Source organism: Candidatus Pedobacter colombiensis (assembly GCA_029202485.1).
In the GTDB taxonomy this organism is placed as follows: Bacteria; Bacteroidota; Bacteroidia; order Sphingobacteriales; family Sphingobacteriaceae; genus Pedobacter; species Pedobacter colombiensis.
Genome location: CP119313.1, coordinates 1,153,429 through 1,211,099, shown reverse-complemented (window position 1 = coordinate 1,211,099; position 57,671 = coordinate 1,153,429). Strand labels below are relative to the sequence as shown.

At 40.1% G+C, this 57,671-nt stretch carries 61 protein-coding genes and 1 pseudogene (2 of these 62 only partly in view); 13 read left to right on the top strand and 49 right to left on the bottom strand.

Annotation, left to right across the window (positions count from 1 at the left end):
• Together P0Y49_04915 and P0Y49_04910 are read right to left on the bottom strand one after the other, a co-directional pair.
• A protein-coding gene (locus tag P0Y49_04915) for a DUF5686 family protein (GenBank protein WEK20478.1) crosses the window boundary here: on the bottom strand, positions 1-1,427 show its 5' portion. 1,321 nt of this gene lie to the left of the window's left edge; only the first 1,427 of its 2,748 coding nucleotides appear in the window; its start codon is at positions 1,425-1,427; its stop codon lies beyond the left edge, outside the window.
• A 23-nt stretch (positions 1,428-1,450) separates the two neighbouring features.
• Positions 1,451-2,794 (bottom strand): glycosyl hydrolase family 28 protein, encoded by a 1,344-nt coding sequence (locus P0Y49_04910; protein WEK20477.1) that lies wholly within the window; start codon positions 2,792-2,794, stop codon positions 1,451-1,453.
• Positions 2,795-3,001: 207 nt separating this feature from the next.
• Here P0Y49_04910 and P0Y49_04905 point away from each other — a divergent pair, with 207 nt between their 5' ends.
• Both P0Y49_04905 and P0Y49_04900 read left to right on the top strand, forming a co-directional pair.
• Positions 3,002-3,343: a DUF6122 family protein gene (locus tag P0Y49_04905; GenBank protein ID WEK20476.1), complete on the top strand. Its 342-nt coding sequence runs from the start codon at positions 3,002-3,004 to the stop codon at positions 3,341-3,343.
• 86 nt (positions 3,344-3,429) lie between these two features.
• On the top strand, positions 3,430-4,785 hold the full coding sequence (locus tag P0Y49_04900; GenBank protein WEK20475.1) for a glycosyl hydrolase family 28 protein: 1,356 nt from the start codon (positions 3,430-3,432) through the stop codon (positions 4,783-4,785).
• On the opposite strand, the gene P0Y49_04895 is transcribed toward P0Y49_04900, so the two are convergent.
• A complete protein-coding gene (locus P0Y49_04895) occupies positions 4,774-5,736 on the bottom strand; it encodes a helix-turn-helix domain-containing protein (GenBank protein WEK20474.1) in 963 nt (320 codons plus the stop codon). The genes P0Y49_04900 and P0Y49_04895 overlap by 12 nt on opposite strands.
• Before the next feature lie 227 nt (positions 5,737-5,963).
• On the opposite strand from P0Y49_04895, the gene P0Y49_04890 reads away from it, so the two are divergent.
• Positions 5,964-10,418: a YDG domain-containing protein gene (locus tag P0Y49_04890; GenBank protein ID WEK20473.1), complete on the top strand. Its 4,455-nt coding sequence runs from the start codon at positions 5,964-5,966 to the stop codon at positions 10,416-10,418.
• Between the two features lie 18 nt (positions 10,419-10,436).
• Positions 10,437-11,327: a PorP/SprF family type IX secretion system membrane protein gene (locus P0Y49_04885; protein ID WEK20472.1), complete on the top strand. Its 891-nt coding sequence runs from the start codon at positions 10,437-10,439 to the stop codon at positions 11,325-11,327.
• Between the two features lie 497 nt (positions 11,328-11,824).
• On the opposite strand, the gene P0Y49_04880 is transcribed toward P0Y49_04885, so the two are convergent.
• From P0Y49_04880 to P0Y49_04865, 4 genes are all read right to left on the bottom strand, one after another.
• Positions 11,825-12,262 carry a DUF2251 domain-containing protein gene (locus P0Y49_04880; GenBank protein WEK20471.1) on the bottom strand — a complete coding sequence of 146 codons (438 nt, stop codon included), beginning with the start codon at positions 12,260-12,262 and terminating at the stop codon, positions 11,825-11,827.
• Positions 12,263-12,267: 5 nt separating this feature from the next.
• Positions 12,268-12,906 (bottom strand): hypothetical protein, encoded by a 639-nt coding sequence (locus P0Y49_04875; protein WEK20470.1) that lies wholly within the window; start codon positions 12,904-12,906, stop codon positions 12,268-12,270.
• Positions 12,907-13,117: 211 nt separating this feature from the next.
• Positions 13,118-13,804 carry a hypothetical protein gene (locus P0Y49_04870; GenBank protein WEK20469.1) on the bottom strand — a complete coding sequence of 229 codons (687 nt, stop codon included), beginning with the start codon at positions 13,802-13,804 and terminating at the stop codon, positions 13,118-13,120.
• On the bottom strand, positions 13,801-14,670 hold the full coding sequence (locus P0Y49_04865; protein WEK20468.1) for a hypothetical protein: 870 nt from the start codon (positions 14,668-14,670) through the stop codon (positions 13,801-13,803). Before P0Y49_04865 ends, P0Y49_04870 begins: the two co-directional genes overlap by 4 nt.
• A 225-nt stretch (positions 14,671-14,895) precedes the next feature.
• Between P0Y49_04865 and P0Y49_04860 the strand changes: the two genes are divergently transcribed.
• The 3 genes from P0Y49_04860 to P0Y49_04850 are packed head-to-tail and all read left to right on the top strand — an operon-like array spanning position 14,896 to position 18,192.
• On the top strand, positions 14,896-16,536 hold the full coding sequence (locus P0Y49_04860) for an AAA family ATPase (GenBank protein ID WEK20467.1): 1,641 nt from the start codon (positions 14,896-14,898) through the stop codon (positions 16,534-16,536).
• Positions 16,523-17,677 carry a UvrD-helicase domain-containing protein gene (locus P0Y49_04855; protein ID WEK20466.1) on the top strand — a complete coding sequence of 385 codons (1,155 nt, stop codon included), beginning with the start codon at positions 16,523-16,525 and terminating at the stop codon, positions 17,675-17,677. Before P0Y49_04860 ends, P0Y49_04855 begins: the two co-directional genes overlap by 14 nt.
• 44 nt (positions 17,678-17,721) lie before the next feature.
• Positions 17,722-18,192: a hypothetical protein gene (locus P0Y49_04850; GenBank protein ID WEK20465.1), complete on the top strand. Its 471-nt coding sequence runs from the start codon at positions 17,722-17,724 to the stop codon at positions 18,190-18,192.
• A gap of 41 nt (positions 18,193-18,233) precedes the next feature.
• Here the strand turns inward: P0Y49_04850 and P0Y49_04845 are convergent, their stop codons facing one another.
• Positions 18,234-18,905, bottom strand: a complete 672-nt coding sequence (locus P0Y49_04845) for a hypothetical protein (protein WEK20464.1) — start codon at positions 18,903-18,905, stop codon at positions 18,234-18,236.
• A gap of 319 nt (positions 18,906-19,224) precedes the next feature.
• On the opposite strand from P0Y49_04845, the gene P0Y49_04840 reads away from it, so the two are divergent.
• From P0Y49_04840 to P0Y49_04830, 3 genes are all read left to right on the top strand, one after another.
• Positions 19,225-20,280: a nucleoid-associated protein gene (locus P0Y49_04840; protein WEK20463.1), complete on the top strand. Its 1,056-nt coding sequence runs from the start codon at positions 19,225-19,227 to the stop codon at positions 20,278-20,280.
• A complete protein-coding gene (locus P0Y49_04835; GenBank protein ID WEK20462.1) occupies positions 20,270-21,463 on the top strand; it encodes a hypothetical protein in 1,194 nt (397 codons plus the stop codon). The genes P0Y49_04840 and P0Y49_04835 overlap by 11 nt, the downstream gene beginning before the upstream one ends.
• A gap of 395 nt (positions 21,464-21,858) precedes the next feature.
• Positions 21,859-22,608: a hypothetical protein gene (locus P0Y49_04830; GenBank protein WEK20461.1), complete on the top strand. Its 750-nt coding sequence runs from the start codon at positions 21,859-21,861 to the stop codon at positions 22,606-22,608.
• Here P0Y49_04830 and P0Y49_04825 read toward each other — a convergent pair.
• Entirely contained in the window at positions 22,603-22,878 is a 276-nt protein-coding gene (locus tag P0Y49_04825; GenBank protein ID WEK20460.1) for a hypothetical protein, read from the bottom strand. The genes P0Y49_04830 and P0Y49_04825 overlap by 6 nt on opposite strands.
• A gap of 157 nt (positions 22,879-23,035) precedes the next feature.
• On the opposite strand from P0Y49_04825, the gene P0Y49_04820 reads away from it, so the two are divergent.
• Both P0Y49_04820 and P0Y49_04815 read left to right on the top strand, forming a co-directional pair.
• Positions 23,036-23,302 carry a helix-turn-helix domain-containing protein gene (locus P0Y49_04820; protein ID WEK20459.1) on the top strand — a complete coding sequence of 89 codons (267 nt, stop codon included), beginning with the start codon at positions 23,036-23,038 and terminating at the stop codon, positions 23,300-23,302.
• Between the two features lie 416 nt (positions 23,303-23,718).
• A complete protein-coding gene (locus P0Y49_04815) occupies positions 23,719-24,144 on the top strand; it encodes a hypothetical protein (protein WEK20458.1) in 426 nt (141 codons plus the stop codon).
• An 11-nt stretch (positions 24,145-24,155) separates the two neighbouring features.
• Here P0Y49_04815 and P0Y49_04810 read toward each other — a convergent pair whose 3' ends face one another.
• The 10 genes and pseudogenes from P0Y49_04810 to P0Y49_04765 all read right to left on the bottom strand — a co-directional run bounded on the left by P0Y49_04810 (position 24,156) and on the right by P0Y49_04765 (position 31,375).
• Positions 24,156-25,586 carry a toll/interleukin-1 receptor domain-containing protein gene (locus tag P0Y49_04810; GenBank protein WEK20457.1) on the bottom strand — a complete coding sequence of 477 codons (1,431 nt, stop codon included), beginning with the start codon at positions 25,584-25,586 and terminating at the stop codon, positions 24,156-24,158.
• 179 nt (positions 25,587-25,765) lie between these two features.
• Positions 25,766-27,010, bottom strand: a complete 1,245-nt coding sequence (locus P0Y49_04805) for a hypothetical protein (GenBank protein ID WEK20456.1) — start codon at positions 27,008-27,010, stop codon at positions 25,766-25,768.
• A gap of 173 nt (positions 27,011-27,183) precedes the next feature.
• Complete coding sequence (locus P0Y49_04800) at positions 27,184-27,522, bottom strand: hypothetical protein (protein WEK20455.1); 339 nt, start codon at positions 27,520-27,522, stop codon at positions 27,184-27,186.
• 22 nt (positions 27,523-27,544) lie between these two features.
• Complete coding sequence (locus P0Y49_04795; protein ID WEK20454.1) at positions 27,545-27,757, bottom strand: hypothetical protein; 213 nt, start codon at positions 27,755-27,757, stop codon at positions 27,545-27,547.
• 11 nt (positions 27,758-27,768) lie between these two features.
• Complete coding sequence (locus P0Y49_04790; protein WEK20453.1) at positions 27,769-28,242, bottom strand: hypothetical protein; 474 nt, start codon at positions 28,240-28,242, stop codon at positions 27,769-27,771.
• A gap of 42 nt (positions 28,243-28,284) precedes the next feature.
• Positions 28,285-29,363: pseudogene (locus P0Y49_04785) on the bottom strand (DUF932 domain-containing protein).
• 11 nt (positions 29,364-29,374) lie between these two features.
• A complete protein-coding gene (locus P0Y49_04780) occupies positions 29,375-29,554 on the bottom strand; it encodes a hypothetical protein (GenBank protein ID WEK20452.1) in 180 nt (59 codons plus the stop codon).
• The gene (locus P0Y49_04775; GenBank protein WEK20451.1) at positions 29,551-29,745 is read right to left on the bottom strand and encodes a hypothetical protein; all 195 of its coding nucleotides are present in this window, start codon (positions 29,743-29,745) and stop codon (positions 29,551-29,553) included. The genes P0Y49_04780 and P0Y49_04775 overlap by 4 nt, the downstream gene beginning before the upstream one ends.
• Positions 29,746-29,802: 57 nt before the next feature.
• Positions 29,803-30,363, bottom strand: coding sequence for a hypothetical protein (locus P0Y49_04770; GenBank protein WEK20450.1), 561 nt, complete (start codon positions 30,361-30,363; stop codon positions 29,803-29,805).
• A gap of 445 nt (positions 30,364-30,808) precedes the next feature.
• Positions 30,809-31,375 carry a hypothetical protein gene (locus tag P0Y49_04765; GenBank protein WEK20449.1) on the bottom strand — a complete coding sequence of 189 codons (567 nt, stop codon included), beginning with the start codon at positions 31,373-31,375 and terminating at the stop codon, positions 30,809-30,811.
• A 166-nt stretch (positions 31,376-31,541) separates the two neighbouring features.
• Between P0Y49_04765 and P0Y49_04760 the strand changes: the two genes are divergently transcribed.
• Positions 31,542-31,955 (top strand): hypothetical protein, encoded by a 414-nt coding sequence (locus tag P0Y49_04760; protein ID WEK20448.1) that lies wholly within the window; start codon positions 31,542-31,544, stop codon positions 31,953-31,955.
• Here P0Y49_04760 and P0Y49_04755 read toward each other — a convergent pair whose 3' ends face one another.
• From P0Y49_04755 to P0Y49_04610, 30 genes are all read right to left on the bottom strand, one after another.
• Positions 31,956-32,288 (bottom strand): YnfA family protein, encoded by a 333-nt coding sequence (locus P0Y49_04755; protein WEK20447.1) that lies wholly within the window; start codon positions 32,286-32,288, stop codon positions 31,956-31,958.
• A gap of 294 nt (positions 32,289-32,582) precedes the next feature.
• A complete protein-coding gene (locus tag P0Y49_04750) occupies positions 32,583-33,134 on the bottom strand; it encodes a hypothetical protein (GenBank protein WEK20446.1) in 552 nt (183 codons plus the stop codon).
• Positions 33,135-33,223: 89 nt separating this feature from the next.
• The gene (locus P0Y49_04745; GenBank protein WEK20445.1) at positions 33,224-33,472 is read right to left on the bottom strand and encodes a hypothetical protein; all 249 of its coding nucleotides are present in this window, start codon (positions 33,470-33,472) and stop codon (positions 33,224-33,226) included.
• A gap of 10 nt (positions 33,473-33,482) precedes the next feature.
• Entirely contained in the window at positions 33,483-33,944 is a 462-nt protein-coding gene (locus tag P0Y49_04740) for an NUDIX domain-containing protein (GenBank protein WEK20444.1), read from the bottom strand.
• 65 nt (positions 33,945-34,009) lie between these two features.
• Positions 34,010-34,489, bottom strand: coding sequence for a hypothetical protein (locus P0Y49_04735; protein ID WEK20443.1), 480 nt, complete (start codon positions 34,487-34,489; stop codon positions 34,010-34,012).
• Between the two features lie 41 nt (positions 34,490-34,530).
• A complete protein-coding gene (locus P0Y49_04730) occupies positions 34,531-35,658 on the bottom strand; it encodes a hypothetical protein (GenBank protein ID WEK20442.1) in 1,128 nt (375 codons plus the stop codon).
• Positions 35,659-35,790: 132 nt separating this feature from the next.
• Positions 35,791-35,967, bottom strand: coding sequence for a histone H1 (locus tag P0Y49_04725; protein WEK20441.1), 177 nt, complete (start codon positions 35,965-35,967; stop codon positions 35,791-35,793).
• Positions 35,968-36,034: 67 nt separating this feature from the next.
• A complete protein-coding gene (locus tag P0Y49_04720; GenBank protein WEK20440.1) occupies positions 36,035-37,033 on the bottom strand; it encodes a hypothetical protein in 999 nt (332 codons plus the stop codon).
• 22 nt (positions 37,034-37,055) lie between these two features.
• Positions 37,056-38,123: a hypothetical protein gene (locus tag P0Y49_04715; GenBank protein WEK20439.1), complete on the bottom strand. Its 1,068-nt coding sequence runs from the start codon at positions 38,121-38,123 to the stop codon at positions 37,056-37,058.
• Between the two features lies 1 nt (position 38,124).
• Positions 38,125-39,177 (bottom strand): conjugative transposon protein TraM, encoded by a 1,053-nt coding sequence (gene traM, locus P0Y49_04710; GenBank protein WEK20438.1) that lies wholly within the window; start codon positions 39,175-39,177, stop codon positions 38,125-38,127.
• Between the two features lie 23 nt (positions 39,178-39,200).
• Positions 39,201-39,425, bottom strand: a complete 225-nt coding sequence (locus P0Y49_04705; protein WEK20437.1) for a hypothetical protein — start codon at positions 39,423-39,425, stop codon at positions 39,201-39,203.
• Between the two features lie 3 nt (positions 39,426-39,428).
• Complete coding sequence (traK, locus tag P0Y49_04700) at positions 39,429-40,046, bottom strand: conjugative transposon protein TraK (GenBank protein ID WEK20436.1); 618 nt, start codon at positions 40,044-40,046, stop codon at positions 39,429-39,431.
• Between the two features lie 18 nt (positions 40,047-40,064).
• Positions 40,065-41,264, bottom strand: coding sequence for a conjugative transposon protein TraJ (gene traJ, locus P0Y49_04695; GenBank protein ID WEK20435.1), 1,200 nt, complete (start codon positions 41,262-41,264; stop codon positions 40,065-40,067).
• A 10-nt stretch (positions 41,265-41,274) separates the two neighbouring features.
• Positions 41,275-41,916, bottom strand: a complete 642-nt coding sequence (locus tag P0Y49_04690) for a TerB family tellurite resistance protein (protein WEK20434.1) — start codon at positions 41,914-41,916, stop codon at positions 41,275-41,277.
• Entirely contained in the window at positions 41,900-42,550 is a 651-nt protein-coding gene (locus P0Y49_04685) for a hypothetical protein (protein ID WEK20433.1), read from the bottom strand. The genes P0Y49_04690 and P0Y49_04685 overlap by 17 nt, the downstream gene beginning before the upstream one ends.
• Positions 42,534-43,286 carry a conjugal transfer protein TraI gene (locus P0Y49_04680; GenBank protein ID WEK20432.1) on the bottom strand — a complete coding sequence of 251 codons (753 nt, stop codon included), beginning with the start codon at positions 43,284-43,286 and terminating at the stop codon, positions 42,534-42,536. The genes P0Y49_04685 and P0Y49_04680 overlap by 17 nt, the downstream gene beginning before the upstream one ends.
• A 21-nt stretch (positions 43,287-43,307) precedes the next feature.
• A complete protein-coding gene (locus P0Y49_04675; protein ID WEK20431.1) occupies positions 43,308-43,583 on the bottom strand; it encodes a hypothetical protein in 276 nt (91 codons plus the stop codon).
• 120 nt (positions 43,584-43,703) lie between these two features.
• The gene (locus P0Y49_04670; protein ID WEK20430.1) at positions 43,704-46,181 is read right to left on the bottom strand and encodes a TraG family conjugative transposon ATPase; all 2,478 of its coding nucleotides are present in this window, start codon (positions 46,179-46,181) and stop codon (positions 43,704-43,706) included.
• Positions 46,178-46,528: a DUF4133 domain-containing protein gene (locus P0Y49_04665; protein WEK20429.1), complete on the bottom strand. Its 351-nt coding sequence runs from the start codon at positions 46,526-46,528 to the stop codon at positions 46,178-46,180. Before P0Y49_04665 ends, P0Y49_04670 begins: the two co-directional genes overlap by 4 nt.
• 1 nt (position 46,529) lies before the next feature.
• Positions 46,530-46,799, bottom strand: a complete 270-nt coding sequence (locus P0Y49_04660) for a DUF4134 domain-containing protein (GenBank protein WEK21773.1) — start codon at positions 46,797-46,799, stop codon at positions 46,530-46,532.
• Positions 46,800-46,918: 119 nt separating this feature from the next.
• Positions 46,919-47,509, bottom strand: coding sequence for a hypothetical protein (locus tag P0Y49_04655; GenBank protein ID WEK20428.1), 591 nt, complete (start codon positions 47,507-47,509; stop codon positions 46,919-46,921).
• A 146-nt stretch (positions 47,510-47,655) separates the two neighbouring features.
• A complete protein-coding gene (locus P0Y49_04650) occupies positions 47,656-48,534 on the bottom strand; it encodes an RteC domain-containing protein (GenBank protein WEK20427.1) in 879 nt (292 codons plus the stop codon).
• Positions 48,535-48,797: 263 nt separating this feature from the next.
• Positions 48,798-50,372, bottom strand: a complete 1,575-nt coding sequence (locus P0Y49_04645; GenBank protein ID WEK20426.1) for a caspase family protein — start codon at positions 50,370-50,372, stop codon at positions 48,798-48,800.
• A gap of 59 nt (positions 50,373-50,431) precedes the next feature.
• The gene (locus P0Y49_04640; protein WEK20425.1) at positions 50,432-51,301 is read right to left on the bottom strand and encodes a hypothetical protein; all 870 of its coding nucleotides are present in this window, start codon (positions 51,299-51,301) and stop codon (positions 50,432-50,434) included.
• A gap of 2 nt (positions 51,302-51,303) precedes the next feature.
• Positions 51,304-53,040: a caspase family protein gene (locus tag P0Y49_04635; protein ID WEK20424.1), complete on the bottom strand. Its 1,737-nt coding sequence runs from the start codon at positions 53,038-53,040 to the stop codon at positions 51,304-51,306.
• Between the two features lie 190 nt (positions 53,041-53,230).
• Positions 53,231-54,178 carry a helix-turn-helix transcriptional regulator gene (locus P0Y49_04630; GenBank protein WEK20423.1) on the bottom strand — a complete coding sequence of 316 codons (948 nt, stop codon included), beginning with the start codon at positions 54,176-54,178 and terminating at the stop codon, positions 53,231-53,233.
• The gene (locus P0Y49_04625) at positions 54,145-54,807 is read right to left on the bottom strand and encodes a GNAT family N-acetyltransferase (GenBank protein WEK20422.1); all 663 of its coding nucleotides are present in this window, start codon (positions 54,805-54,807) and stop codon (positions 54,145-54,147) included. Before P0Y49_04625 ends, P0Y49_04630 begins: the two co-directional genes overlap by 34 nt.
• Before the next feature lie 22 nt (positions 54,808-54,829).
• Positions 54,830-55,468, bottom strand: a complete 639-nt coding sequence (locus P0Y49_04620) for a TetR/AcrR family transcriptional regulator (protein WEK20421.1) — start codon at positions 55,466-55,468, stop codon at positions 54,830-54,832.
• Positions 55,469-55,483: 15 nt separating this feature from the next.
• Complete coding sequence (locus P0Y49_04615) at positions 55,484-56,761, bottom strand: aminotransferase class I/II-fold pyridoxal phosphate-dependent enzyme (protein WEK20420.1); 1,278 nt, start codon at positions 56,759-56,761, stop codon at positions 55,484-55,486.
• A 151-nt stretch (positions 56,762-56,912) separates the two neighbouring features.
• On the bottom strand, positions 56,913-57,671 hold the 3' portion of the coding sequence (locus tag P0Y49_04610; GenBank protein ID WEK20419.1) for a galactose mutarotase. It continues 327 nt past the right edge of the window; the window shows 759 of its 1,086 coding nt (coding positions 328-1,086); the start codon falls outside the window, past its right edge; its stop codon occupies positions 56,913-56,915.

The following is a 57,671-nucleotide window of genomic DNA, read 5'->3' as shown; positions in this document are numbered from 1 at the left end:
TCTTGTTTCTGGTCCGGAGCTTGTTGTTCACTCTTTCCCTCATAAAATTCAGCAGGTTTCGGCAACTCAAGTTTATAATTGCTAAAAAAAACAGTCCTATCTCCAAAGATCTTTAGGCCTTTCGCTTTCATCAGACCAAAATCAGACTTTACATTGCTTTTTACCAGGTAAAAGCGCCCATCAGGATACTGCTTAAAATCCTGGTCAATATCCATTCTGCGGACAAAATTAATATTGATGTGCTTGTTTATTTCAAGATGATCAGATTTTACGGCATATCTGCCATCCATCGTGATGTATAGTTTACCTTCAAATAAAAGATCGCCCAGATTTCTGGGGGTAAAGCTAATCTCAATTAATTTTTCATTGCCATTTTTTATCGTATCTGTAATAAAATATTTATAAAAATCCTGCGCATGGTCTGCTATTGGGCTAAGAAACTGATTTGTTAGTATAAAAATATTATTGGCGTAGATATCCGGGGTTCCATACAACCTGTTCAGGTAAAAATCCAGGGCATCGTTATCAATAAATGCGCTGTAGTTTACTTCTTTATGTGCCTTAAGCATGTTTATTTTTTTAGCCGGTTCCCTGCGGGAATAGACTTCCGAATATTTTTCGGCCATGTAAACCGGTAAAGCGGTCCTTACAGAATCGTCAATGACCATGCTGGTATCTAAAAGAAACTTGTACTTATTGAACACACGCGAATTCAAGAATTTCTTTGATAAATCAAAAAGCGAAAAACCAATCCGCTCGTACTGATCATATTGTAAATAATCCGCATTTAACATTCTATTGCTTTCTTTATGCGCAATTACCTCTTCAATTAATGTTACAGCAGGATTGTCTTTATTGTGGTAACGTTTTTTTTTGCCGGCATTGACCATTACTTCCTGTAACTGCGTTTTGCTTTCTTCCATAAATACATTGCGTATTTGCGACTGCCCTGGCTTAATGGCTATAATTATGGTTTTATAATCTACATGAGAGAACTTTATTTGTGAACAGGCAACTGATGTACTTAAAACAAATTTTCCCTGATCATCCGTTTGGGTTGCATTGGAGTTGCCAATAAATTCGACAGTAATATCAGCAAGAGGCAGCTTTGATGCTGCATCAAGTACCTGCCCGGCAACCTTTGTCTCTAATGTAGTGTTCTTTATATTGTCGCCCGGTTTCAAAGTCGTCGTTTTTGACTGTGCCGAACTCATTAACGGAACAAATAAAAATAGAAATGAAACACAAAACAGGGAAAGAATTTTCATAAATTCTGGTACATAATGGGATTCTATTGTATAAATTAAAAGAACAATCTGGATTAAAACTGTAGTTGTTTTAATTACTTCTAGCAAAACAGATCTACCAAAATAACCAAAGCCCGGAATCGACAGATTCCAGGCTTTAGAAGACAAATAAGATGCCATTAATATCTTATTGCAAAAAAGAATTATTGAGCTGCACCGGTAGTTAAATTAATACCTGTAATATTGGAAGAACCATATGTGCTGGTAAATGCATTTCCACTAGACACAGTTATTTTAGATCCATTGATAAAAGATGCGCCATTGATATAGTTTGCAGTTAAGCCTGTGCTCGCTGTAATTTTAACATTATCAAAAATAAGATCACCCATCGGCTTTTCCGGAACAGCCCATAAAATACCGGCCTTAGTTGCGCCCGTTGCTGTAATATTTTTGAAAGTAATGTGCTTCCATACCGGTGTGGTACTGGTTACTGGTTGAGCAGTATCGCCTGATGCACTTGATGGGATAGTGTTGTCAGGGTAGTACTCACAAAGATTAATTGGATTGGGCACGTTTGTCATCGTTAGATTTGAATAGGTCAAATATTGAACTGTCCCACTTCTGGTACGATTAGATTTGATATGCACTCCATTAGAAGTACCATTAAATGTACAATTATCCACTGTTATATGATCTATATCGGCTGCATAACTGCCAATTGATAAACCGTGTCCTGCACCAAAAGTACAACCGGAGATGGTCACATAGGTACTATTATTATTCATTGCAATGTTATCATCACCACAACTGATATTACAATTGGTGATATTAATATTTGGCGACCAGGTGTCAATCCCATCAGTGTTGGGAGATGTAGAAGGTGAATTGATCGTAACTCCGGAAATAGTAACACTATTATTTTTCTTTCCTACACCAATATGACTATTAGGTGCATTTTGAATTGTAATTCCTGAAATCTCAACAGTGGTAGCGCTGGTAAAACCAATCATAGCAGGCCGTGCAATTGCTGCACCAGCTGCCTTTGAGGTATTATATGCACTCCACCAGGCAGCGCCCTGCCCCTCTAAAGTCCCTGAACCACTAATTTTAACGTTAGTTAATCCTGTAAAATCAATAAATGAGGCTACATCAGCCGTACTACCCGAACCTGGATAATCTGAATAGGCTAATGCTTTTAGCACTGCGCCACTCGATAATTGTAAACCTACATTATTTTTTAACTTAATGGGCCCGCACAAAAATGTTCCGGAAGGTACCACAACTGTACCCCCGCCAGCGCTAGATGCTGCACTGATTGCAGATAGAATTGACGTGGTATTATTCGGCGAGCTTGTACTTGCCCCATAACTTGTTATATCAAAGGTAATTGAAGGAATGATTGGTATTGTTACCGATGCAATCTCGGCTGATTTAGGTATTTCGACAGTTGCCGGCGTAGGCATTTCCACAGTTGAAGATGCTCCATTTTTACTACAACTTGCAACGAAAAGACAGGCTATAGCCAATGTCAAGATTGTTTTTTTCATACTTTGAGTAGTTTTTGTTTATAATTGGTTAGGGTAAAGAACCCGGAAGTGCAACCGCGATTACTTTAACAAAACAAACGTAGGCTCAAACCACCAAAATAAAGTTCAAAAATTAATGTATTAGGTTCAAAAACTAATAGCAATTTGAATAGCAGGGTGTGGCTTACACCCTGCTAATATGTTTTTAATCTTTAGATTTACCAAAATATGAACCCCGATACATTAGCAATACTGAAACCAGTAGTTCACTATAGCCTGCACTTTTTAGCTCCTGGCTTAATTGCATATGTTTTTTTTAGAGATAAATGGAAACAAGCATGGCTTATCATGCTTGCTACAATGCTGGTTGATGTTGACCACTTGTTAGCTACACCAATTTTTGATCCGGAAAGATGCAGTATTGGTTATCATCCTCTTCACTCCTATTATGCAATTGCTGGTTATTTTATATTATTGCTATTTCCTAAAACACGGATAATTGCTGTTGGATTACTCTTTCATATGTTTACAGATTGGCAGGATTGCCAATGGTTATTATTTACTCACTAACAATTGCTGTTTGTTTATCAAAACAGCATTCAATAAAATAATTATATTTACTAGCCGTGAACGATACCATTAAACCACACTAAATTATGACCATACGAAAAAATAAACCAACGATACTACTCATATTTTCCATCCTAGTAACCTTAAATACTTTTGCTCAAGAAGTATTCCCAGACGGCACACAAATACCGGATTGGTTTAGGCAAAACAAACCTACCGATATAACTAAACTGGGTAAGCAATATCGTATTACAGACTATGACCTTACAAATGACAGTACCATCGTTCAGACGAAAAAAATACAGGCGGTGATTGACAAAGCTAATGAAAATGGTGGCGGTGTGGTGGTCATTCCCAAAGGGACTTTTCTTAGCGGATCACTATTTTTCAAAAAGGGTACCCACCTATATCTTGAAGAAGGTGCCAAACTAAAAGGTAGCGATGACATCAGTAATTTCCCTCTTCTGATGACACGTATAGAGGGGCAGACATTAAAATATTTCGCTGCTCTGATAAACGCTGACGGATTGGATGGATTCACAATTTCGGGTAAAGGAATTATAGATGGTAACGGGCTGAAGTACTGGAAAGCCTTTTGGCTAAGGCGGGAGTTCAATCCAAAATGTACCAATATGGATGAAATGAGGCCTAGACTTCTATATATCTCAAACAGCAAAAACATTCAGGTTTCGGGTGTAAAATTAATAAACTCGCCTTTCTGGACAAGTCACTTTTACAAGTGTAAATATGTAAAACTACTCGACCTACACATCTATTCTCCCAAAGATCCTATCAAAGCTCCGAGTTCCGATGCTGTGGATATAGATGCCTGCAAAAATTTCCTTATTAAAAATTGCTATATGTCTGTAAATGATGACGCTGTAGCACTCAAAGGTGGCAAAGGCCCGCTTGCCGATAAAGATGAAAATAACGGTGGCAACGCCAATGTAATCATCGAAGACTGTACTTACGGATTCTGTCATGGAGCATTAACCCTGGGAAGTGAGTCTATCTATAACCACAATATCATCCTGCGCCGTATCAACATACAAAACGCAGAGCGCCTACTTTGGCTTAAAATGCGCGGTGACACACCCCAGACTTACGAGTATGTACTAGTAGAAGATATCAAAGGTAGTAACATAGAGAATTTTATATACATCCGCCCATGGACGCAGTTCTTTGACCTTAAGGGCGAGAAGGACTTAAGAATGTCTTACTGCAGAAACATAACCATGCGTAATATTACATTAGACTGTACTAATTTTTTTAATGTAGGGCTGCCAAATAATGGTGATCAGGTGAATGGCTTTAAGTATACCCTATCAGATTTCACATTTAAAAATCTGAATATAACTGCTAAAGATCCGAAAATAGATACATCTGTGATAAAGAATTTCAAACTGACAAACGTAACTGTCAATGGGAGTTCAGTCTTTTAATTTTAAATACCTATATGGAGCCAAACCAGTATGTTTTTTAAATTGACTGAAAAAAGAACTTCTGGAAGAAAAACCCGCTTCAAAACCCAGGCCATCTAAACTATACTGCACTAAACTCCCATTAACAGCTAACTGCTCAAGCACATATTTCATTCTATGGGTATTGATAAACTCATTGAAATTTTGATTAAAATAGACATTCAGCAGATGAGAAAGCTGATGGGAATTCATATTTAATTTAGCCGCTAACTGTGTCAACATCAGTTTTTTTTGTCTGAATGGTTTTTCTGATTCCATGTAACTTTCAACTTCCTTTTTGGTTAAAGTTAGTGTATCCTCCTTTTTACTGTTCAAATTCACAATCTTCTTTAGTGTATCAATTTTTATGTTCAAAAAAGAAGCTGCCACATCCAGGCGAATCAGCTCAGCATGATGTGGATAGGCGCTTAAAAAAAAGGCATATTTATCTGTCGCCGTTCCAATCCTGAAGAAAATAGAGCGATGATGTGCCATTTGATAATAAAGTTGCATCACTTTTTTCATGATAATGTTCATTTCCGGATATCTGGAAGTAAAACACTCGACATCAACTACATGCAAACCCAATAATATTGCATCCTCTTCAGCTTTGATGTCTTCTGTTGCCGAAGCACTTCCATAGAGTCCTTCAATTGCCGAAACAAACTCTCCTTTAACAGAAATGAAGCTTGTAATTTCACAAGTATTAGTCCCGGCACGACCGGTAAGGATTCCCTCAATAATGAAATAAATGTAATAGCTATGACTCCCCTTCCTTAACAAATACTCGTCTTTTCTGACTTCAACTTCAAAGCAGCGCGCAGTGAACTCAGCTTTGAGATCCGAACTCAGGGGATGAAAATGATCCAGACATTCAAACACAAACTGTAAATGTTTGGGATCAGCTTTTTTATGAAATATTGTAGGTGGCATAGAGGAGTAAAAATATCGGATAAAGAAACCAGTAGTATAAAAAAAGTTGTCTACGATTATATGATTGGACTACTTAACTGCTAACTACAGGTTTATATATAAACCTAAAAATTACTTTTGAACAAATTTCAACAAACAAACCATAACATATAGATAATTTATATAAAAATTTTAGGATTAAAATTTATTAATTTAACAATAAACAAACTGCTAAAATAATCCAATTTATGAAAAAAAAACTACTCTATTTTAACCATCTATTTAAGAGTGGCATAATCATTTTAGTGCTTTTACTGTTTGCTTTTAAACAAACAAAAGCCCTAACACTTGCCGCAGGGGACATTGCATTTATTGGCTGTGAAACGCGCATTTTACCTGCTAATTACACAACTTCGAATGTTAACGGCACCGTTGCGGCCACTGCGCCAACAGTGACAAGTTCTGCGGCGACAACTATTGGTGCCGTGAAAGCTACTTTAGGTGGTGATGTTACTGACGATGGTGGCTCAGCTGTTACCGAGCGTGGCATAGTATGGTCAGTAACTGCCAATCCTACTACTGCTGACAATAAAATCACTATCGGATCTGGTACAGGCTCCTTTAGCACCCTTGCCAGTTCACTTCCTCCGGGAACCCTTATTAATTTCAGAGCTTATGCAATTAACGGTATCGGAACCAGCTATGGAACCAACCTGACATTTACCACTGGCGCATCTTTATCAGCTACGACATCAATAACCAACGTTTCCTGCAATGGAGGTAATAATGGTTCTGCTAAAGCGACGGTATCCGGGGGAGTATCTCCTTATACTTATTCCTGGTCACCATCAGGAGGTACAAATCCAATAGCGTTGGGGCTTTCGGCCATTACGTATACTTGTACAATTACAGACGATGAAGGCACTACCATTACAAAGAGCCTGAAACCCACACAACCGCTAAGCGCTCTGGCTGCCGTTACGGCAAAAACCAATGTCAGTTGTAATGGAGCCGCTAACGGTTCCGCTACTGTGGTGCCTTCTGGTGGTACAGCACCTTATTCCTATTCATGGGCCCCTTCGGGTGGTACAGCTGCTACCGCCTCTGGTTTAAGCGTAGGTCCTTATATCTGTACCATCACCGATGCCAATAACTGTTTCATTACCAGAAATTTCACGATTACACAACCAACGGCTTTAACGGCTACAACTTATCCTACAAATGTTTCCTGTAACGGTGGGTCGAATGGAGCAGCTATAGTTAATGTTTCAGGAGGTACACCACCTTATTCCTATTCATGGGCTCCTTCAGGAGGTACAGGCTCTACCGTTACCGGTTTAGTTGCCGGTACCTATACTTGTACTATTACCGATAACTATGCTTGTAGGATAAGCAAAACAGTTGAAGTTACTCAACCAGATCCTATAACCGCTACTACAACTTCAACAAATGTCCGGTGTAACGGTACTGCTACAGGTTCCGCTTCTGTTACCGCTTCCGGTGGTACAGGACCTTATTCTTATGCATGGACTCCTTCGGGTGGAACGGCTGCAACAGCCTCAGGCTTAATAGCGAGAACTTATACCTGTACCATCACCGACGCCAATGTCTGTTCCATTACAAAAGAGGTAATAGTTACACAACCAGATCCTATAACCGCTACTATAACTTCAACAAACGTCCTCTGTAACGGTACTGCTACAGGTTCCGCTTCTGTTACCGCTTCCGGTGGTACAGGACCTTATACTTACGTATGGGCGCCTTCGGGTGGTACTGCGGCAACAGCCAATGGGCTAACACCAGGTGATTATACCTGTACCATTACCGACGCCAATAACTGTTCCGTTGCGAAAACTGTGACAGTTACGCAGCCATCGGCTTTAATTGCCTCTGCTGCTAAAACAGATGTAGCGTGCAACGGCAGTGCTACAGGTATTATCTTGATCAATCCATCTGGTGGCACAACTCCTTATACATATTTATGGTCTAACGGAGGTACAACTGCAATGATTACGGGACTTGCAGCCGGTACTTATAGTTGTACAGTTACTGACGCAAAAAACTGTACGATAACAAAATCATATACCATTACGCAACCATCATCTGCGCTAACAGCAACCACTTCTTCCACTGGTGTTTTCTGCAACGGCGGATCAAATGGAACAGCTACAATTACTACTTCCGGAGGTACCGCACCTTATACTTACGCATGGGCTCCTTCAGGTGGAACGGCTGCAACAGCCACTGGTTTAGCAGCAGGTACTTATACCTGTACCATTACCGACGCCAATGCTTGTTTCATTACAAAAACGGTGACCGTTACACAACCTGTTGTGTTAACAGCTACCATTACTTCGGTAAATGCGGGCGCAAACGGAAGTGATGGTTCAGCAACCGTAGTTGCCGCGGGTGGAAACAGCCCTTACAGCTATACATGGTCGCCAGCAGGCGGTAGTGCAGCTACCGCAACAGGATTGGGCAAAGGTACATACACCTGCACAATTACAGACGCAAACGGATGTTCGACCACAAAATCTGTTACAGTTCTTGAACAAGCAGTCATCAGTGGATTTAGCATTGCTGACCAGAATTATGGTTCAACGCTCACCTTAACGGCTCCGGTGAGCAATAGCACTGCCGCCATCAGCTACAGCAGCAGCAACACGGCTGTGGCCAGTATCAGCGGAAATGTAATTACGGCACTTAAGCCGGGTACGGCTACCATCACAGCTACACAGCTTGCAACTGGTAATTATACGGGAGCGACTGCTACTGCAACCCTCACTGTTTTACCGAAAAACATTACCGTTAGTCTGAACAGTACACCAGCGATTAGCAAAACTTACGATGGCAATACTTCGGCAACCCTATCTGCGGCCAATTATACCCTTAATGGATTACTAGGTACAGATGTAGTTAATGTTTCAGGAACAGCAACATACAACAACAAGAACTCAGGAACCGGTAAAACAATTACTGCCGGCAACTTTATACTTACAGGATCGGAAAAGGATTATTATACCCTGACTACCGTTAATGCTACGGTTAATGGTACCATCCTAAGCAAAACACTGACCGCAACTGCGGCTACGGTAAGTAAAACTTATGATGGCAACAGTACAGCAACTGTTAACTTTAATACGCCAACAGGTCTGATAAATACCGAAGATGTGAGCATCGGCTATACCACGGCTACTTATGCTGATAAAAACGCAGGCATCAACAAAGCCATCAGCATTACAGGTCTTAGCTTAACAGGTGCAGACATCGCAAACTATACCTTAAACAGCTTCAGCACTAACGGAACTATATTGCCTAAAGCGCTAACAATTACTGCTGATAATAAGGAGAAATATACAGGTACTGCTAACCCTGCTTTAACAGCTAGCTACAGTGGCTTTGTAAATGGCGAGACCAGTACCATACTGAGCACTCAGCCTTCATTGAGTACTACGGCTACAATTACAAGTCCGATGGGCGATTACCCAATTACAGCTAGCGGGGCGGCCTCGGCCAACTATGCCATCAGTTATGTAGCAGGTAACCTGAAAATCAAAGGCGGCGCACCAACAAGTATTACCCTTGCTGGCGTAACACTTTACGAGAACAGCCCTGCAGGTACCAATGCAGGTACTTTAAGCAGTACTTCGGATGATCCATCCGCAACCTTTACCTATACCCTGGTTGCAGGTGCAGGTGATACCGACAATACATCATTTGCTATCAGTGGCAACAAGATCAACACCTCGGCCGTCCTTGATTACGAAACCAAGCCGGTTTATAGTGTACGTGTGAAAAGCACCACACAATATGGTCTGAGTTTGGAGAAAACATTTACCATCGACCTGACTGACGTGAATGAGCCCCCTACCCTGTCCGCTATCGCCAATCAGACAATTTGTTTCACTACAACCGGACAAACCGTAGCCTTGAGTGGCATTTCACCTGGTCCTGAAACAACACAAACTACAACTTTAAGTGTGAGCAGCAACAATGCCGGATTGTTTGAAAGTCTAATAGTAACAGGCACAGGTTCTACCGGTACCGTTAACTATCGTTTAAAAGCTGGTATGCTTGCGGGAACTGCAACGGTAACAGTAACGGTGAAAGATAACGGTGGTACAGCCAATGGAGGTATAGATACTTATAGCAGAACCTTTATCATTACCGTGAATGCCTTACCTGTTATTTCTATCAACAGTGATAAAGGTATCCAGATCAGTAAGGGAGAAAGAGTGTTATTAGCCGCTACAGGTGGAACAAGCTACACATGGGGAGCCAACAGCAGTATCATTAGCGGGCTAAACGCTGCGATGGTTGAGGTAAGACCACGAGAAACTACGACCTATACGGTAACAGTGACCAACGCCAGCGGATGCTCGGAAACAAAAACCCTTACTTTAACTGTGTTGGAGGATTACGTAAAAATCAAAGCTACCAATATCATGTCTCCTGACGGCGATGGCATAAATGATAAATGGGTGATTGACAACATTGATTTTTATCCTAACAATGAGGTGAAGATCTTTGACAAAAGCGGTCGTTTCATTTATGGCAAAAAAGGCTACGACAATAGCTGGGATGCTACCCTGAATGGCTTGCCATTAGCTGAAGGTACTTATTACTATGTGATTGATTTCGGAACCAACAAACCAAGTGTTAAAGGCTTCATTACCATTGTAAGAAAAGAACAGACACGTTAAAAAACTGACGAAATATACATGAAAACACTATATAAAACCCTGGCCACAATTGTTTTTGCAGTCAGCACAGGAACATCGGTACAGGCGCAGCTTAACCCGCTATCGGCTCAGTATTATACCAATCAATACCTGATCAATCCTGCCCTGGCAGGAGCGGCCGAAGGATTAAAACTCAATGGTGCTTATCGCAAGCTATGGAGCAATGTACCCGGATCACCTTTAACTCAGAACCTGACTGCCGATTACGGTTTCAAAAAAGTGGGGATCGGTTTAACCATCAATAATGAAAGTGCGGGTTTGCAAAGACAAACCCGCGTAGTAGGTAGCTATGCCTATCACCTGCCCCTAAATGAAAATGGGCATCAACTGCATTTCGGGGTATCGCTGGGCTTCATGAGCCAGCGCCTGGAAAATGCCGATATCTTTGGCAATCCAAATGATCCGACGGTTGGGCTATATAACGACCGTAAAACTTATCTGGATGGTGATTTCGGAATAGCCTATACTTCAGATAAGCTGAACATACAGGCGTCTGTACCCAATCTGAAGAGTGTTCTAAAAAAGGATGTGATCAAACTGGCTGATGTAGCTACATTTTATACTGCTGTAAGCTACAAGATTGGCATCAGTGAAGGAACAGAGGGTATGGACATAGAACCTAAAGTAACTTACCGTGGTGTGAAAGGTTTTGATAACATATGGGATGCTGGTGCACAAATGGGCATTGCAAACAGACAGGTTTACCTACTGGCTATGTACCACAGTACAGAAAATACAACTTTTGGTCTGGGTATGGATTATAAAAAGAAATACCTGATCAGTGGAACCTATACCACACAAACCTCAGCGCTAAGCGCCTACACCAATGGCAGTTTTGAGCTGAACTTAAGATTAAATTTGAGTAAATAATAGAGACTGCTAAGCCCGTTGGAATTCAGCGGGCTTTTATTGATAATTCCAGCTAAAGAAAACTATATCAGCCAGGATTGGTTAAAAGCCGTTTCTATAAAAATAATAAGTTCCCTATTCTTTTTCTTTGCCAGAGAAAATTCAGAGATATTACCAACAAATTAGAAGGAAATAAAAAAGGGAAAAATCTTTTAGAAAGACCTTTCCCTTGATGTGTTCCGAGACTTATTTTTATCGAGAGATTTTTTAGAAGATTTAAAGAGAATAGCAGCCTTAGATTCATTTAGTAAAGTAATATTAAGGGCAACACAATGATATGGAACTTATTAAGTATCTGACGAATTTAAGTCCTGCGAAGTCGTCTTCCTTGTACTTATCTGGAATCTATTTCTGCATGATTTAAGGTTATTAGCAAATTTAGTGTTCTTGAGAGCAGGACAGAATGAATATTACTTTAGGTGAACCTACTCCAAACTTCCCTATCTGACCAAAGTCAATTAGTGATTTAATGCATTTTGTGATCCTGATAACTCAAGAATTAACAAATCTGTAAGTTTTCTTTCTTTAACCTTGTTCCAGGAGCTATTTGTTTCAGGGAAGCCATTTCTACAATAGCCTGCATGATTTTGGAAATCAAACACAGCGTGATAATAATTATTTATAGACAGGAAAGCCTTGGTCAAGTCTACAGTCCATAATATTTTTACAGTGGATGGCTTATCTCTATCCGTAACATTTGCAACGTTATAAATATGAACTCCATCTAACATTTTCAAATCAATATTGCTTCTATCAAGCGCATAGAAATATCCGGTTTCACCATTATCTTCAAACACCACTGCATTATCATTTTCAGCTGTGCTTTCAATAAAAGTATCCTCGCCCACATTAAATATTTGCTCTTCGTAAATGATGAGCTTAGGTTTATTCTCCATAGATCTTACTTTATTGTATTTCTTATTTTCTCACCGAAACACTGCGGACCTATAGCACCACCAGCATATTCCAAAGCTAATTTAGGTTCTATGTAGATATGTGTACAACTTTCATTATAGTAGTTCCTCAAGCTATCGGACATTGGACTTTCAAAGACATTAAAGAAATACATACCCATTCCACTTCTTTTAAAACCGATTTTGGTTGGTTCCCCACTTTCAATCTGAATGCAGTTTGCATTATCGAGCTTTTCTTTTAATTCAACGAGAGTTGCTCTACTCCATCCCATAGGTTTTATTAAACTATCCATTTTCGCAGTCTGCGTTGACAAATCCCATTCCAGAAACATAGGGCTAGTGATATCTCCTGCAGTGGAGTCAAGGGCTTTAATACCAAAACGAAACAATTGCTTATCACCGGAAAATTCAATTTCTACAAAGCGGTTTTTAGGCACAATCTTATTAAAATAATGCTTTAATTCATAAACCTCAACCTTCTTATCTTCGAAACTGGCTTTCAGATCATCAGTAGAATACACTTTATCAAAAAATCCGAAGGCAGAAATAAGAGATACAAACCATATGATAGCGATTAGAATAGAAATGCCAAAAGCAACCAATGTCCATTTTAATATCTTGTTCATTATAGAGTGCTATTAATTCAACACACTAAATTGCAAAAATAATGAAACCTAGTGTCTATATAAAACAAAAATAAATGTACTATCCTTGTTTTAATAATTTGTCTCAAATAAATTGATAAACAATCAAACCTATCAGACCAACTGTAAAGATTATAGACGGATAAGACCGCTGGTCTTCGTATAGCTGCAACTGTATTCACATGAAATAGGTTTAACCGATTACGTTATAAATGCTATAAGGGAAAAATTTTTCTATTTCCTTAGCATTTGCAAACTGCAGCATCTTAACCTCACCCGCGGCGGAATATGATCTTGCGTTAGTTAGTAAACAGTTCCCATAAAATTCATGTAGCTTTTTGAAATGTATCTTAATTCCAGGCAGCGATTTTAGATTATATAAGGACAATATGAAAGCGAATTTATATACTTCGTCTTTAGGTAATACAGCATTTTTTCCCTCTTTGAATTTTGCGTCCATGATGATGATCAGGTCTGAATCTTGAGGGTCGTCCGAAGCTTCAGGCCTCTGGAATGAGATATCAGGATGGTTATTCTCCGAAGGATAAGCACAGCTGATTTTCGTGCCTGCGCAAATCTGAAAAGCCATTTCATCTTCTTTGAAAGCGTGAAACCTTGGTTTACCTTTTTTCAATGCGGCCGCCTGGGGAAATTTGTATTTAAAATTTCCAGTACCTTCTACAAACCTAATGTCGTAACTATCTCTTAGGTCAACGATCAAGCATACATAGCAATAGAATTCATATATATAATTGTCTTCAGCCTTATCGGACATTCTATCTCCAAGTACCGGAGCAAGAATTTCCTTAGAATCCTGCCAAACTGCCCCCTGACTTAGCAGATCGGCATATTGGTTTATATGGTCTAGCAAATCTTTCATATGCGCAGATCGATTGGCCAGGTTTTTCGAGCAAACTTTTTTTCAAAACGTTCTTCCAGCTTTTTATTTTTGGCAACACTTTCCTTAAGATATGCCTTCAGACTTACCTTTTTTTCCAATTCCAGAAGCTGTTCAAAAATCTCTGCCTGTGGTAGGAGGCGGTTGCTAACCTCAGTTTCCGGATTTATGAAGCCTATTTCCGTTTCGTCAACAAGGTCGTTTAACTTTGATTTAATTAGCTTAGAAGTGGCAACAAGCAATTTGCCCCGACTAATAATTCTGGTCTCTATAAATTCGTATAAAAAATCAAGCCCATCGAGAATAGGCACTTCCTTGAAATCAATGGTAGAAAACCTGTCCATGGATTGCAGCATGAATTCGAGTTTGTTCTGACGCGGGATGGAATTGATCAGCTTCCCGAAGACTGTTCTAGTAGCGTAGATCCAGCCATTGATGATCGTTTCATAATCGTCATTTGGGATCTTGCGATACTGACGCTGAAAGTGGGTGGCCGGGTTACCGAAATTATCAACAGATTCTAAACTGTATTCAAGATCGTTGACGGAGTTGTTCTCTCGTAGTTGGTCCTCTACAACGTATTTGAAATAATGGTTATAGGATGGCTTGGGTGGTGGATTACCATTTTTTCTACTTTTAGAAATTTCCTCTTTGCTAGGGAGTATTACCTCTCGCTTCCCTGCCTTTTCCACCAAGGCGGTATTCACGAACCTTAGTCCATTTACTTCAGGTTTGATAATAACCAAAGGGTCACCCTCTGATAAGGTCAGGAATTCATCTTTACTGCTGATGAAAAAATCGCTCTTGTAACCAACTTGCATAAACTGACCATGATCCAGCTCAGGCATCGCCACTAGGCCAGCGTTAATTGTAAAAGCATTTATCATGAGGTGCGGTTAACCATTTAAATAAATGTATGAAAATTTCTATAATCACAATAATGTGCCGAGAATATTCTTACCAGCTCAACAGAGGAACAACTCATCTTGGTTGCTAAGCAAATAATTTGCAATTTAGTTAAACTCAAGAATTCTTGAATTAGGACCAGAAATCTAATATAAAATTAACCTGTCATGCACATTGAAAAAGTAATCATTACGAACTTTAAGTCTTTCCGCGAGAAATTTACACTGGAACTTGGCACAGGGCTTAATATATTAGTCGGCAATAATGAGGCTGGTAAGTCCACGATACTCGAGGCCATCCATCTTACACTATCAGGTCTCTCTAACGGAAGATATTTTAAGAATGAATTATCTGAATACTATTTCAATGCTTCGGCTGTGTCAGAGTATTTGGATAGTCTGAATTCGGGAAATCCTGTGCAGCCACCTAAAATAACGGTTGAGCTTTTTTTCGGTGGAGGAGATCTCCCGGTTTTTCAAGGAGACGGGAATAGCACTCGCCGTAGCGCAAGCGGAGTCTGCATGTCCATTGGCCTATCTGATAAATACCTTGAGGAATATAATGACTATGTTGATGAAGGTACGATCAATGCTTTGCCAATTGAATTTTACGAGATCAATTGGGACACATTCGCACGCGATTCGGTAACGCCACGAAAAATACCGATCAAGTCTGCCCTTATCGACTCGAGCAGTAACCGGTATGTAAACGGCTCTGATGTGTATATGGCCCACATCATTAAAAACCATCTGGATCAGCGACAAAAAAACGAACTGACACATGCGCACCGCAGGCTACAGGGAGAATTCCTGTTAGATCCTTCTGTAAAAAAGGTTAATCAGAGTATTGGGGACATTACCAGAAAATCTCAATACGATAAGCAGGTTGCATTAACTGTTGACCTTTCCTCAATGAACGCCTGGGAATCCGGGTTTCTGACCTGCGTTAATGATGTGCCTTTTCAGCACATTGGTAAAGGAGAACAGGCAGTTATCAAAACTAAACTTGCCCTGGAACACAAAAAGTCAAAAGAAGCAAATATTATCCTTCTTGAGGAACCGGAGAATCACTTGTCTCATGCTAAACTGAATCAGCTCATTAAAGATATTCATGACAAATGCAGCGAGAAACAGATTCTGATCTCTACGCATAGCAGCTTTGTCGCAAATAAGCTTGGTTTGCATAGTCTCATTCTGATTGATAATAAATTTCAGGTCAGACTGAATGATCTACCGGAAAAGACTCAGAATTTTTTTGAGAAAATACCTGGGTATGATACACTGCGCCTGATCTTGTGTAAAAAAGCAATCCTGGTAGAAGGCGATTGTGATGAGCTCTTGGTACAAAGGGCTTACATGGACAGCAACAGAGGTAGACTTCCAATACAAGATGGCATAGATGTAATCTCGGTCGGGACTAGTTTTCTACGTTTTCTTCAAATTGCAGAAAAAATTAAAAAAACCGTTTGTGTGGTTACCGATAATGATGGCCGACTGGACGAACTGAATAAAAAGTACGAAGATTATTTAGGAGCCAACAAAAAGCAGAATATCAAAATTTGTTTTGACGAACATGTTGATTCAGGAACATTAGAGATCAACGGATTTCCTTTCAACTATAATACTTTGGAACCCAAGTTTATCAAAGCTAATAACGTAAATTTAGTTAATAAGATCCTGGGATTAAACAAGTCCGAAGTAGACCTTCATCGGTACATGAAAGCCAATAAAACAGAATGTGCTTTGAAAATTTTTGACACACTGGAAAAAATCAGTTTTCCACAATATATTCTTGATGCCATCGCATAACAATAAATTGATCATATCAGTAGCTGGATCAGGGAAAACGACGTTCCTGATCAATGAAGCGATGAAAGCGAAGTCTGGCCAGATATTGATCACCACATATACAGAAGCCAATGAGCAGGAAATAAAGAATAAATTTATGCAGCTATATAAATGCATTCCCGCTCATGTGACCATCCAAACTTGGTTCTCACTCCTTATCAAACACGGCGTCAAGCCGTTTCAGGGTCAGATATTTCCTGAAAAAATTAATGGAATGATTCTGGTCAATGAGCAGTCTGGCATCAACTATACCACAAAAGCGGGCATCAAGGTTCCCTTTAGTGAAGAAACAGATTTTAAAAACCACTACATGACCACCGGTAATAAACTGTTTTCAGATAAACTTTCGAAGTTTGTTATCAGAGCGAATGAAAAATCAGATGGAAATGTGATTAACAGGCTTGCAAACATTTATACTGAGATTTATATTGATGAGGTTCAGGATTTGGCGGGCAATGACTTGGAATTCATTAAACTGTTGTTAAAAAGTATAGCTAGGATACTCATGGTAGGCGATCCGCGGCAGGTAACTTACCTGACCCACAATGAACGCAAAAACAGCCAATACAAAGAAGGCAACATAAAAAACTTTATTCTGGAAAAATGCAAAAGCCGATGCGAGATAGATGAAGAAACGCTGACTTTTTCTCATCGCAACAACCTGCCTATCTGTGAATTTTCTTCTAGGTTGTACCCGGAATTTAGCCTAAGTAGACCATGTTCCTGCATATCCTGTCGCAGTGTTTCTATTGACCACTTTGGCGTATTTCTAATCAATACTAAAGATCTGGACAACTACAATGCAAAATTTAATCCGACTGTATTACGCTACCAACTGGCCGGCGATGGTGAATGGAACTATGGCGCATGCAAAGGACTTGGCTTCGACAGGGTATTGATTTATCCGACAGAACCCATTATTAAATATTTAAGAGATGGCCTATTAGAAAAAAGCGTTGGCGATAAAAATAAAAAAGCGTTTGACATCGCCAAGCTGTACGTAGCAATGACCCGTGCTCGGTTCAGCGTTGCATTCGTATGTGACAACACCACGGGGGACTTCATACCTGGGATATCCAAATGGTACTACTTAACCAATTAAATTATTAAATCGTCTAATTATAAACCAATTAATTTGCAATCACATTGGAACTAAGAAAAGCTAATGCTACTACTCATGATCAATTGATTCTAAAATATCAGATGATGTCAAATGTGCAGTTAAAGAACATCGAACCTAAATGGGCTTTAGCTAAAGACGAAATCTTCGATCACACCCTATTGCCTGAATACAATCGTTATCTATTCTTTCTTGTAAAGACATCCCAGCTAATGGCAATAGCTCGCTTTAACGAAATTGACAACAAAGTGATTTTTTCAGATAAACCACTTAATAATTTTAGAATTGCCATGATTCTTAACCGATGGGAGAATAACCTTTTTGTTGATCCTCCAACGATTTACTTGCCGGTTGGGACTACAAGCTATGTAGAATTTTCAGACGGAAGACATCGAGCAAAACTATGCGGCCTACTTTGCCATGATGAAATTCCTGTTGCAATAGATAAAGAGGATTTACAGGCCATTAGCAAAATCTTATCGCTCACTCAGCTTTAATTCTAAAAATTTCATCAGCGTTCTCGATGTTTAAAATGTACTTAATCTAAGTATTCATTCAAAAGTTCATCTAAACTGTCAAAATGATTTTGATTTATTCCCCACTTAGGATTTTCGTGATAAGAGTTTAAATGGTCTCCAGTTGTTAAAAGAAAAACATCAACATTTTCTAAGGATCTAATTTGTTCAATGAATTCATCCTGTACGGACTTTCTTATATTACCCTGTGAAACAACAACATAGACAAATTTTATATTTTCCGAAATCGTAATGTGATTTTTCCCTTTTGTTTCACCGTCATTACTTGTTGACCTTTTTCCTTTTATAAGATTTAATTGATCATTTCTCTCTTTTGCTTGATTAAAGAAGTCTTTTCTTTTATAGCCCAAATCTGTTTTTAAATCAAAAAAACAAGTTGCAATATTGTCTTTCGTAATCATTAAATCAGGTCGAATAAGTAAAGCTTTTTTATTGCTTTTATTTTTTAATTCAGTCCCTTTAAATGAAACCGGTGGATCAACATAAATTTTGATTCTTTCTTTATCCGAAACTTTATTAACACAATAACATCCAAATAAATCTTCAGTAATTGAAGAAATTGAATGACTTGTTCCTCGAGATAAAATTTCCGAATTCTTTTCAGGTGTATAAATACACTTTCTGGCACTTAAATATGCGTCTCTAATTTTATTTATAAAATCTAATTGTGTCATCTATTTAGAATGTTCTGTAAATTACCGGCAATGTCCACTACATTTCTTTCTTAGCACAATCATTTTTAACCGCCCATTGTCTGCATGATGTAAATGAGTCATACCTAGATTTATCAACATGATATAAAGTTCTTTGGCAGAATTGCGTAGTCTTTTAGCATATAAGTGTTAATATTTGGTTTTCAAATCTGTAAAATTTATTTGAAAATAACACATCAATCAGACTAATTCGGAATATGGTAATTAGCAGATGGATATTCTCCAATATAGCAACCATCTAAACTACTTTATTATATTTGTTATACTAAAATTTACGCTTATGGTTGAACTATTAAAAAAGGGACATAATCTCAGTGTCTCTAACATCATTGTACACAAGTTGAACAAGGAAGGTGGCAATAAAATCACAAAACTAAAACTAGCTAAGAAAGAACTACTGATAAACGATCAGGAAATTTTCTTTGTTGCTGATGTGAGAAAGACCTTCCAAAACAAATCACATCCTATTTATGGTATTTTCGATGATTCGCTTGTTTTCAACGGCTTCAAAGACAAAATTTCGCAATATCGGTCCGGCGATCTTGATTTTTTGTCGTTTACACATAGGTCCATGGAGCTTTACGAACTTGAGATCAAGAAAAGTGCTCCAGCAACTGGCGCCTTCATGGTATTTGCAGATTATATACTAAAAGATAACGGAGATAGATACATACTTCTTTTTTCTATCAATAACAATGATGGCTATAATCTTAGTGAAGATCTAACCATAAAGCAAATTCTTAATTTAGATTTAAGTAAATTAGATGTAGCCGCCCAAATCAATTTAACCAGATGGGAAAAACATACAGACGGAGATAATGATGGCATTAAGAGTTATCTTTCGTTTATTAAGGGGAAGAAAAACTTATCGGATTATTTCCTAGATTTCATCGGTTGCGCAGATAAAAGCACCAATTCTGACTCCTCTCAAGCAATGGTGACCGCATTGCACGCTTTTCTTACGGAAAAAGGCTTTTCAAGTGAAGAGATAAGGAGTAAAAAAAAGATCGTCTATGATTATTGTAGGACGTGTATTAAGGACAAAAGAGAAGTTCGGCTTAGCCAAATCTCATATCTATTAGATGAAGAAGAACCTAATGCGTTCTCTAATTTTGCGTCATCAGAAGATTATCGTGTAAGTGAGGTAGTCAAGACAGATACAAAGGTATTGAAGTCCCTTCATTTTGTTGATTACCGTAGTAATGATCTAACTCTAATTTTCAATACAGATCTCATTACAAATAAAAGGATTGATTATAATAGCAAAAATAAGACATTATTAATCAAAGATCTACCAGAAGAACTCATCAAAGAGCTAGAGCAAAATGTCAATTGATCTTCATCAGATAGCGACTTTGGTCAAAAACCATTTAACTTTTTCGGATGAAAAGGAGTATCATATTACGCTATCTCCTGATCAAACGCAAAAATCTCTTTTGACAGCACTAGATGATTCAGGATATGTAGAGGAGTTCTCCAACAGTAAGGGGATTATTTTTGCCAATAACATTAAACTTGGAGAAACGATTAAAGTTAAACTCGTTCTATTGCGGCTTGAAAGGTCTGGCTTTTATGATACATTTGGTCGATTTGTAGATGGAAATGCACTAAATGCACCTGAGAATTTTTATCTACGAGATTTAGATTATATGCATGGTGATGGTGAGCAGATTGATTCGGTTAAGGCCTATTTTGCAGGGTTAAAATTGAGTGAATGTTTGAATTCTTTAGCTCGATTTAAAAATGAGGATGACGGTTTAACGCTTTACCTAATGCTGGAGAAGAGTGCAACGTCCTTAAAAGTTTTGAATTCTGTTCAAACAATCACAGGATTAGATTCGACATTACAGGAAGTAAATACTTTCTGTAATGGAATTTATGAAAACATTGAACGTAAAAAGATTTATCAAAAGGAACTCATTGATTTTTTAAATGATTTCGATTTTGACCAAAGATATTCAAAGCTGTGTAAGAACTTTGGAACGTTTTACCAACGATGTGAATCCGCCTACGATTTTTTCTTAAGCGATTTTTCTTATGGAAAATTAAAGCTTGAGCTGGAAAGTGCCGTTTTAGAATATTCGAAGAATATAAGATCAATCATTAATGATTCACAAAATAAACTTATTGCAATACCAGCAGCTTTTCTTATTGCATCTAGCCAACTCTCCTTGGACACCCCTTTTAGCGGCAAAAATATGCTCATCCTAATAGCGTCAATTGTTTTCTCCGTCCTCATAGAGATATTTATCCGAAACCAAGAGAGTTCTGTTACGATATTTACAGACAACATTAAAAACTACAAAACAACTTTTGGTTTCAAAAATCGATCAGTAGATCGACATGCCAACAGTTCACTCAATAATGTTATCAATAAAACTTTCGCCTCAATAGATACAGAACTTACTCATCAAAGAACCAGACTCAATACTATTCGATGGATTAATTGGGGAATATCTATTCTATTGGTTATGACCATTTTGATCAATTATGCAATCGTAAATTTTGGTAAAAAGTGAATTATTGACTACGAAAACGCTCAACTGTTTAATTAACCTGTATATCTTATTGCTTTCAGCAAATCAAAATAATAAATGACTCAAAATAGAATTCAATTTGCAACAAAAAACCTGCTAAGAATAAAGATGGACAAATTTTAATTTTGAATTTCGCAATTCTATTTTGTGTTTTTATTAGGATTTACATCATTATGGATATCCGGAGTTAAAGTTGATGTTTCAGGAATAGTGTAACGAAATGAGCCTTCAGTTTAATTGCATATTTGGCAGCTACGATCGCTGCCCCAAAAACTACATACAAATCATCTGTAATTCCATAATTTATTGTGTATTTTCAATACCAAGAAATATAAGTTGAATATCAACAATTTATAGTACCATTTAATATTTATACCATGCAAAAGCAAATACTCGAAGAACTTAAAGATATAAAAAGAGCGATCGCCACTATTGCAGGTACATCTAACCTACCCCCTCAGGAACAACTTTCAAAAACCGTATTGGATAAAGCAGCGAAGGAATTTCAGAAACTAACCTCAATGAACGATCAATGGGTTAATGAAAATGATCTTTATAAATATTTTAAGGGTTGTTATCACAACACGGGAAAATTCATTCGCGAGGAGTTTGGATTTTCAAATTATTTTAAACAGAGCTATACTTATTACTACAATAAAGCCGCTATTCAAGACCTCGCTAAAGAACTCAAAGCCCGTAATATTAATCTAAAGAGGTATAAAGACTTGAAGGAAGATCAGGAAAATTTCAAGAAAAAAATTGCCGCTGCAGCTATGAACAAAAAGGCAAGTAAAGGTAAAAAGGATTACCACCTACCTGATTACTTGCAAGACATAATGACCTCCGAATATCCAAAGCCTTCAATTGAGGTTGTTAAAGAAGACCTTAAAAATATACAGGAAGAGTTTTTCACATATAAACTCGCTGATTACATAGATATTTATAGTGGCAACCATGCCATGGTAAAATATGAGTATCATTACGAAAAATACATTAGCAACGAAATTAAACTACGTTGTAAAAGATGGTGTGAGCGTTTCAACTATGCAAACAACGCCCTGGAATTACTAAGCAAGAAAAAAGCCAATTTTATACCAGTCAAAGAAGATGATATGTTCGAATTATGAAACGACACGTCTCCTCCGAACCTCAATCTTCAATACCTCTGATTCCAGGTACATTGCTTTTTTGCGACCCTTGACCAGCTGAGGTTTTACTATACCTTGCTCAATCGCCTTTAGGAATACAGCACTACTGGCACCAGTTATTTTCAACGCACCTTCTTTAGTTAAGAGTTGATCTTGCTGCAAAGCGATCTTAAGTTCTTCTTTTATTATTGCACGAACTTTGTCCATGAACTCATCAACAGTTATAGATTGAAGCAGTATAGTTTCCATAATATTTAAAAATTTACGGATACAATTTACAAAAAAAGGCTCCAGAACAATCGTATCTCAACAGTATCATTTTTCATCAAATGCAATTGACCACCACGGACTATAATTAGGCATAGATTAGCAAGGCAATATTGCTATAACTTAAATTACCTATTTAATGACAGTAGAATTTATTACAAAAGAGGACTTGAATCAATTAAAAAAGGAATTAATTCAAGAAATAACCGGCCTATTAACCAAGAATACCGCTTCAACAAAAAAATGGTTGAGAAGTGTTGAGGTTCGAAAGATGCTTTCCATATCTCCAGGCACGTTACAGAACCTACGGATTAATGGAAATTTAAAATACACCAAGGTGGGGAGCATATTCTATTATGATGCGGCTGATATAGCCAAAATGATGTCAGACAACTTAACTGCATAATATCAATGGAACACAAATTACTAATTTCATCATTTCTAGCAGGAGTTGTGGATGAGAAAAAGGTCGAAAAATCGCACCTCAGCTTATTTCTGGCTATTTATTGCTGCTGGCAAAACTTAGAGTTTAAACATCCAATTAACATTAGCAGAAGAAAATTGATGAAGCTTTCAAAAATAAGATCATACGCGACTTATCATAAATGTATAAGGGAACTTGTTGAATTGAAGTTGATAAGATACGAACCGTCTTATAATCCAACTGGAAGCTTAATTTATTGGACTGAAACTTCCTTTAAATATTAAGAATATACAATCAATAGAAATACTTAAATTCAATTCCCGAGTAAACACCATTTCAAATCTTTCGGCTCTGAAATGGTGTTTACTCGGGAATTAAATTTTAATCACTAAATAGCTATGAATATTGAGCAATTTTTATCTGAGGAGAGAAGCAGGGTAATGAACCTTTTCTCTTCCAGTCATAAGACTGGTTTTCTATCAAAACATGACTTATCAGATTGGTTTGTATCGCAGATTCAGCAACAAAATTTTAAATGTTATTATTGTGAAACCTCTATTTTTGACATCAAAAAATTGATTGGTGCAAAATTACTTACAACCAGAAAAATAAGATACGGAGAAAGGGGACCAATTTTAGAAATTGATAAAAAATTGAATGGATTAGGCTATCTTAAAACGAACTGCGTTCTAGCTTGCTATTACTGCAATAATGACAAAAGTTACACGCTCAACGCAGATCAATACAAAACTTATTTTGGTCCTGCTAGGAACGTATTTTTCAAAGTATTATTAAATGAACTGGAGCCAAAAACGCTACAGTAATGATTACAAAGTTAATAGCCAAATAAGTCTTGGGTTAATGGAATTGCTTCTAAATGATTCTCATTAGGTGGTTTAATCTCTATCAATTGCTCCACCTCAAACTCTTTTGAAAAGGATCCATGGTCTGTAAACACTGTTATTAATATTCTTGTACCCAGAATTTGGGAGATGGTATGATTCGCAACTTTCAGCTTGTACGCTGTACTTTTTACAGTCAATCCTGGATATACCTTCTGGGAAATATCTTCAGTAAATAAAAAATAGCCTTCTTCAGCTGTTTGTCCATAATATTCGGGTGCAAGTTGTTGTTTAACCCTTAAGCTATATGCCAACCCATCGATTGTTTTGGAAGATGTATTCTTGAAATTGAGTATTAGCTTAAAATCTATGTGTTTATATAATCCGCCCTGACTATGGGAGCCATCAGGAGTCACTAAAGGATTTTCAATACTTATCATTTTCGAAGGAACCAGTGCCTGAAACTCATTGATTTTAACAGGAGCTAATTTTGGCTTCTCAGAAGCTACATCAGAAAAACTATACTCAGGTTCGTCCATAAGCTTTCGGTATAATTGCTCTTCTCCTTTTGGATCCGAAAGATCTATAATTTCACGACCTCGCAGTCCAAAAGGAATGATTTCATCAGACCGTCCCTCAAAGCTTATTAGAATATATTTCTTAGGACTTTGTTTGATATCATTTAGCAACAACACGAATTCCTCTCCAACTCCCCCGGTAAATGACTCAGCTTTAACCTTGTAACCTTTAGACAACACAACGACAACTTTCTTGTGGTTTCCCATAGACTGATGCATCATTTTTACAAAATTGATAGATGTCTCATTTTGGCTAAGCATAACATCTAAGTGTGCATGAAAACCTTTTGTGCGCAGAAAATCGGTAAACTCAACCACTTTTTGAACATATTCTTCGGAATCCCAACTGTACGAAATAAAAACTTCTTCATTCGTTATTACAACAGTTTTATCGGATGGGGCCGGTATATTTTCCTGATTTTTTGCAGGAATCACTTTAACAGAGGTCATTTCTTGTTCCTTCTCAATCAGCCAGTCCTCCGTTAATTCTATATAGACTTCTCCTTTTGAATTATTCTGTAATAGAGGTAGAATAACGTATTTAACATGCTTTAAAAAGCGTTTAGGATCATCAAATCTAGCAACATAATGATTATAATGATGATCTAGCAATATATCTATCTCATAAGGAGGATCGGTCTTTAGAAGACGAAGTGCAAATTGTGCATCATAATCTTTTGGTGTAGTATCACGATAGTGTTTACTAGATTGCGATGAACGACCATCCCAATCATTTCTTTTAAATTGTCCTATTATGGCCATGATTCGACGCAACCCCAGATTATTCATCTGAAGAGGATGTTCTAATGATTTTTCGTCAGTACTGATATGGTAAAAATCGTTCATTGAATTAATGGTCTAAGGGAATCGTTTTGACACAGTTATCTTTTCAGCACAAGTATAACTAATAGAATTAGAATAAAAATTTCAACGTTCTGGATTACTCGTTTTAGCTGGTTAAAAAACTGCTCAACTAAAATTATTTAATTATGATTACAGGTATGGGTCAACTGATAAGCTATTAACTATTTATCATAGTGGAAAGCCATGATTTCAAATAAGACAGGCTTACTCATATCCTGAGGCAAATGAAAGATGTAGCTGAACGAACTTTCTCCCCTAACTCCTTTTTCCTTTACAAAATAAGGATGATTAACAACATCAGTCCTAATCGTAGAGAGTACATTCGAAAAATCCTTATTGTTCACAAATAAGATTAAAGCAGCTTTTGAATCTCTCCAGGTCAAGTAATTATCAAAGAGTTGAGAAATAGCTTTTAGAAACTCTGAACTGCCATGCCATACTTTACATTCTGCAACAAACAAATTACTGCCATCATTTGCATACTTCAATATGATATCAGTCTTCCCACCTCTGTTAAACGTCTCCCCACTAGCGGTTGTTCCTTCATAACGTGTTTCAAGCACAAATAAAAACTGGTCTCTCAAGCCTTCTTCATCCTTACCACTGTACAAAGCAGGCTTCTTCTCCATACTTTTACCAGAATCATAGATCACCTTCAGGATATCTTCATACATACCCTTAGCCATCGTTGGTTCAGAAGCAAATTCCTTTTGAAGAGACACCTGTGGTTGTGGAATAACTTTCTTCTCAATTGTTGGGGGAGTAAATACAGAAATGGTATCGTTATTTACTTTTATATTGATTGCTGCAAAAAAATCATTTTCCGAAAGATATTTATTCTTTTCAGTTGTAAAAGCAGTTTCAACATAACTTGAAATACTCTGATTATAGCTATTTACAAAACTATTCGCGTTCGCTAAATTGGTGAAGGCCTTACTTCTCTTTGAATTCTTCTCGCGTTCAAATTCCGCTGGATCTTTTTTGTAAAGCTTAAATTTAAATGAAACCAGACCAGAATTCTGAACTACATAAATCTCCGTAGAAGTCATAGTCCATGTACTAGGACGGATAGTAAACAGTATACCAGAACCTGAAAATTGATAGGTAGCCGTAAAAGTATAGACTTCTGTCTCGTACTTCTCTCTATACATCCGATCTTCAAGTATTTCCTTCGAAACTTTAGGCTGTTCAACAGTCTCTGTGTCTAAGTGAATAGTCAGCGGATCCATAGAATATTTGGCTATTAAATATTCTTTAAACTCTTGGTCGTTCACACCAAGAATATACTCTTTGCCTTTACTTTGAATTTCTTCTTTTATTCTATCCGTCTGCTGATCGGTGAAATCATGACCACTGATTTCACTAAATGATTGCACTGTGCCACCAAAATTTTTAAATAGCTGCATTTGACACCTTATTTTGAGTTAATTAATCTATGTAAAGATGCATAATTATTCAATTAAAATGCACTTGACAGACACCTAAAGCAATCACAAAAAAAGACCTACCCCAAACCAGGAATAGGCCTTAAAAATCATTAAAACATTACAGAAGCATCAATCTACTGAAAATTGACTTTTCAACCCGAGTTATTCCATTTCCGTTTATACGCTTCCTCTGACGCTTGAATATAAACATTCACCAATAGGATTACCTCCCCTACCGTTAAATCTGTTTCCCCCGACTCATTATTAAAATAGCTAGTCGGCTCGGATAAATCTATGTCTGTTTTCAGCAGTTGAAATTTTGGGTAACCTGCCGCAGGGTTTGGGAACAACAATTGCAGGATTACTCCATCATATTCCGCAACTGCGGTATCAAACAAATCAATCTCTTCAGTCATTTCTTCAAATAGTACCAGAGTTTGGGAATTAATTTGCGGTAAAGCTATTTTAGCCAGTTCTGTTCTAAAGCTCATGATTCCTAATTTTTATTAATTACTAAGCCGTTTGTTGTGTCTCGATCTTCCTTAACTGGTTCAGTTTAGTATAAATGTCCTTCCAGTAAATCTTACGTCTGATGGCAAAAACAGCCTGTTCTTCGCTCGGCTGATCATGCAGGTAACTGATATACATAGCCACTTGAAAAATCGCCTCCTTTAAATCGGTCACCTCCAAGAGATTCCCGTCCAAATCTGTAATGTAGTGCTTCATAACCATAAGATTTATTGTTTATAAATCCGGTCTACCTTGCGTTGCAACAAGATATCAAGCACTTCAAATTCATTGGTATAATGCTTGCCTTCGAACTCATATTTATCCGCTTGTTCAAAGTAGCTGAATTGTGTAAAATCGTCTGGCTCTAAATAGATATCCCAAAGCCTTCCCCAGCGATAAATAGCCATACCGTAAATGCCCATAGCCAATTCTTCATAAGTGTAGACAAAACAAGCATGGTAATGATCTGCGACGGCTATCATCACATCAATATTGGGAGACCATTTGGTCAGATAAAACAATTCCTGCTCCCTCCAGTCAATTTCAAAAAGATAACCGTGTTCTCGACGATAGAACGGCGGCATCTGTCCCCTAAAGTATAATATTTCACGCTCCGCCATTTCTAAAAACAGCACACGGATTTTTTCCATAACGGTTTCATCTGCTTCAAACGTCACCGTATTTAAGCACCAATTTGCCATAACAATAAATTGAATTATTGGGGGCATAGCCCCCGGAATGAATTAATTTAATCCGCTTACGCCCATTTTAGCGTATGCACTGCACAGGTCAAAAGCTGATTGACTACGTTGCAGGCCAGTACCATACATAATACTTTTAAATTTACTTTCCTCATCTTTAAAATTCCGCACGTTTTGGTAATACCCCGTCACGGCGTTATAAGCTCCGTACAAAGTTCCCCTAGTCGTATACATTTGCTGCGTAGGACTAGTAAGCGCATACGAACAAACCGAATCTACCACATTGGTAAAAACTGTTGACAGTTCATCAGACTGGCCATTTTGCAGATGCTGTAACACCTCCCTACTCGGAGCCATCGCCAATTGAACCAATTTTTTAACCTGTTGATCAGTAATGCGGATTTTAGCCCACTGATTAAATACCTGTTCCAATTCATTGGCCAGTTGATTGGTTAGCCCCAGTAAACGGTGTGCCTGCTTCAACCGCTCGGGCGCACTGGAAGTGTGCCGGATTTTAATGCAACCCGTCTGATTCTTTAAAGCAGCGTTTAAAGTATTCCGGCAAACCACACGCACAGGCGTAAAAGCAGCAGTAATACTACCGTAACCGTCATGCGAAGTCGTGAGAAAAATATACTTTTCAATACAATCATCCCGTCCCACACGGATGTAATCCGGTAACTTCGCCGATATAAAAATCCTTTCCCCCTTGCCTAGTGCCCCCGCAGTTTCATATAAAATACCGTCCTTCCCCCCAACAATATTATCAAAAAAAGCAAAAGCCTCCCTGTTTTGCACAATACTATAATCCTTCCCACCACACCCAAAACCTCCTCTGTATCCGTTCGCACATTGGCATAATAATCCGGCACCAAAATACCCGGCTGTAATTCATCAGAATAATCATCAGCATCAGGCGCTTTAAAGCGCCCAAAATCAACCTGATCAACCGTAAACAATGGCCTTTTCTCGACCATATAATCTAAACCAGCATGTAAAATCGCCTCCGCACTGGTCGGATAAGCTGTAATTATCTGGCCTAAGCCGTGCCATGCTTTTTCTTTAACACTCATAAAAGCATATCGGCCAGTAGTGTTATTGTAATTGATATCGTGTGACATAATTTTAAATTTTAAGGATGAAATGTTTCTGTTTGTAGCAATTCCGTATCTATCACCGCCACATTTTCCGTACTCCCAAAACTGTAAACTGTATCTTGCTCAAACTCTTCAATTGTCTGAGAAAGCGTTTTTAAATCAGTCACCACTTCCGCGCGAACCGTGACATATAAAATATGGTTCTTCGTTTTCATGGCGTATGATGAATGTTCTTTTTATTGCGGCTTCCTGAAAGCAAAATTTCAGTTTCCATGACATTAATATTGGCCGTATCCGACAAACTAAACTTAGATTCAGTTTCCAGCTCCTTAACCAATTCCGCAACACTTGTATGATCCGCATAGACCGCTACCCGAACCATTATAAATAAAGTTTCATATCTCATAAAAGATGAATTAAAATGGGTAAAAATGCCCCTGCACAAAGCAGGGGCATTAAATCACTAAGCAGGCAAGAAAATCTCCCCTTCAATCTCTGCCAGCCTATCCACACACAATGCATGGATATATTCTGCCACTCTCTTAATGATTACAGGATTTTTAGTAACAAACTCCCTGCGCTGGTCATCCTCAATAGTCAACTCACAACCCTGAAAATGATTGCTATCAGTTTCCTCCGCTTCATTCTTCTGCGCCACCTCAAATTCCTCCAAAGTATCAATCGTACCGATTAACTTATCCCTTTGGATTTTACGGCGGTGCAATTCCTCCACCAGCTTTAAAGTACACTCCAAATTCAAAGCAGGTTTCTTTACCGCCATTTGCTCTCGTATATCCGCTTTAGTTGGTTCAACTTTTTCAGTCTCTGCACCCGTGGCAACAGTAATTACCGGTACTGGTTTGGCTTCCTCTGCTTTATTAACCGTAGCCGGTTTAACTTCATGCGCTAACTTTGTATTCGCGGTATTATCACCATCAAAGTTTTTAGATTGAACAACGCCAGTATTGGCAATTCCATTAGCCGATTGATTTGTTTTTCCTGAAGTGATTACTGTAGTTTTCATAATTGTTACGTTTTAAATAGTTGTTTGTGATTAATTGCTTTTACGCCCGAAGGGCAACCCTGTACTTGCGAAAAAAATCCGCTGTCCTGTGTTTTGTGTCGGTGGGTGGGCCTCTGCCAATTTGTATTTCCATGAGAATATGCCTTTTAAAAAGTCAGCCGGCCAGAGCCTCCTGTCTTTTGATACCACCCCTCACCTGAACCCAATCCCTTTTTCAAGGCAAGACTTTGCGAAAAAAAATACGACCCGAGCGCAGCGAGGTGTGGAGATTTTTTTTCAGCAAACCCGAAGGGCCTGTCTTGACGGAAAAGGGATTGTTCAGAAATTTGTATCCAAAAGACCCGGAGAAAACTTTTCACCTGACCTGAAAAAGCCATAGCACGCCCTTACCCTTAGAAAAAGAGCGAAACCAACAACCAGAAAAACCTAAAAGAAAACTAGAAGACTAAAAGCCATACATTCGGCGGGAAAGTTCAACTGCCGCCAAAACAGCACACGATTTGGCAACCCCCATGCCCTTAAACAACTTCAACCTATCTACATCCAGAAAAGCCAACCTACCTGGATCATCACCAATCGAGGCCATAATCTGACCGCCCAATTCAACAGCATTCAAATCCGAAACACCCGAACCAATCAACAGCGCCATTAATTCTCCATGAGATAACGCATAAGCTCCACGGGCAAGTAACTTCTCCCTAGGCCTAAGCTCAGGAGCCATTCCCTTAATCCCCTTCAAGTGCTCCAACCTAGCCTCACGCAACTGCTGCACTCCAACCTCCTTTTGCCCCCTATAGATCACACGCTTAAACAATGAGGCAAAAGCCTGAATCAAAAAATAAAAGTCCTCCTCAAATACCACCACCTGCGAACGCACATAAGACTGATCCGGCTGCTGATCACTGCGCGTTATACGGATATAATTACTATTATTCTCCGCCACCTTAAAATCCAGAAAGTAATGCATGTTCCTATTGGAAAAAGTTTCCGTAGCCAATGTGTTATTTTTCATAATCGTAAGAATTAGTTCCCGACAAAATTGAACACACTAAAACCAAGAAACAGCAGAAAAAACAACATTATCTGATAGCTAATCCACTGAACAGATACACATTACCTTTAACCGTTTCCAAAAACAATTAACCGATAACAATTGTTAACATCCAAAATAAACGCTTATGACCGCAAAACAAGAAACCGCGCAACCTGAAAAAAAATACTGCATCTACTGCGAAAAAGAAATACATGGCAGAGATGGAAAGAAATACTGTAATGTCAACTGCAAAAACAACTTCAACGCAAGAATTCTAGCCGTTAAAAGAGCAAAAGAAAATCAAGCGTTTCCAAAAACAATAGCTCAATTGAAAAAGAACTACCGCATCTTAGCTGCTTACATAACAGATGAACGTGATCATTACATACCAACCGAAGAACTAAGAAAACAAGGATTTGATAGACAGGTCTGTACTGGCGCATTCAGTACAAATTATAACAGATACTATATGTTATATAAAGTCTGTTTTGATTATAAATGGAAAGAATCCAACAATGGGATTACAGCCTCATATGACCCATCTGCAAAATTAAGATAGTTAAGCTGCCCTTGGCATATAAATAATAATACAGGCACCAATCAATGCGATAGCCGCACCGATAATATCCCATTTATCCGGTTGAAAACCATCCACCTTCCAGGCCCAAAGCAAAGCAAGTACAATAAAAACACCACCATAAGTAGCATACACCCGTCCGAAATTTGCAGTCTGCCAAGTGGCAACCACACCATACCCCACAAGAATTAAAGCACCGATAAGACCATACCATAAAGGCTTTCCTTCCTTCAACCACAACCAAATGAGATATCCACCCCCAATTTCACAAAGACCAGCTAGAATAAAAATACCAAGCGATTTTAAAACGTCCATAATAAAGCTAAGTTAGGTTTTAAAATAAAAAAGCCGGCTTCATTAACCGGCAATTCTTATTTCTTAGTTGTAGAAGGCTTAGGAGCTATAGTATCTGCTTTCTCTCTCCTCACCGGTGAAGGTGGTGGCTGTGGTGGTGGTGTTTGATTTTGTTTACTCATATTTTTTGCTTTAAATTTTTACTTTGATTTAGGTGTAGGTCTTGATAATGATTTATCAGACCCAGCTGATCTTTCTTGCCTCACTGGACTGGGACGTGGAGGCGGCGGTGGTGGACTTGCTTTTTTAGCCATATTAAAGAGATTTTAGATAACATATAAAAATTAAAAGTGCCAGTCCGATACTTAATGAAATACAAATCGAAAGCCTCGCATAAAACAGGGCATTAGCACGAGCATCGTTAACCGGAGTATTGTTATTATTACATTCAAGATACCAGTTAACCACTCTATCTTTTAAACTTTTCAGCAGATTTTCTTCCTGTTTACCTTTGCTATATTGGTTATGATATTCTTCTAGCGCTTTAAAATCATCTTCCACCACTTGCTTGCTATCAGGAAAAGCACAATACGCTCTCTTATATCCGAAATATACTTTAAACAGCAAACTCATAGTTATAATGCAACTCAAAAAAAGCAAGGCTAGCAAAATCCATTTTACTGTTATCAAGGGGCAAGAAAGTTGTTTTAGCGAAGTATCACTTGCAACAAAATAAATTCCGGCAAAAAGAGCGGTTAACAAAGTGATGGGGATATTAAGCGAATTATCAAAATCTGCTTTTCTCCTTATTTCATGCTCATATTTATCCTTTAATAGGCCGATCAAATAGTCCTTACTTGTTTCCATTAAAGGATAAATTTACTCAATAAATAACTTCCAGAAATGTATAGTTTTTAACATATAGACAATTTTCATTTTAGCACAAAACCAATATACTATCCCTGATGAGTACTGATTCCCAATTCCTCTAATCGCACGCTAACTGCTAACAAACGTTTACTGAATTTCTTTATCGCAGCAGCCCGATCCCTGATCCTCTGTTTGCTGACCACCTCAGTTACTCTTTTCAATTGTTCCTGTTTAGCATTCCTGATAACAGGTATTTCTTTATCCAGCATACTTTTGAGTTTGGCCAGTTCCGACTCAATAACCTTTATAGCCAAGTTAACCTTAAGATAATCCATTATTCTATGTTTATGGTTTCACTATTCCCTTCAACTCTTGCAAAAAATCTCGCTGGCGATCATTAATAAATACAACTGCCTCAATCAAGGAGTACCATTTAGCCTGATCTACTTCAGGAAAATCAACCAACTTCCCCGATTTGGGTGGCCATTCAATCGAAAAAGTATTACAAACAATTCTTGGAGCATCCAAGTCCCCCATTACCGCCCAGCAGTACACCAATTTACCACCTTTTTGCACAATAGGCTTTAAAGCCAAAAATTCTCCTTCAGGCAAATAACCTGTTTCCTCTTTAAACTCCCTCAATGCTGTATCCAAAGGCTCTTCATCTGGCATAATCTCCCCCTTTGGCACCGTCCACCATCCCTTATCCTTATTCCGAAAAAACGGGCCACCAGGATGAACCAGCAAAACCTCGAGTTCTTCAGCTGAAAACCTATACAACAATATACCTGCACTCTTTTTAGCCATATCAAAAAAACTAAAAAGCCCGGAATAAAGGGCTTAAATCAAACAAAAACATGATTAAAATTCATTTAAACTAATATATCCAAGTCTGGCACTTTGCATTCAAGCTCTTCAAAATGTGCCGTTGACAACCAAATATTACTTTTGCATTGTACATATTCGGCGTCTTCGTTGATGAAATAATACCAGTAAAATTTTCCCTTACCCTGATTTTGAGCAGCCATTACGTGATGCAATATGGATTTCGACACAATAACAGGAGTTGACCCCTGTTCAAATATAAATTGGGTTACATCCAAATCTTTCAATAAGACCTCCTGAATAACTGGGTCGGGACTATCCTTTTGATCCGCACTAATAAATTTAAAAGTATGCTCATCGAGCGTTGGTTTGACATACTGCTGTACTTCTGTATCAAAACCAAAAGTAACAGACGGTAAATACTTCGCCATCTTATCACCATTGATCAAAAGCCATTCCTTTTGATAATCATCCTCTTCCCATCGCCACTCCGGGTTTCTTACTGAGATGTTAATTTGTATTTTCATATGTAAATCTGTCTTTTAAAATTGCTAAATCGGTGATAATTTCATTTCCAAGTAAGACTATATCGTTGCTCAAGAGGTACCAATTTATATGCCGGACCAGGTGTCCAGTCGTCATACCTATAATGAGAAGGCAGAAAATCAATAAATTTCAGGTTTTCAATTTGCTCGGTTGTTTCATTAAGTTCAGCCTGAAAAAGGAACAGTACCTTTTCCTGATAAAACACTTGACCTCTATCATCAAAAGTTTCCGGATGTGATATAGTAGGCACCCTCCGATCTGCTAAATAAGCTTTTAAAGCATCAGGCTGGGGATCTTCTCCAAACAGTGCATACACCGCAACCGATACATCCACATTCAAGACCAGTTTCCCGGACTTTTCATTTTTGGACACATAAAAATCCTTCACCTCAAATCCCTCAATTGTTAATTTCTCTAATGGCGGCAAATCCTCACCACCCCGTTCATAATAATATTGACTGCAGTAACTTGGCAGACACATCACATCGTTTGCCATTTCCTCCTCAATCAGCCGAGGGTCAATAGCAGCTCTAATCAACTCCTTCGTCAACCAGTTCACTTTAGGTCCTGCATCAGCCAAGAAAGCAGCAATACTATCATAAACCTTATAATTGCCGATCGAATGCGTCTTAAGCTGTTCGCGGAAGAACTCGTTCAGACTGAAAATCTTATCCTGAGAAATCAGCACCACAGTTTCCTCTGGGTCTTGTTGACAAAGAGAGATCAGGTTATAAAAAATCAGAAAATCCCGGGCATTGTCTCCTTTACGCTCCGCCTTGTTGAACAACAAAAAATCAGTCAGTAAATCAGCTGGAATCTGCTTTACCTCCAAACTCATCCCAATCGTATTCAGATCAAGATCAAGTACCCTGAGCGCTTCTGAAAGTTCCAGCTCAAAATCCGGAGAAGGCATCGTTCTTAAAAAAGGATTGTCCGAAAACTGCCGGATCACCCTTTGATATTCCGAAAACAGTTTTCCAAAAACATCCTTTTTATAATAATCCAGCAATTCCTCGTGTACTATCCGCATCAGTCCAAACTCATTGCCGCTGCTCGCCAAAAATTTGATCAGGTATTCATAATCCCGGTGTTTTGAAAAACGCAAACCCAAGCTACGGTAAATATTGGTATCCAAAAAAACGTTGTACATATCAGACACAATTTCAAGAAATCTTTCCGATAAAACAACCCATTCTGGCATTTTCAATTAAGACTCAGATCGATAAAAAAACCTGATCACACAATGTGACCAGGCTTCATTGTTCCCAAAACAATTAATAATTTATTTACTGTTCTTACGGTCAGTAACCTCCTTACGGATCTCAGTAGCCAGAACCTTCAAATCCTGCATTCCTTTACGAACCCTAGTACCGGCAGCGCCATTTTCTTTGTTATAAAATTTGTCCGCATCAGCTTCAATAGAAGCGATCAACTGTTTAACTTTTTCAAATTTTTCCATGTTTTTATGATTTGTTTTAAAATGATAAGTCAATTAATACCGAAAAACTAAACTAATACAATTTTAATTACCTGCCAATACCCATTTCCTCGGACTTCTCTGTCTCCTTAGCCTGATCCTTTTTAGAAAAAATCTCCGCCACACGATTCTGCTCAGGAGCGATCTCGACCAAGAACTGCTCCCGCTTTTCCATTTTACCCTCGTCAAAGAAATTGATAGTACGATAACGTGGAGAAGCTTCAATACTTAACTTCAAATCTTGTCCATCCTTTTCAACAGTAACAAACGGCGTGAAGCCGTTCTCAATCTTAGATTCGATATCTTTACGCTTTTCAGGATCCTGAAGCTCCTTAATGTTATAAAGATCCAACACTTTACCCAACTCGAAACCATACTGCGAACTGAATTGCTGCAAATCAAAATTCCCAGACCTGCCAACACCCTTATCCATATCCAACTTCACCCAAGCCTCATAAGGCTGACCAGTTTTAAAGTTTACCAGATCACCGCGAAAAACAGAATGCCCCTGGATCATCTGGGCAGATTGGGGAACAGTAAAACCCTTACCTCTTTCAGGCCAGATCGTCTGGCTCACAAACTTTCCATAATATGTCGACCGATAATCCCGGTTTACATAGTTCACCTTACCCTCCTCCATACTAGCTATAGTTACCTTATTGTTTCCATCCTTGCCAACAGCCAGTTCCACTTTTGGCCCACGTTCCTGAAACAATTTAATAGCCTCCGTGATATTGTCCAATTGCTTTATAATTTTTCCATCTTTAGGATTGAAGACCATGTACTTTTGTCCCTCCTCTAATTGTTTACCAATATTATGTGCAACAGTATACCGGTTTAAATAGAAATTATCTGAGTGCTTACCCTTTTGAAAATAATAGACCACATCGACCTGCCCTCGCTTGGCCGGATGAAATTCATCTAAAGTAAATCCATTGCCTCCTCCCTCACGCATCATTTTCTCCATCGCAGCAATCGTGGCTTCAGAAGCCTGCAACATTTCCATTTCAGCTTTCCTGTCTTCCAGGTTGTTTAAATTCAACGTCATAATAAATTGATTAGGTTAATAATTAAGAACCAAGTCCAAGTGATTGGTCCTGTTGATTATCTTTTGACTGGTCTTTGGAAACCGAATTTCCACGTTCTTTCTCCTCAGCCTTTTTTGTGCCCAGAAACATTTCATTTACACCAATAACTTTCTGGTCAATATCCCGGATCACAATCCCTCTGGTACCCGGACTAGCCTCGATAAATACCGGCTGATCGGCCGGATGTCTGCCACTTAACTTTACCTGCCAGCCATCATTAAGCTGTTTAATCACATCAGCAGCCATTACCCTATAAATTCCTGTGTCGGCCGCCAGTTGGTCTAGCTTTGATATCAAATCGTAACCATATTCCGAACCATACACGTTCAAACGGAATTCCCCATAATCATGCCCCCTTGCTACCTGGAGCCACTGATCTTTTGGCAAACCGGAATGCTTATCAGGATAGAGATAAACCGCACGCTCCTGAAGCAGGTTCCCGATCTGCACCCGATTAAGATTAAATTCCCAGTCTATACGGATACTGACATCATACATAGGATCAGCTGAACCATAAATGCTGGCATCCATACCCATGAGCTCATACTGTCCCTTACCATTCTTCTGTAAATCCTGAATCAAAGTCACCGTCCGATGAGCATCAAGTTGCCCAGCTACAGGAATAGAAATCTTATCCCGTTCAAAGTCCAGGTAATAGTCCAGTTTATTCGCAAAGACCTCCAATCCCCGCGATTCAAATGCCTTTTTGAGCTTTGAAATATTATCACTGGCCAGCTCCAGATGCGCTTTTAAATGACTGGGACGATCCAGCACCGCAACCTTAAGCTGGTGCAGCATTCTCAAAATCCTATTGGGATAAAGCTGTTTTTGCATTTTATCACAGATTACACGGATCATTTCCCGGTAGGTAGTCTCATGGCCAAGCGGGTTTTCAGACAAGCGGTATACCCCCTCCCGCAGGAAATCATATTTCTGCCGGGTTATATCCACCGCATGCTCATCAGTCATTTCCCCGATCTTTCCCAATTCCTTTTCACGAAGCTCCCAATGCTCCCATAGAGCTTTAGCCCTGTTTACCTTATGTTCCATACTAGCGCGATTGAATCTGATTGTTTCGCAACAATACTTTCTCTCCAGCCTTCAGGCTTACCTTAACCCGCCTGAGTTTTTTGGAAAGCAGTCCCTTCGCCGCATCAATACCCGCTCCAGCCACCTGAGTCACCAAACTCTGGTCAAAACTGCCCAACCCTATGGAGCTGGAAGCATCAATCGTCCCTCCATTCAAAGCATCAGTTAACATGGCCTCCGGTGCATTTAAACCCTCCATACCATCCAGACTATATACAGATAAACTCGTCGGTACAATCGAATTACCCAACCGGATATTCTTAATGTCAATCAGCACCCGCTGATTAGTTACCCGGCAAACCCCAAACACCCGATGCCCTTTAGGGATCAACTGCCCCTTGAGCCAGACACTATCCAGTAAAGAAAGCTCAATACTCGCCCCATGCACGATCCTCTTCTTGGTCACGATGACCGCCGGAACTGCCCTAAACAAACTATCCGAATTAATCACCCGAGAACCAGACTGAGCAACCCGTTCTTTAACCAACTCCGGATGTTGGATGTCAATGATCTGCTGCAACATACCACCCAATTGCTGCATTTCAGGATCCTGCTCTTTTTGTCCCTGCATGGACTTCATCAGCATTTCCAGCCTGTCAACGTCACTTTTCATATTCACCGACTGGACCTGCGTATACCTGTCCTTAATAGCTGGAGAACTTGCAGGTTTAGCCAGTTCCTGGTTCAAAGCCGCTAATCTTTCATTAATCCGCTCCGCTTGTGGATCAACACCACGGCTAGACAAATCAATCCTGTTTTCGACAAGACTGCTGCGAAATTTAGCCGTATCCTTCCCCGCCAATTCATAAAAGCCCAGCTTAGTAACCGGATCCACTTTCGCCAGTTTGGCATCAGGTAAACTCGCATTGATCCCCTGTGGCACCTCTTCCTTTTCCGAACTGAACTTATCCTTCGCCCCAAAAAACACCACATAGGCCAATAAGGGGAAAAACACCAGTAAGGGCAGAACCAGCAGGAACCGGTTTTTCCTTTTATCTTTTAAAGTTGTTTCCATAAAAATTGATAAATTATAAATGATTAATAAATTGACATGATCAGCAAACGGATCAGATAAACAGACCAGACCAGGCAGAACACCACCAAAGCAATCAACCTGACTTCTGCGGACACATTTTTTACCCGGTCATTCAGGTAATCTGCCCATTTCCTTTGCCTGCGTTTTACCGCCAGAGCAATCCGATCCGACAATAAAAACACTGATTGCCGGCTAGCCTTTCCAAGCCTTTTTTTAAATAAGCCCATAGCCTAAGGATTTACAGCAACATCCCTATTCTCCAGAATCTCCCAGCGCTGGATCAGAAAACCATGTGGGTTATCATCACTTTGCTGCTGCAATACCCGAACCCTGCCCCTGGTCACCAGCTTACGGAAGGCAGAACCACTGGTACGAACCAGTTTCTGCCTTGCAAAGCAGGTAAAGGCATAAGGATCGCTATCTACATCCAGTTTGACGCTATCCACCTCGATCTGCTGGGAAATATTCGCGGAAATCAGGTTATTATAAAAACCTTGCTCCCTGAGGTTATCGTAAGCCCGCTTGGCACTCTCATCCGCCAGATACAGCGCTTTACCTATTGTTGCCGCAATCGCCTTATCATCCGGGCTAAGTGTAAAAAAATACTGGTGAAAAGTCTTGATGTGATCGCGCAGCTCCACGGGTAAATTCCCCTTCCTCTCGGAAGCAAAAGCCTGCAAGACCTTGCCATTGTACAGGATATACACCCGCTGGGCTTGCTCCCTGCTAACCCGGGCAAACAGAAAGAGCCCGAAGCACACAATCAGTACATTCCCCAGCAGGAACAGGTAACTGAAGCTTTTAATGTGCTTAAAAGCCGTATCTATATTTTTAAATTGTGTGAACATAAAATGAATTTTAAATGGTTACCTACCGGAAACTTTATCCTTGAAATAATCTGAGCCTGCAGCTTCTGCCATGCCACTGGACAAATTCCTCCTGGCATCATCAAAGCGGTCAACGATCATCCCTGCCCCCTCTTTTGCGCCGGAGTAACTCTGATTACCTACTCGCTGTGCCATCATACTACCGCCAGAAACCATCGTATTTACCTTTGTTAAAATCGAATTTCCGCCACCAGCATGGATCACATAATTGGCTACAGTTGGCACGCAGCAGTAGCCAGCAATACCAATAATCATAAAAATTAAATACGCTAAATCCGTGCTGGAAAAGAACGTATCACCCTGATTGGCCACTTCCGCAATGTCCAGCCTTAACATATTCTGCTGGATTTTCCCCAGAATTGCACCGAAGATATTGGCAATCGGCAACCACAAAAAGATATTGATGTACCTGGCAATCCAGACCGAAAGGGTATGCTGTAAACCATCAAACACCGCAAATCCCAATACCAAAGGTCCAAGCACAGCCAGCACAATCAGAAAGAAAACCCGAAGTGTATTGATACAAAGTGCCGCCGCCTGGTATAAGATCTCCAGAAACTCACTCATAAACTGCTTGAAAGAATGCCGCATTTTATAATCCTGACGATCCGCCCAGAATTTGATATCATTCCCGATACCCTCCAGCAAGCCCTCATCCGAACCATCTGGATCCTTAGGATGCGTATACTTATACCATTCGGCACGATTTCCATCCCCATCCACGCCAACATACAATTTATACTTGACCGACTTTTTCAACTCCCGCTCCTTTTGTGCCAGCAAAGCCTTAATCGCCTTATCTGAATCCCTCACCATACCCTGTGTCCCCGCTATAGTCACCTGCAATACCCCATTGAACACGCCCATAACCGCCGGAAAAAGTACAATTGCCATTCCCAATGCGAAGGGACGCATCAAAGGATAAAAGTCAATGGGCTCCGCCGCCGCCAACTGCCGCCAGACCCGATTAGCGATATACCATAAAGCCCCAAACCCAGCGATCGCCCTGCCAGCCCCGATCAGCCCACTGCAAAGGGGCAACATCTCGGTATGAACCCTGTCCAGCACACCCTGCAATCCGGCAATCTGTCCGGCCAAGCCGTCCTGAGCGCTAGCCAGTCTGGGAACAACCAATGCAAAAACAAAAACCCCGAAAAATAACCTAAACCGATTTCTCATATCACCTCCCTTAATCCAGACCATAAAAATCCCGAACCGATTCGATCTCCAAACGTTGTTTATCCCGCTGCTGGTTCAGGATCAATCCCCGCTCATTGAAATAGCGCAGAAACATCAGCTTATCCTGGGTAGAAGCAAAGATCCGGTCAATCGCCTGCAAGCGCTCCTGATCATTCATCCGCAACTTACTCGAAGTGATCACCATCGCCAGCTCGTCCAGATTATCTATACTCTGATCAAACAGCTGTTTGTACACCCTACCCAGATATTCCAGTTCCCCGACACCAAAATTCCCTGACCGCTGGAACCGCTGGTATGCCCGTTTATATTCTTTTACCAATGCTTTCTGATAATCGATGATATCCACCACCCTGCGGTATTTCTTCACTTCAGAGCTCACCAGCATAAGCCCGTCCAGAAAGAATTCATGCAATGAAAAATTCCCCTGGGAAATATTTTTAATGGTATTGTAGCCACCCATCACAATGGTGTATCCTTTTTTCATATCAGCAAGGATATTCTTTAGCTGGCTTAACTTTTCCACATTCAACAAGAGCTGCTGAACTTCTGTACTTTGCGCCCGGGCAGAAAAGCCAAGGCAAAATACCAGCGGCAATAGTGCCGCGAATAACATGCTATTCCTCTTTTTCATAAAGCTTTTTTAAATAGTTAATTGATTGTTCCTCCCTGATTCCCCCGGCTATCAGCAGTTTAACCTGCGTGGAGAAATCCAAAGCGAAACTGTATTTGTCCAGTATCGAGCGGTAAATCTTATCGAGCCTTTCCAGCCGATTCGCATCATTCATTTCCACTTTACCGGCAGTAACCACCAGCAGCAATTCCTCAAGGTCTTTAAAGCATTCATCCAGTAAATGGGCTTTCACCTCCAGCACATATAACTGAGAAGAAAGCGGCAACTTGTCCTTATCCCTGATATTAAAGGCTCGCGAAATACCCAGCTGACAGGCAATGATCTCAGCCACTTTAGTATTACTACGCACAAATGGACTCACCTTTTTTAGCGAAGAAATAAAAGTATTGTGCAGGCCAAACTCCCCGCTTTTAATATCCCTGACCGTCTGCAATCCCGATCCTACCAGCTCATAGCCTTTTTTAGCATAGCCCAGGTAAACCTGCAATGCCGCAATTTGTTCCAGCAGATACCGTTTCTGCGTTTTCTTCTGGTTAAAGAACTCCCCAAAAGTTTGCGCGGATAAAGAAGCGGGAAAAACACAAGCCAATACTAAAGCCAAGCCCGGCGCCCATACCTTATTCATTGATCCCATAAATTTCTTTTAATACAGCTACCTCATCCAGTGATTTAGCCCGCTGGATGGAAGTCTGGATATTTCCAGAATTGAACTTTTTTAAAGCCCCGTAATTCTCATCCATCTGATTAGCCGCCGTAGCAATCAGCTCCAGTCTCGCCGCATCACTCATCTGGGTCTTAAAAGAATTAACCACCAGAAAAATCTGATCCAGGTTCTTGATACTCTCGTCCAGAATTCCTGAATACACCTTCTCCATATACTCCAGTTCCGCTACCGAGAAATGCTTGTCCTTTTTGAACAGCCCCCAGGCCCATTTGTACTCATCCACAATCGCCACCTGTTTTTGAGCCAGGTCTTTGATCCGCCTGAAATACGTTAAATAAGACTTAATTTCCCAAAGCTCATTGTAATAGCCCTGGTACAACTCCTTCTGCCTACCCGTCCAATCCGCAATCTCCCCAAGCTTCAGCTTCGACAACTGGTTTTCCAATACCTTCTGCGCATTCTGCAGCCAGATCGTCTGATTCTGTAAACGCTGGATTTTCAGATCCACCGCCTTAATGACTTTTTTTACGCCCGCCTTAATAACCTCCACAACCGCGATCTGCGCCGTCGCCCCTTTGGGGACGGCCACCATCAGCGTCATGGTACTCAAGGGTAGAATGACCATATACTGTTTCATAACTTTTGTTATTTTCTTTTTTAAAAAGCCAAGGCATGGCCATACCCTGGCTGGGTTAGAGATATGCATATCCAAAAAATTAATGGTTTACTACTTGATTTTTTTATACACTCGGTTACTTACCCTAAGCAGTCCTGAGTCCGGGAAAAAGCTAAGCACCTTGCCATACCGGCTTTCGTTGATCACACCTGCCTCCGCATCATACAGCCCGCTCCAGGTTTCCATTTCATACTCCCGCAGCCCCGACTTTCCATCCACCATACGGTTAAAACCTGTCCGGCGGGTGATCTGGTAATGAATTCCCTCCAGCTGCCGGATCATCAGTGTATCATCAGCCACACTGTAACTTCCCTCGGAATGGTTCACATACATCCCCGGAATAAAATTCTCCGTCCTTTTCGGCTGGCAGCCAAAGCAAAACAGCAGGGCCAGCAATAAATAAATACTTGTTTTCATAATTTAAACAATTGATAGGTTTAGATTTAATTATTTAAGCTTACCAGCCCTGACATCCTTCGCCAGCATCGCAATACCTTTCTGAATGGAACCATAACGCGCTGTATACTCCTGCACCAATACTTTTTCCTTTTCTTCGGTTGTATAACAGTAATACTCCTCCAGCGATACCTCTGTCCGGTACACCTTTGAATGACTACCCAGAATAAAAGTCACCTCCTTATATCGACGCTTGGGATCATTGGCCTTATTCATCGACAGAATCAAAGCCTTATCCTTATCGGTCAATCCCAGCATTTCCTGTATCTGGTCAAACTTATTCTGATACTTACTCTGATCCAGCAGAATCTTACAATCCGAATTGTTAATGATTGCGTTCTTGACTACAGGCGAAGAGATCACATCCTCAATCTCCTGAGTAACCACCATCGGCTCCCCAAAGAACTTCCGCATGGTTTTAAACAGATACTGCACATATTCCGCAGTACCTTGCTTCGCAATTGCTTTCCAGGCTTCTTCAATCAATACCAGCTTGCGAACCCCTTTAAGTTTCCGCATTTTGGAAAGCGTCAGTTCCATAATCACCAAAGTCACTACCGGAAATAAAATCGGGTGATCCTTCACCTCGTCCAATTCGAATACAATAAACCGCTCATTCAGCATGTCCAGATTCTCCGTCGCATTCAACAGGTAATCAAACTCTCCACCCCGGTAATAAGGATTCAGCACATACATGAAATTCCCCACATCAAAATCCTTCTCCTTCACCTTGCCATCTTCCAGTACCTGTAAATACTCCGACAACAGGAACTCATAAAAGCTATTGAAACAAGGAAAAACATCCGGCCGCCTGCCCAAGTGGGCATAAAACAGCTTCAGCGCATTGGATATCGCTACATACTCCGAGCGGGAATAAGGCTCATCATCCTTCTTCCATAAAGCCAGCAGCAAGTTCTTGATACTCTCCTTCTTTTCCGTATCCAGTACATCACCTGAAGCCAGGTAAAAAGGATTGAAACTAATCGGGTCATTTTCCGAGTAGCGGAAGTAATAACCACCCACCAACTCACAAAGCCCCTGGTAAGAATTGCCGATATCTACGATGATCGCATGTGCACCCTGCTCATAATACGAGCGCACCAAATGGTTACAGAAGAAACTCTTGCCTGAACCACTACCAGCGCACACAAACTTTGACCTGTTGGACGTCCAGCCCAGTCGAACCGGCTCGTCCGAAATGTCTACATGAACCGGTCTCCCGGTCAGCCTGTCCCCCATGCGGATACCAAAAGGGCTTAAGGAAGACTTGTAATTGGTCTCCATGTTAAAAAAGCAGGTCGCCTGTTCTAAAAAAGTATCAAAAGTATCGTTCATTGGAAAGTCCGCCTCATTCCCAGGCAAGCCCGCAAACCAGATCTGCGCCGCCCCTTCAGTCTCCTGCTTGGTTACTGCATCTATTGCTGCCATAGCTGTACTCACCAGGTTCTTCAGTTCCTTAGCCTTAACTCCATCAGCTGACCAGGCCAGGACATTAAAATGTGCTTTTACCGGCAACCGAAGCGAGGCCACCGCCTCGTTCAGGAAATCATTGCAAGCATCCCGGGAAACTGCGTTCTCCCTTGAATAACCCGAAAGCGATTGTAAACGCAGTTTCTTGGCTTCCAGCTTTTTGATCGTCTCCTGGCTATCCCCGATAAACACATACTGGTTAAAAATGTGGTTACAGTTCAGTAGTGCTCCTAAAGGGCTGGCAAAGCCCAAACTGAATTTCGTACGGTCAGTGGAATACTTTTCATAATTGATCCTGCTGCCACACAAGCCTGGCAAGTCCTCCGCATCAGCAAGCGTATACAATTCCAGCTGCTTATCTCCCACACGCAGGCCATCCCGAACCTGGATGTCTGAGATCACCGGCAGCTGATCCTTACCCAGCAAAAAACAATAGCGTTCCAGAATACCGGCCTGATTCGCAGTCCCGGCCAGTTCATCATCCCAAAGCCGTTCCAGTGACAGAAAACCGCTGTCACGCAGGATACTTTCAAATGCGCTTGCCGCATCCAGAAACTGCTGATGCAAAACCGGATCTATGGTCTGCGCAGGTACAATCGTCCTTCGCCTGATGTTAGAATAAACAGAACTGGATAGCTTCCTGCCTTCTGGTTTTTTAGTCAGAAAAATAAAGCATTCGTGCTCCAGGTATGGGCGCTCATTAAAAAAAAACTCACTGGATCGGGATAAAAAACTGGTCTCCTGATCAGCAAGCCCAGCGTAATCCGCCTGATAGCTACTTTCCAGAAACCAATCCTGCTTATGAAAGACTGAAAAAGCAGGCAAGCAGCGGATCGCTTTGATCCAGGCCTGGTGATAAGCCTCATACTCCCGATCCGAAAGCGTAAACAGTTCCGGCAGGTTTACTCTATAAGCCAAAGTCACATCCCCCTGGAAAGAAAGCAAACAACCATTTTCCACCTTATACACCGGCAACAATTTTAAGGCTTCCTGTTTCATGGCCCGGTAGCTTTAGCATCATTCCTACTCACATACTTTAAACCCGTAAATACCCGGCGGGAACGGAAGACCACAGCTGAAGGCAATCCATACTTTGCAAAAAGCTTCATCAACCCATGCTCCCCGAACTTGTGACTCAGCCTGGTCAGCACATAGACCAAGCCACTACCCACCATCAATGCCAAGGGTAACAGTACATATAAACTAAGCCCTGATAGATAACCACCAACAAAGCCCAATAAAAGCAGCACCATTCCCACAGCCAGAAAAGCAATGTACTGTGCCTTTAAGCCCTTAAAGACCACTGGGCGTCCTACCCCTTTATTGATCTGATATACACTTGCCATACTATACTCCGAAAAAAGATTCAATAATCGCTACGACCACCACCAGAAAAATCAGCGAACCAAACCATGCCGCCGCCAGTTTATTGGTATCCGGTTCCCCGGCATTCCACTTGTTGTAGACCTTAATGGCCCCCACGATGCCCATTACCGCACCAATGGCATACATCAGCTTGGCACCGGCCGAAAAATAACGCTGGATCTGAGACGTGGCCTGATTGATCCCGGCCACCCCATCCTGTGCCAAGAGCGTTAATGGCAACAGACAAAGCATGTTAAAACAGCAGATCGCAAAGCCCAACAGCAACACCTTTGCCAGCACACGCTTAGGATCAGAATTGAAATGAAAATTCATAAAAAGGATTTAAAAATGAACACGTAAACAGCAAAAAACTAATCCCAGAGGTCTTCCAGTTCCGCACTGGAAATGGCAAAGGGTGCATGATCCCGGATAAAGGCATTTAACCCTGCAATACCCGGATGGGAACTGATCTTAGGATACTTCTCCCGGACAAGCTTCATCAGCCCCATAAAATCCTGCTTGGTGCCATCCTCCTTCGCCAGTATTCCGAACACCTCCTTGATCTCCTCCAGCACATCAGGAATCAGCCCCAACTGATCATCCCGGTCCAAAAGACCCTGGCCACCAGCAGCACTGGCACCCTCAACAGAATCCGCAAACCGCAATTCATCCGAACGGATCAGTTCCATACCTTCCGGCAATTTCACCTTGCCCATCAATTCTGCTTCATCGAAATCTTCCTGCCCCATAACCACCCCGGAACCTCTGCCGGGTAATGCCGCTCTGAGTTTAGTCCGCGCCTTTGCTTCCGATCCCGCTCTTGCTCTCGAACCACCAGTTCCCCCCAGCTGGAGACCAAGACCGCGCCTGCGATTAAACCATAGAAAAACACCCGCATACCAGACCAGACTCAGCAAGACCGCCGCGATTAAAAACTGCTGCATAGTAAATGGAAATAACATAACCTTTAGCTTTAACCCGGAAGCACCATTACCACCGGGATTTGATAAAGCAAAGTTTGGCAGCCGGCAAAAAAAGAATTAACACGCTGGTACAACAGTGTTAAAAATTTTTGGAGAACATTCCTAAAAACGTACTCCAAACACATTTAATCCTCATTAAAAGATTTACTTAATTTAATCCCGCGGTTAGGTTTATATTGCAAGTCCTCATCGATCCGCTGATGGATCGCCTCCCGCATCTTATCCAAAAGCTTGGTCGGACTAGCTGTATTGCGGCGACGCAGATCAATAAACTTCCGGTGCACACTGCCCATGGAGATCCCCAGGCTTTCCTCCAGCCATTTGTAAATATCAGTCACCTCCGCATTGCCATTGTTAAACTGCCCCGCATAATACAGCCCATAAGCCAGCTCCGCCACATTCACCTTATTACCAGTCCATTTTAAACCATGCGTATAGGTTTTAGCAAGCTCTCCAATAGGTCCAGGATCAAGCTTCAACCGCAGCTCCAAAATCAACTGATCATACGCCATAAAACGTGCAAAAATATAGGTACAAGGCGGCATAGCCCCACCAAAGAATTCCGGACTTTCTGGTAAAAACAAATGATCTACCTTACGTCCTTTAATGAACAGCAAAGCATCCAAGCCCACCATTCCCCGAAAATAGTATTCATATAAAAAAGCATGCTGGGAAAGATAATCCCCCATTACCTTCAAAGTAACTTTATAAAACCGACGTTCCGAACGAACACTTTTAGGACAGCAATCCACTAACCTAAAAACCTCCGTTTCATAAATAAAAAGGGCATAAAATTTAACAAGCCAAACCCTATTGAGCACCATTTCCTCTTCTTCAGGAATAGGCACAACCGACTCCAGCTTAACCATCAACTCATCCAAAGCCACCCGGATTACTGAATGACAACGGGTTACCCTGTTTACCGGATCAGTGGCTTTGCACCTGATCTCCACCAACTCCGCATCCAGATCTTCATAGCGTTCTTTAAAAAATAATACTGTCATAGGAATAGATTTAAAGGCAACAACATTGTCACCGAAACAAAAATCTATCTCTTACTACGAAATGTAAATACCACGATAGTGGGGATTATGACCTTAACTGTTATCGCACAATATAGGGAGTCGGCTAATATTGCTCACAATACTGAGGATCAAGAACTTTATGATTTCTAAACAATATTTACTTTCAATTTCATAGGAAATTGAATAATTCAAACGTAAAGGTTAAATTGAGAAAATGAGATTTCCACAAAGAATTTTTTATATTAATTTGCAATTAATACAGGAATCTCACTACCTGACAAGCCATTTAAATCAATAGAATTTTTGGCAAAATCAAAAGAGAATTTAATATTTTTACCAGAGCCTATAGACTGATAAAATGCTGTTGCAAAAAGTATTGCCATATCATCGGGAACTGAATTATTCATACAAACTATATGGTCAATGAATTTGCCGATTTCTTTAGATTGTTCTATTGAATGACAAGAATTAAGAAATATGCATTTTATATCTTCTGAGAACAACTTAAAAAGTTCAGCAAGCGGTTTATTTCTAACAATTGTCGCATTATCAAGTTCATTTAAGAGTGCTATACCGTCACAAGATCCATGTCCGCAAAAATGTATAAATTGAGGAGATTCGTTCAACAACTGATCTTGCAAATCTCTTACATCAGTTGTAAGCACTTTAATTAATTTAAAATCATCCCGAAGCCTAGAACGCATCAGTTCATACTCTATAGCCTTTAACTCGTTCTTTAGTCTTAAATGATCCTGATTACGAGGGTTTGCAGCAGTAAAAAGAATTTTTATCTGATTTTTAACACGTTTATCTGCAAGTTCTTTAGGAGTTTTGACAAGATAAAAGCCATTTTCATCAATTTTATTCAAGACCTCTACAGCCAGTTCTGACACTTCCACATTAGTACTCACCCGCGTTTCCGGTTGATCACCTACTGATTCATCCTTAATTTTGGTCACTGCATATTGCAAACTTTCAACCCTTCCCAATAAATCTTCGTCATTTACTGAGACTATCTTTTTCATTTCTAATAAGGCTGCAACTATAAACTGATTATGTATCATGGCATAAATATCTTCGTACTGTTTGCGTACGTAAGTTATTAAGCTATTTGTAAGACTTTTTGATAAGGCAACGTTGAATGTTATATCATATTCCTTTTTAAAGTAAAATGATTGTTTGACTCTCCCCTTTTCTTTTTTACTTAAAAAATTAATAAAATTAACATGATTTGCTCGCTCTGGCGATGAGAATTTATTAAAATTTAACTGAGACAAAATTCCCAGTTCTTCTTGTATTTCTGATTTAATATGAAAATGTTGGCGCTCAGCACTGGGCAAAACTAAATCACATAGCATGATAACGGTGTCTGAAGCAAACCCACTAATAATCTTCGTTAAAAGATCACTTGGAATATTTGAGTTAAAATTATTTCTGTTCCCATCAGCAGGTATAAAAAAATTTGCATATTCAGAATGAAACCCATGCCCGGCAAAATAAATGACAAGTTGATCCTTTTCATCCAGCAGTTTATCAAAATTCTGCAGATGACTCATAATATTTATTTTGGTAGCATTTTTATTAAAAAGCGAATAGGTATTTTTAGGCTTAATGTTATAATCCTTCGAAAAAATTCTGATCAGATGTCTCGCTTCTTTTGAACAATAAGTAAGTCTTTCTTCCTCTTCGTACCTATCAATTCCTACTACAAAAAGATAAGTATCTCCATCAGAATTATTGTCGAATTTTTCCAGTGACTGGAAAACAACACTATGATTAACTTTAGCAATTCTGGTGTCTGACTTCTTACTATCCATTTCTAATTTATTTTATTTACTTTTTTTACGGTATTTCTCTTCTGAATAACAAAAACAAGCTAATCCACCATGGCGTCATAAATTGCTTTAGCTACTTTCGCATCATTTAAATACCCTTCAATTCCGTGTCGATTGTTTGTTGCATTCTTTACATGATTGCTATTTAAAATTGAAGGCTCAATGTTAAAATTGTGCTTATCCAACGAATTTAATGCTACATAATCCCGCTCATCGTAAGCATTGTACCATCCATTTTTTACACAAAGTGGCATAGATAGAGGTGTCGTCAGTCTTGACTTAACTGCTTTAACTCCCAAGGGGGATCCAATGGTAATGTATTTATTTACCTTTAGGTTGGAATTGGCTTGTAACACATTATATCCAACAACAGATCCTAATGAATGTCCCACTACTACACAGGGCTCATCATCAAAAGCCGTTAAAATAAAATCATTAATCCTTCGTTTAATTGCAGCATTAGTTAAATAAATAAAAACATCATAAGTAAACTTCTGAAGCGTAAATTTCCCTATCCTATCGCAACTATCCAATGTTTGTAAAATAGCCTGTACCCAAGCCCAGTTAAGTGCCCCCTTTTCTCTATGGTCTTCATGATAATTTACGTTTATGTCCTCAAGAGTCAAACCTGCATTATCAGCCAGTTCTGTTATAAATTCATAAAAATAAATTAATTCCTTTTCCGGGATATCTCCCTTGGCAATGACTCCAGCCAATTCCGTGGGATCAGTTACTTCTTTAATCAGACCATCCAAAAGATCCCCGTAAAATGGAAATACAACATTCACATTTTCAGGAATTTGCAAATCAGCCAAGCCAAATCCCTTTTTCAAAGTATCAATCCACAGCTTTTTAAGCATCGATGGGTCTTGCCCTTGTTGGTCACGACCATGTATTAATATTAGATTCATAGTTATCTATTTTTATAAATCGATTCATAAAATGCGGTACCTTCTTCAGTAAAAGTAGTCCATAATCCAGGCAAACGATATCTGCTTAAAAAAAGCAGATTTGGGTCATATCTCATTGGATCAATGGAGAGATATGACCAGCCCTGATTAAGCAATGGACAAAAAGGTGCTGCAATCTCATTGATCTGAACTTTTCTATTTTGACCTGAGTATTCATATAACATTGCCACATCAAAAAGAACTGGTTCTGCTTCTCTATCCATAAAGCTAAATACAGATGCTATCCCCTCCATATTTCCTGCTTGCGCATACGCATAAGCACTATACAAGCCTAGCGTAGGATCAAATTCTTTGTATTGCCTTAAGTAACTGGCTGAATTCAAAATGTAAGGAAAATCGTTAGAAATTTTAAATATACCACTAGTACATTCTGCCGCAATCATAGCCCTTCTTGTCTCTATATCAATCAAATTACGTTCATAGTTAGAAAATTTTCTATTTGTTCTACTGGGATGATAATTCACATTAAGTAATACACCATTCTCAAATACAAGAGTCCCGATAAATCCTGGCAAAATCGCCAGAGGTACACTCTTACCATCTAAGAGTTTCAATAAAAACCCCTTCTTTGCGACTGGGCTAGTAAGTATTTCTATTTGAATGGCACCATTTTCACGAAAAATATAACAATCATCACCATAGGTATTTTCTAAAAAGTATTCTATACCAACCACAGTAAATCCAGTATGAATACGATTACTATTTAATCCATTTGCATCAACAATCAGTTTAACAATTTCATTTTGTTTTTCCTGCTCAGAATCAATTCGATGGTATTCCTGATTGCCATTTTCTTCTTGTTTACCGATATCTAAATCAAGTTCACCAATCTCATAATTTAGATTTGGTAGTGCCATTTCCATCGCCATCTCTTCACCATCCCATACGAGTATCCTCGATGGAGGTGTTTTAAATTTTGACAAATGCTTCGGTGTAATCGATGTTACTTCAGAGTCTGGAAATTGAGACAACCTGATACTTACTGCCTCAGCAGCCAGAGGCACAGATTTCCGCAAATACTGCTTAAGCTCCTGAGATAAAACTGCATTATATTCAACATTTTTCTCTACAATTTTCTTCAGTACGTCTGGTACTCTACCGTAAAGAGCCTCCAGTAAACATCTTGTATATACACCTTTATAATTCCGAAGTGACTCCTCTATTGGCAGTTCATAGGCTGGATCTCCGGGCTTAGTTGCGTAAAACATATCTATATCGGTATCCTGATCAGATTGAGGTACATTTGGAAATATAACCGAACCAAACATCTCACTAATAAGTGAATTTTTGGGCAAAGATCTACAAGCGTCCGAAATAAATACTATATGTGGAATTCCACTCTTTCTGGCTATCAACCTAGAAGGTTGTACGTTCACTGCTTCATTGAGATCACCAGGAGCTTCAGAAAGTAGCCATTGTTCATCCATAGCACTTTTTAATATACCATGACCCGAAAAAAATACAATCATTACATCATAAATTTTTTCATCAACAAATTTCCTTATTGCGTCTTTGATATCACGTACAGTTACATTTTTATTATGATCTGTTAATAAAACTGTATCATACGCCTGAGATTCTGCCCATAAAGCAAAATCATTAGCGCCTTTTGCCGCAGCATTAAGTTCTGGTAATATCCCTGTTCGGTCAACTCCTATTACTACAGCACATTTTTTCATAATTGAAAGCGTAATTATTTATATTTTGGTAAAACCCAATATCGTAATTTTAGATTAAACAAACCAAATTATCACTTAAGATTTCGTCCTTCATATAATATTGAATATCACACCCTCACATGGCCTTTACCGAAAACGTCCAGTTCAAGTATTGTTTTATATAGATTTGTCCCAGCAAATTCTATCCACTTTAGATTGCTGCCCGATCAGACTCCTGATTAAGCTTATATACCAGTTCCGTCTTATCATTCACCTCAACCTTGCGAAAAATATTTTTCACATGACTCTTCACCGTATCCGTAGAAATAAACAGATCAAACCCAATATACTTATACTGTTTCCCCTGGCTAATCCTGACCGCAATTTCAGCCTCCCGTTTGGTCAACCCATAAAACACACAATTACATTCAAATACCGAAGCCCCACTACCCAACGTATATTTTGCCTCCAGCTGCTCATCCCGGATCCGTTCCCATTTCACGATCCTGGCAATAAACAGTACCGTAATGATCAAAAAACCGGAATTGGTCACCAGCACCTCGATCCACTGAGAGATCTGTAAAAAAGAAAACAAAGTCATACAAACCCAGGGGAATACCGCGGCATATACCCAGAACATTTCCGACTTCCGATAAGGGTAATCCGAAACACTGCGCTGCAAGATCCTCAAACGAATCGCCTTGAGCAAAGCATACAATAGCACCACAGAATAAACCCCAGGTACCAGCATACCATAACTCGTAGCCAGCTCCAGATTACCATATAAAGGATAAAGCAAACAGAAAAAGACCACAAAGGGCATCAGCAGGAAGATTCCTACCCCGTAATAAGCATGAAAACGCAGGCTGTTCAAATTAAAAGCCTTATAAAAATAATAAGGAAAATAAGCCGCCATTAAAAAGCCAGTACCATAGGCAATAATGTTCTGGCTCACCAGTGGCATCCCGTAATCCGGATCAGGAAGCAAACCACCCGCCACATTATATAAAATCAGCAGTAGCAGTAACACCAGGTACCACAAACGGCGTTTATCTTCCGGCCTGGACAGGTAATGTACCAGCTGGTAACAGAACATCCCAAACTCCAGCAAACAAATAACAAAGGTCAATAAGTACATTTCAGAATTAAATACATACATAGGCAAGATATAGTAGTCATCCTCAACAGGAAATAAAACATTATAGCACTACCGGCAAGTACCTTTTTTAAAAAGAACAAGCGGTAACCGAAATCCAGCTCATCATAAACCCGGAAGCCAAACTTTTCATACCAGACCAAGTTGCTGACTACAGAAGTTTCCAGGTAAACAGGCATTCCCGCAAGCTCTGCATCTGCAATGAACTCCCTTAACATCAAAGTACCAATCCCCTGCCGCTGCACCCATGGGTTAACCCCAATAAACCAGAGGTAATAAAAAGGATTATCCCGATGCCGGGCAGCAAGTAATTTCTCCCTGCGTAATACCTGCGATAACCTCAGCAAACCGACAACCCCGAAAACCAAGTTCAAATCCATCCAGAAAACCCGTAAGGAAAACCCTTTCAAATGCGGGTACAACACCAAAGCACAACCTTGTTTCCCTTCAGACAGCCAGACCTCACCGAAACGGAAACAAACCTCAAAAGCATAAGCCATCAAACGCCTCAGGCGCAGTCTCCTTCCTTTACCCGTACCAACCAGATACCCCACACTTAAATTTTCACTAAAGGACAGGCATAGCAACGCCACTACCCTGCCCTTATCCACCCGCTCTGCTTTAATGATCATAGGTAAACCATTTATCTGTAGACTAAACCTTCTCCGCCAGCTTCCAGACCGCAGTGATCACATGACCAATTGCCTTACGGAACTTCTCCCGGTCACGCTCATTGTTGATGTCAATACCAATCACCGTACTTTTATTATTGCTCGCATGCCAGACCATATTGTAAATCCCGCCTAAAACCAAACCAACCACACTGCGAAAATCAATCTCAGAGTCCTTAAAATGAGGATCCGTCAGCGCCATGATCTTCGCTCCTTCCAGCTCCCTTTCATCCGAAACTTCTTTCAATAGAGGATTGGGTTCCGAAACCTGCCATAAGATCAGCTTCTGCATTTCCTTATCTCCAAAAAAGCATTGAAACTGCTCCTGGAAAATGGCGGTAATATATCCCGGCAACTCCTCCTCTTTAGGCGGCTCCCTCAACTGAAATTTTTCAAAGATCGGCCTCCAGAAATCTTTACCCTTGATGTACGTTTTCACCAGGTGATTGTAACTGGTATAATACCAGTAAATCAAGCCCTTGTTGATGTGCGCCCTCAGGCTCACCCTGTTCACCCCCAGTCCCTGGTGCCCGTTTTCTTTCAGAATAGCCCCAACAGCATCCAGTAAGGCCTGTTTTACCGCCTCAGGATCTCTTGATTTATACAGTCTTGGTTTCCTCATTTACATTTCTACAATTTAAGTTTGATTACAATCGCTCAACCGGCGTATCGGCAGCGCCCTGCTGATGTCCTCAAAAGCATTCAGCACCCGGTCTACATGTTCCCGTTTATGGGTCGCCATCAGGCTCATGCGGATCCTGGAATCTTTCTTGGAAACCGCAGGGTACATGATCGGGTTGGCATAAACCCCCGCATGCAGCAAGCGCCTGCTCACCTCATTGGTCAGGGCAATATCCCCGATCTTAACCGGTACAATCGCCGATTGCGTATTGCCAATATCCAGACCCAGGCTGCGCAAACCCGCCGTAAAATAATTTACATTCTCCCAAAGCAAATCCCTCCATTCCGGCTGCTCATCAATCAGTTCAATGGCTTTCAGGATACACATCGAAGCCGGTGTAGCCGTCACCGAAAACAAATGCTGGCGGCTCTGGAACTTCAAATACCTGATCAGCTCAGGATCAGCAATCACATAGCCCCCAAGGTGGCCAAAGGTCTTACTGAAAGTACCGGTAATGATGTCCACCTCCTTATACAAACCCTGCAGCTCAATCACCCCTCTACCGGTCTTGCCAATTACCCCAACCCCATGGGCATCATCCATCACCACATAACCCTCATACTGGTGTACCAGCTTCACGATCTGGTCTAAAAGGGCCAAATCCCCATCCTGAGAATACACCCCATCCACCACCACAAACCGGGTATGGTACTGATCCCTAGATGATTTCAGGATCATCTCCAAATGCTCCAGGTCATTGTGGCGAAAGGTCTTCTGGTTCTTCCCGTTACAACCTTCAAACATACTGGCATGGATCTTCATATCGGTGATCACCAGGTCCTGTGTTCCAAGCAAAGCCAACAAAGTAGCAGAATTGGCCGTATAACCCGTAGTGTAAATGATGGCCGAATCCCGGTTAAAGAATGCAGCAATCTTCTCCTCCAGCTCCCTGTGGAACGAATAATGCCCCCCAATTGCCGGAGAGGCACCTGAACCCGCACCATAATACTGGATGCCGAAACAAGCTGCCTTTTTCACCAGATGGTGCTGAGAAAAACCCAGGTAATCATTAGACACCAGGCTCACATAATCCCGCTTTTCCTTCATAAAAGGAATGCTCAGTTCCACCAGCGGCCCGCCCGAAGAAGTGGTTTCAAAGCGGTAATTCAACCGCTCCTTTTCCTCCAGGTAATCCAGGAATTCATTAAAATACCTCGCCCGCTCAAAGGCACACATTCCAGCCGGATCCTCAAAATCCTTAAACGACGCTTTTTCAAAGTCAATGTTTCGCATATAAATTAAGTTAGTTTTAACTAAGCTAGGGCACCCAGTCTTCCATGGTGGTCAATTCAACCCAACTTTTTTAAAATCATCCTAAAAATCAACTAACCAACAAATAATCAACACCTTAAAAACATACATAACCTTAGCCTTATATTGTATTTTACTTGTCTGTAGAAAATGCGTAAACCGTCTGGGTCTGATACACTTCTCCGGGCCGCAATACCGTAGAAGGGAAATCCGGATGATTCGGGCTGTCCGGAAAATGCTGGGTCTCCAGGCAAAAAGCCGTTCTAAAAAGATCTGGTCCATTTCTCAGCTCATTCTTCCCCTGCATAAAGTTTCCGGAATAAAATTGCAGACCCGGCTGATCGGTATACACCGCCATCACAATTCCAGACTTCTCTCCGCATACCACCGCTGCTGGCATGCTTTTGTTCAGCACATAATTGTGGTCGTAGCCCTTGCCAAAGCGCAATTGTTCATTGGCTTCATTGATGCGTTTGCCAATCGTTTCTGAGCTCCTGAAATCAAAGGGTGTTCCTTTTACCAAAGCCAGCTCCCCGGTAGGGATCAGCGTCCGGTCTACCGGAGTATACCTGTTTGCATTGATCATCAGCTGGTGATCCAAAATACTACCCGAACCATTCAGGTTAAAAAAAGCATGATTGGTCAGGTTCACAATCGTTGGCCTATCGGTTCTGGCCTCATAGCTGATGTGCAGGGCATTTGAGCTCAGCAGCATATAAGTCACTTCAACAGCAAGCTTACCCGGAAAGCCATTGTCCCCATCAAGAGATTCCAGCCTGCAAACCAGTGTCGAATCGTTCAGCTTTTCTAGTGCCCAGTTCTGGTACTGAAAGCCAGTCTTACCCCCATGCAGGGCGTTGATCCCATTGTTGATGCTCAGCTGATAGGGCTC

Coding starts and splice junctions, on each gene's coding strand:
- P0Y49_04910 (WEK20477.1), bottom strand. CDS start 2,794: ATGAAAAAAACAATCTTGACATTGGCTATAGCCTGTCTTTTCGTTGCA.
- P0Y49_04905 (WEK20476.1), top strand. CDS start 3,002: ATGAACCCCGATACATTAGCAATACTGAAACCAGTAGTTCACTATAGC.
- P0Y49_04900 (WEK20475.1), top strand. CDS start 3,430: ATGACCATACGAAAAAATAAACCAACGATACTACTCATATTTTCCATC.
- P0Y49_04895 (WEK20474.1), bottom strand. CDS start 5,736: ATGCCACCTACAATATTTCATAAAAAAGCTGATCCCAAACATTTACAG.
- P0Y49_04890 (WEK20473.1), top strand. CDS start 5,964: ATGAAAAAAAAACTACTCTATTTTAACCATCTATTTAAGAGTGGCATA.
- P0Y49_04885 (WEK20472.1), top strand. CDS start 10,437: ATGAAAACACTATATAAAACCCTGGCCACAATTGTTTTTGCAGTCAGC.
- P0Y49_04880 (WEK20471.1), bottom strand. CDS start 12,262: ATGGAGAATAAACCTAAGCTCATCATTTACGAAGAGCAAATATTTAAT.
- P0Y49_04875 (WEK20470.1), bottom strand. CDS start 12,906: ATGAACAAGATATTAAAATGGACATTGGTTGCTTTTGGCATTTCTATT.
- P0Y49_04870 (WEK20469.1), bottom strand. CDS start 13,804: ATGAAAGATTTGCTAGACCATATAAACCAATATGCCGATCTGCTAAGT.
- P0Y49_04865 (WEK20468.1), bottom strand. CDS start 14,670: ATGCCTGAGCTGGATCATGGTCAGTTTATGCAAGTTGGTTACAAGAGC.
- P0Y49_04860 (WEK20467.1), top strand. CDS start 14,896: ATGCACATTGAAAAAGTAATCATTACGAACTTTAAGTCTTTCCGCGAG.
- P0Y49_04855 (WEK20466.1), top strand. CDS start 16,523: ATGCCATCGCATAACAATAAATTGATCATATCAGTAGCTGGATCAGGG.
- P0Y49_04845 (WEK20464.1), bottom strand. CDS start 18,905: ATGACACAATTAGATTTTATAAATAAAATTAGAGACGCATATTTAAGT.
- P0Y49_04840 (WEK20463.1), top strand. CDS start 19,225: ATGGTTGAACTATTAAAAAAGGGACATAATCTCAGTGTCTCTAACATC.
- P0Y49_04835 (WEK20462.1), top strand. CDS start 20,270: ATGTCAATTGATCTTCATCAGATAGCGACTTTGGTCAAAAACCATTTA.
- P0Y49_04830 (WEK20461.1), top strand. CDS start 21,859: ATGCAAAAGCAAATACTCGAAGAACTTAAAGATATAAAAAGAGCGATC.
- P0Y49_04825 (WEK20460.1), bottom strand. CDS start 22,878: ATGGAAACTATACTGCTTCAATCTATAACTGTTGATGAGTTCATGGAC.
- P0Y49_04820 (WEK20459.1), top strand. CDS start 23,036: ATGACAGTAGAATTTATTACAAAAGAGGACTTGAATCAATTAAAAAAG.
- P0Y49_04815 (WEK20458.1), top strand. CDS start 23,719: ATGAATATTGAGCAATTTTTATCTGAGGAGAGAAGCAGGGTAATGAAC.
- P0Y49_04810 (WEK20457.1), bottom strand. CDS start 25,586: ATGAACGATTTTTACCATATCAGTACTGACGAAAAATCATTAGAACAT.
- P0Y49_04805 (WEK20456.1), bottom strand. CDS start 27,010: ATGCAGCTATTTAAAAATTTTGGTGGCACAGTGCAATCATTTAGTGAA.
- P0Y49_04800 (WEK20455.1), bottom strand. CDS start 27,522: ATGAGCTTTAGAACAGAACTGGCTAAAATAGCTTTACCGCAAATTAAT.
- P0Y49_04795 (WEK20454.1), bottom strand. CDS start 27,757: ATGAAGCACTACATTACAGATTTGGACGGGAATCTCTTGGAGGTGACC.
- P0Y49_04790 (WEK20453.1), bottom strand. CDS start 28,242: ATGGCAAATTGGTGCTTAAATACGGTGACGTTTGAAGCAGATGAAACC.
- P0Y49_04780 (WEK20452.1), bottom strand. CDS start 29,554: ATGAAAACGAAGAACCATATTTTATATGTCACGGTTCGCGCGGAAGTG.
- P0Y49_04775 (WEK20451.1), bottom strand. CDS start 29,745: ATGAGATATGAAACTTTATTTATAATGGTTCGGGTAGCGGTCTATGCG.
- P0Y49_04770 (WEK20450.1), bottom strand. CDS start 30,363: ATGAAAACTACAGTAATCACTTCAGGAAAAACAAATCAATCGGCTAAT.
- P0Y49_04765 (WEK20449.1), bottom strand. CDS start 31,375: ATGAAAAATAACACATTGGCTACGGAAACTTTTTCCAATAGGAACATG.
- P0Y49_04760 (WEK20448.1), top strand. CDS start 31,542: ATGACCGCAAAACAAGAAACCGCGCAACCTGAAAAAAAATACTGCATC.
- P0Y49_04755 (WEK20447.1), bottom strand. CDS start 32,288: ATGGACGTTTTAAAATCGCTTGGTATTTTTATTCTAGCTGGTCTTTGT.
- P0Y49_04750 (WEK20446.1), bottom strand. CDS start 33,134: ATGGAAACAAGTAAGGACTATTTGATCGGCCTATTAAAGGATAAATAT.
- P0Y49_04745 (WEK20445.1), bottom strand. CDS start 33,472: ATGGATTATCTTAAGGTTAACTTGGCTATAAAGGTTATTGAGTCGGAA.
- P0Y49_04740 (WEK20444.1), bottom strand. CDS start 33,944: ATGGCTAAAAAGAGTGCAGGTATATTGTTGTATAGGTTTTCAGCTGAA.
- P0Y49_04735 (WEK20443.1), bottom strand. CDS start 34,489: ATGAAAATACAAATTAACATCTCAGTAAGAAACCCGGAGTGGCGATGG.
- P0Y49_04730 (WEK20442.1), bottom strand. CDS start 35,658: ATGTACAACGTTTTTTTGGATACCAATATTTACCGTAGCTTGGGTTTG.
- P0Y49_04725 (WEK20441.1), bottom strand. CDS start 35,967: ATGGAAAAATTTGAAAAAGTTAAACAGTTGATCGCTTCTATTGAAGCT.
- P0Y49_04720 (WEK20440.1), bottom strand. CDS start 37,033: ATGACGTTGAATTTAAACAACCTGGAAGACAGGAAAGCTGAAATGGAA.
- P0Y49_04715 (WEK20439.1), bottom strand. CDS start 38,123: ATGGAACATAAGGTAAACAGGGCTAAAGCTCTATGGGAGCATTGGGAG.
- traM (WEK20438.1), bottom strand. CDS start 39,177: ATGGAAACAACTTTAAAAGATAAAAGGAAAAACCGGTTCCTGCTGGTT.
- P0Y49_04705 (WEK20437.1), bottom strand. CDS start 39,425: ATGGGCTTATTTAAAAAAAGGCTTGGAAAGGCTAGCCGGCAATCAGTG.
- traK (WEK20436.1), bottom strand. CDS start 40,046: ATGTTCACACAATTTAAAAATATAGATACGGCTTTTAAGCACATTAAA.
- traJ (WEK20435.1), bottom strand. CDS start 41,264: ATGAGAAATCGGTTTAGGTTATTTTTCGGGGTTTTTGTTTTTGCATTG.
- P0Y49_04690 (WEK20434.1), bottom strand. CDS start 41,916: ATGAAAAAGAGGAATAGCATGTTATTCGCGGCACTATTGCCGCTGGTA.
- P0Y49_04685 (WEK20433.1), bottom strand. CDS start 42,550: ATGGGATCAATGAATAAGGTATGGGCGCCGGGCTTGGCTTTAGTATTG.
- P0Y49_04680 (WEK20432.1), bottom strand. CDS start 43,286: ATGCATATCTCTAACCCAGCCAGGGTATGGCCATGCCTTGGCTTTTTA.
- P0Y49_04670 (WEK20430.1), bottom strand. CDS start 46,181: ATGAAACAGGAAGCCTTAAAATTGTTGCCGGTGTATAAGGTGGAAAAT.
- P0Y49_04665 (WEK20429.1), bottom strand. CDS start 46,528: ATGGCAAGTGTATATCAGATCAATAAAGGGGTAGGACGCCCAGTGGTC.
- P0Y49_04660 (WEK21773.1), bottom strand. CDS start 46,799: ATGCTTTGTCTGTTGCCATTAACGCTCTTGGCACAGGATGGGGTGGCC.
- P0Y49_04655 (WEK20428.1), bottom strand. CDS start 47,509: ATGTTATTTCCATTTACTATGCAGCAGTTTTTAATCGCGGCGGTCTTG.
- P0Y49_04650 (WEK20427.1), bottom strand. CDS start 48,534: ATGACAGTATTATTTTTTAAAGAACGCTATGAAGATCTGGATGCGGAG.
- P0Y49_04645 (WEK20426.1), bottom strand. CDS start 50,372: ATGGATAGTAAGAAGTCAGACACCAGAATTGCTAAAGTTAATCATAGT.
- P0Y49_04640 (WEK20425.1), bottom strand. CDS start 51,301: ATGAATCTAATATTAATACATGGTCGTGACCAACAAGGGCAAGACCCA.
- P0Y49_04635 (WEK20424.1), bottom strand. CDS start 53,040: ATGAAAAAATGTGCTGTAGTAATAGGAGTTGACCGAACAGGGATATTA.
- P0Y49_04630 (WEK20423.1), bottom strand. CDS start 54,178: ATGTATGTATTTAATTCTGAAATGTACTTATTGACCTTTGTTATTTGT.
- P0Y49_04625 (WEK20422.1), bottom strand. CDS start 54,807: ATGATCATTAAAGCAGAGCGGGTGGATAAGGGCAGGGTAGTGGCGTTG.
- P0Y49_04620 (WEK20421.1), bottom strand. CDS start 55,468: ATGAGGAAACCAAGACTGTATAAATCAAGAGATCCTGAGGCGGTAAAA.
- P0Y49_04615 (WEK20420.1), bottom strand. CDS start 56,761: ATGCGAAACATTGACTTTGAAAAAGCGTCGTTTAAGGATTTTGAGGAT.